Source organism: Acidovorax sp. Q11, assembly GCF_054950075.1.
In genome coordinates, this window is the sequence record NZ_JBUDZG010000026.1 from 1 (window position 1) to 57,671 (window position 57,671).

At 66.8% G+C, this 57,671-nt stretch carries 43 protein-coding genes and 3 pseudogenes (1 of these 46 running past the window's edge); 20 read left to right on the forward strand and 26 right to left on the reverse strand.

Annotation, left to right across the window (positions count from 1 at the left end; genetic code table 11):
- Positions 1-146, reverse strand: a pseudogene (locus ACYZGB_RS17630) (IS5/IS1182 family transposase); the annotation flags it as partial.
- A gap of 48 nt (positions 147-194) precedes the next feature.
- Between ACYZGB_RS17630 and ACYZGB_RS17635 the strand changes: the two are divergent.
- Positions 195-731 (forward strand): annotated as a pseudogene (locus ACYZGB_RS17635) (Rossmann-fold NAD(P)-binding domain-containing protein); the annotation flags it as partial.
- On the opposite strand, the gene ACYZGB_RS17640 reads toward ACYZGB_RS17635, so the two are convergent.
- The gene (locus ACYZGB_RS17640; RefSeq protein ID WP_462390156.1) at positions 685-1,518 is read right to left on the reverse strand and encodes an NUDIX hydrolase; all 834 of its coding nucleotides are present in this window, start codon (positions 1,516-1,518) and stop codon (positions 685-687) included. The pseudogene ACYZGB_RS17635 and the gene ACYZGB_RS17640 overlap by 47 nt on opposite strands.
- Positions 1,515-2,498 (reverse strand): quinone oxidoreductase family protein, encoded by a 984-nt coding sequence (locus tag ACYZGB_RS17645; RefSeq protein ID WP_094285362.1) that lies wholly within the window; start codon positions 2,496-2,498, stop codon positions 1,515-1,517. Before ACYZGB_RS17645 ends, ACYZGB_RS17640 begins: the two co-directional genes overlap by 4 nt.
- A gap of 164 nt (positions 2,499-2,662) precedes the next feature.
- Here ACYZGB_RS17645 and ACYZGB_RS17650 point away from each other — a divergent pair, with 164 nt between their 5' ends.
- Positions 2,663-3,562, forward strand: a complete 900-nt coding sequence (locus tag ACYZGB_RS17650) for a DMT family transporter (RefSeq protein ID WP_462390158.1) — start codon at positions 2,663-2,665, stop codon at positions 3,560-3,562.
- A 108-nt stretch (positions 3,563-3,670) separates the two neighbouring features.
- Here ACYZGB_RS17650 and ACYZGB_RS17655 read toward each other — a convergent pair whose 3' ends face one another.
- The 3 genes from ACYZGB_RS17655 to ACYZGB_RS17665 form a co-directional block, all read right to left on the reverse strand.
- Positions 3,671-6,355 carry a bifunctional diguanylate cyclase/phosphodiesterase gene (locus ACYZGB_RS17655; RefSeq protein ID WP_462390160.1) on the reverse strand — a complete coding sequence of 895 codons (2,685 nt, stop codon included), beginning with the start codon at positions 6,353-6,355 and terminating at the stop codon, positions 3,671-3,673.
- Positions 6,356-6,359: 4 nt separating this feature from the next.
- Complete coding sequence (locus ACYZGB_RS17660) at positions 6,360-7,460, reverse strand: TRAP transporter substrate-binding protein (protein WP_462390162.1); 1,101 nt, start codon at positions 7,458-7,460, stop codon at positions 6,360-6,362.
- Positions 7,461-7,643: 183 nt separating this feature from the next.
- On the reverse strand, positions 7,644-8,483 hold the full coding sequence (locus ACYZGB_RS17665) for an SDR family oxidoreductase (protein ID WP_462390163.1): 840 nt from the start codon (positions 8,481-8,483) through the stop codon (positions 7,644-7,646).
- Positions 8,484-8,547: 64 nt separating this feature from the next.
- Between ACYZGB_RS17665 and ACYZGB_RS17670 the strand changes: the two genes are divergently transcribed.
- Together ACYZGB_RS17670 and ACYZGB_RS17675 are read left to right on the forward strand one after the other, a co-directional pair.
- Positions 8,548-9,168, forward strand: a complete 621-nt coding sequence (locus ACYZGB_RS17670) for an SH3 domain-containing protein (protein WP_462390165.1) — start codon at positions 8,548-8,550, stop codon at positions 9,166-9,168.
- Between the two features lie 10 nt (positions 9,169-9,178).
- Positions 9,179-10,171 (forward strand): M48 family metalloprotease, encoded by a 993-nt coding sequence (locus ACYZGB_RS17675; protein ID WP_462390167.1) that lies wholly within the window; start codon positions 9,179-9,181, stop codon positions 10,169-10,171.
- Positions 10,172-10,211: 40 nt separating this feature from the next.
- On the opposite strand, the pseudogene ACYZGB_RS17680 reads toward ACYZGB_RS17675, so the two are convergent.
- The 8 genes and pseudogenes from ACYZGB_RS17680 to ACYZGB_RS17715 all read right to left on the reverse strand — a co-directional run bounded on the left by ACYZGB_RS17680 (position 10,212) and on the right by ACYZGB_RS17715 (position 19,043).
- Positions 10,212-11,095: pseudogene (locus tag ACYZGB_RS17680) on the reverse strand (DMT family transporter).
- A gap of 249 nt (positions 11,096-11,344) precedes the next feature.
- Positions 11,345-12,643 carry a DUF3422 family protein gene (locus tag ACYZGB_RS17685; protein ID WP_462390168.1) on the reverse strand — a complete coding sequence of 433 codons (1,299 nt, stop codon included), beginning with the start codon at positions 12,641-12,643 and terminating at the stop codon, positions 11,345-11,347.
- Positions 12,644-12,766: 123 nt separating this feature from the next.
- Positions 12,767-14,278, reverse strand: a complete 1,512-nt coding sequence (locus ACYZGB_RS17690) for a tripartite tricarboxylate transporter permease (protein WP_462390170.1) — start codon at positions 14,276-14,278, stop codon at positions 12,767-12,769.
- 15 nt (positions 14,279-14,293) lie between these two features.
- On the reverse strand, positions 14,294-14,782 hold the full coding sequence (locus tag ACYZGB_RS17695) for a tripartite tricarboxylate transporter TctB family protein (RefSeq protein WP_108619128.1): 489 nt from the start codon (positions 14,780-14,782) through the stop codon (positions 14,294-14,296).
- Between the two features lie 173 nt (positions 14,783-14,955).
- A complete protein-coding gene (gene tfpB / locus ACYZGB_RS17700) occupies positions 14,956-16,749 on the reverse strand; it encodes a type IV pilus assembly ATPase TfpB (RefSeq protein WP_462390172.1) in 1,794 nt (597 codons plus the stop codon).
- Between the two features lie 11 nt (positions 16,750-16,760).
- Positions 16,761-17,525, reverse strand: coding sequence for a class I SAM-dependent methyltransferase (locus ACYZGB_RS17705; protein WP_291471613.1), 765 nt, complete (start codon positions 17,523-17,525; stop codon positions 16,761-16,763).
- Positions 17,526-17,534: 9 nt separating this feature from the next.
- The gene (locus ACYZGB_RS17710; protein ID WP_462390223.1) at positions 17,535-18,077 is read right to left on the reverse strand and encodes a DNA-deoxyinosine glycosylase; all 543 of its coding nucleotides are present in this window, start codon (positions 18,075-18,077) and stop codon (positions 17,535-17,537) included.
- Between the two features lie 129 nt (positions 18,078-18,206).
- Positions 18,207-19,043, reverse strand: coding sequence for a TatD family hydrolase (locus ACYZGB_RS17715; protein ID WP_462390174.1), 837 nt, complete (start codon positions 19,041-19,043; stop codon positions 18,207-18,209).
- 180 nt (positions 19,044-19,223) lie between these two features.
- Here ACYZGB_RS17715 and ACYZGB_RS17720 point away from each other — a divergent pair, with 180 nt between their 5' ends.
- The 5 genes from ACYZGB_RS17720 to ACYZGB_RS17740 all read left to right on the forward strand — a co-directional run bounded on the left by ACYZGB_RS17720 (position 19,224) and on the right by ACYZGB_RS17740 (position 23,659).
- Complete coding sequence (locus ACYZGB_RS17720) at positions 19,224-20,177, forward strand: S1C family serine protease (protein ID WP_462390176.1); 954 nt, start codon at positions 19,224-19,226, stop codon at positions 20,175-20,177.
- Positions 20,178-20,201: 24 nt separating this feature from the next.
- The gene (locus ACYZGB_RS17725) at positions 20,202-21,221 is read left to right on the forward strand and encodes an AAA family ATPase (protein ID WP_462390177.1); all 1,020 of its coding nucleotides are present in this window, start codon (positions 20,202-20,204) and stop codon (positions 21,219-21,221) included.
- A gap of 9 nt (positions 21,222-21,230) precedes the next feature.
- Complete coding sequence (locus tag ACYZGB_RS17730; RefSeq protein WP_462390178.1) at positions 21,231-22,259, forward strand: DUF58 domain-containing protein; 1,029 nt, start codon at positions 21,231-21,233, stop codon at positions 22,257-22,259.
- Positions 22,260-22,270: 11 nt separating this feature from the next.
- Positions 22,271-23,314, forward strand: a complete 1,044-nt coding sequence (locus tag ACYZGB_RS17735; protein ID WP_462390180.1) for a VWA domain-containing protein — start codon at positions 22,271-22,273, stop codon at positions 23,312-23,314.
- 93 nt (positions 23,315-23,407) lie between these two features.
- Complete coding sequence (locus tag ACYZGB_RS17740) at positions 23,408-23,659, forward strand: hypothetical protein (RefSeq protein WP_462390181.1); 252 nt, start codon at positions 23,408-23,410, stop codon at positions 23,657-23,659.
- A gap of 32 nt (positions 23,660-23,691) precedes the next feature.
- Here the strand turns inward: ACYZGB_RS17740 and lolD are convergent, their stop codons facing one another.
- Both lolD and ACYZGB_RS17750 read right to left on the reverse strand, forming a co-directional pair.
- A complete protein-coding gene (lolD, locus tag ACYZGB_RS17745) occupies positions 23,692-24,438 on the reverse strand; it encodes a lipoprotein-releasing ABC transporter ATP-binding protein LolD (protein WP_462390183.1) in 747 nt (248 codons plus the stop codon).
- Positions 24,431-25,684, reverse strand: a complete 1,254-nt coding sequence (locus ACYZGB_RS17750; protein ID WP_462390185.1) for a lipoprotein-releasing ABC transporter permease subunit — start codon at positions 25,682-25,684, stop codon at positions 24,431-24,433. The genes lolD and ACYZGB_RS17750 overlap by 8 nt, the downstream gene beginning before the upstream one ends.
- Positions 25,685-25,767: 83 nt before the next feature.
- On the opposite strand from ACYZGB_RS17750, the gene ACYZGB_RS17755 reads away from it, so the two are divergent.
- Entirely contained in the window at positions 25,768-26,724 is a 957-nt protein-coding gene (locus ACYZGB_RS17755; protein WP_462390187.1) for a phosphoglycerate mutase, read from the forward strand.
- Positions 26,721-28,553 carry a single-stranded-DNA-specific exonuclease RecJ gene (recJ, locus tag ACYZGB_RS17760; protein WP_462390189.1) on the forward strand — a complete coding sequence of 611 codons (1,833 nt, stop codon included), beginning with the start codon at positions 26,721-26,723 and terminating at the stop codon, positions 28,551-28,553. Before ACYZGB_RS17755 ends, recJ begins: the two co-directional genes overlap by 4 nt.
- A gap of 248 nt (positions 28,554-28,801) precedes the next feature.
- Here recJ and ACYZGB_RS17765 read toward each other — a convergent pair whose 3' ends face one another.
- The 7 genes from ACYZGB_RS17765 to ACYZGB_RS17795 all read right to left on the reverse strand — a co-directional run bounded on the left by ACYZGB_RS17765 (position 28,802) and on the right by ACYZGB_RS17795 (position 40,594).
- The gene (locus tag ACYZGB_RS17765) at positions 28,802-29,716 is read right to left on the reverse strand and encodes a restriction endonuclease (protein WP_462390191.1); all 915 of its coding nucleotides are present in this window, start codon (positions 29,714-29,716) and stop codon (positions 28,802-28,804) included.
- Between the two features lie 29 nt (positions 29,717-29,745).
- On the reverse strand, positions 29,746-31,755 hold the full coding sequence (locus ACYZGB_RS17770) for a site-specific DNA-methyltransferase (RefSeq protein WP_462390193.1): 2,010 nt from the start codon (positions 31,753-31,755) through the stop codon (positions 29,746-29,748).
- Between the two features lie 89 nt (positions 31,756-31,844).
- Positions 31,845-34,574 (reverse strand): DEAD/DEAH box helicase, encoded by a 2,730-nt coding sequence (locus ACYZGB_RS17775; RefSeq protein WP_462390194.1) that lies wholly within the window; start codon positions 34,572-34,574, stop codon positions 31,845-31,847.
- A gap of 31 nt (positions 34,575-34,605) precedes the next feature.
- Positions 34,606-35,979 (reverse strand): type II toxin-antitoxin system HipA family toxin, encoded by a 1,374-nt coding sequence (locus ACYZGB_RS17780; protein ID WP_462390195.1) that lies wholly within the window; start codon positions 35,977-35,979, stop codon positions 34,606-34,608.
- Positions 35,979-36,296: a helix-turn-helix domain-containing protein gene (locus tag ACYZGB_RS17785; RefSeq protein ID WP_462390197.1), complete on the reverse strand. Its 318-nt coding sequence runs from the start codon at positions 36,294-36,296 to the stop codon at positions 35,979-35,981. Before ACYZGB_RS17785 ends, ACYZGB_RS17780 begins: the two co-directional genes overlap by 1 nt.
- 394 nt (positions 36,297-36,690) lie before the next feature.
- Complete coding sequence (locus tag ACYZGB_RS17790) at positions 36,691-38,451, reverse strand: methyl-accepting chemotaxis protein (RefSeq protein WP_462390199.1); 1,761 nt, start codon at positions 38,449-38,451, stop codon at positions 36,691-36,693.
- A 337-nt stretch (positions 38,452-38,788) separates the two neighbouring features.
- Positions 38,789-40,594 carry a methyl-accepting chemotaxis protein gene (locus tag ACYZGB_RS17795; protein ID WP_462390200.1) on the reverse strand — a complete coding sequence of 602 codons (1,806 nt, stop codon included), beginning with the start codon at positions 40,592-40,594 and terminating at the stop codon, positions 38,789-38,791.
- A gap of 170 nt (positions 40,595-40,764) precedes the next feature.
- Here ACYZGB_RS17795 and ACYZGB_RS17800 point away from each other — a divergent pair, with 170 nt between their 5' ends.
- Both ACYZGB_RS17800 and ACYZGB_RS17805 read left to right on the forward strand, forming a co-directional pair.
- Positions 40,765-41,631: a 3',5'-nucleoside bisphosphate phosphatase gene (locus tag ACYZGB_RS17800; protein WP_462390202.1), complete on the forward strand. Its 867-nt coding sequence runs from the start codon at positions 40,765-40,767 to the stop codon at positions 41,629-41,631.
- Between the two features lie 19 nt (positions 41,632-41,650).
- A complete protein-coding gene (locus ACYZGB_RS17805) occupies positions 41,651-42,286 on the forward strand; it encodes an L-threonylcarbamoyladenylate synthase (RefSeq protein ID WP_462390203.1) in 636 nt (211 codons plus the stop codon).
- 203 nt (positions 42,287-42,489) lie between these two features.
- On the opposite strand, the gene ACYZGB_RS17810 is transcribed toward ACYZGB_RS17805, so the two are convergent.
- Positions 42,490-43,647 carry a methyl-accepting chemotaxis protein gene (locus tag ACYZGB_RS17810; protein ID WP_462390205.1) on the reverse strand — a complete coding sequence of 386 codons (1,158 nt, stop codon included), beginning with the start codon at positions 43,645-43,647 and terminating at the stop codon, positions 42,490-42,492.
- Between the two features lie 176 nt (positions 43,648-43,823).
- Between ACYZGB_RS17810 and ACYZGB_RS17815 the strand changes: the two genes are divergently transcribed.
- Complete coding sequence (locus ACYZGB_RS17815; RefSeq protein WP_462390206.1) at positions 43,824-44,492, forward strand: site-2 protease family protein; 669 nt, start codon at positions 43,824-43,826, stop codon at positions 44,490-44,492.
- A gap of 40 nt (positions 44,493-44,532) precedes the next feature.
- The gene (locus ACYZGB_RS17820; protein WP_462390208.1) at positions 44,533-45,834 is read left to right on the forward strand and encodes a tryptophan--tRNA ligase; all 1,302 of its coding nucleotides are present in this window, start codon (positions 44,533-44,535) and stop codon (positions 45,832-45,834) included.
- A 90-nt stretch (positions 45,835-45,924) separates the two neighbouring features.
- Here the strand turns inward: ACYZGB_RS17820 and ACYZGB_RS17825 are convergent, their stop codons facing one another.
- Together ACYZGB_RS17825 and ACYZGB_RS17830 are read right to left on the reverse strand one after the other, a co-directional pair.
- Positions 45,925-49,332: a tetratricopeptide repeat protein gene (locus tag ACYZGB_RS17825; protein ID WP_462390209.1), complete on the reverse strand. Its 3,408-nt coding sequence runs from the start codon at positions 49,330-49,332 to the stop codon at positions 45,925-45,927.
- A gap of 33 nt (positions 49,333-49,365) precedes the next feature.
- The gene (locus ACYZGB_RS17830) at positions 49,366-51,348 is read right to left on the reverse strand and encodes a CHASE2 domain-containing protein (protein WP_462390210.1); all 1,983 of its coding nucleotides are present in this window, start codon (positions 51,346-51,348) and stop codon (positions 49,366-49,368) included.
- A 166-nt stretch (positions 51,349-51,514) separates the two neighbouring features.
- On the opposite strand from ACYZGB_RS17830, the gene ACYZGB_RS17835 reads away from it, so the two are divergent.
- The 5 genes from ACYZGB_RS17835 to ACYZGB_RS17855 form a co-directional block, all read left to right on the forward strand.
- Positions 51,515-51,775, forward strand: coding sequence for a hypothetical protein (locus tag ACYZGB_RS17835; RefSeq protein WP_094291478.1), 261 nt, complete (start codon positions 51,515-51,517; stop codon positions 51,773-51,775).
- Positions 51,775-52,842: a formylglycine-generating enzyme family protein gene (locus tag ACYZGB_RS17840; RefSeq protein WP_462390212.1), complete on the forward strand. Its 1,068-nt coding sequence runs from the start codon at positions 51,775-51,777 to the stop codon at positions 52,840-52,842. The genes ACYZGB_RS17835 and ACYZGB_RS17840 overlap by 1 nt, the downstream gene beginning before the upstream one ends.
- Before the next feature lie 133 nt (positions 52,843-52,975).
- Complete coding sequence (locus ACYZGB_RS17845; protein WP_462390214.1) at positions 52,976-53,674, forward strand: response regulator transcription factor; 699 nt, start codon at positions 52,976-52,978, stop codon at positions 53,672-53,674.
- Between the two features lie 76 nt (positions 53,675-53,750).
- Complete coding sequence (locus ACYZGB_RS17850) at positions 53,751-55,505, forward strand: FecR family protein (protein WP_462390215.1); 1,755 nt, start codon at positions 53,751-53,753, stop codon at positions 55,503-55,505.
- An 85-nt stretch (positions 55,506-55,590) separates the two neighbouring features.
- Positions 55,591-57,671 carry the 5' portion of a CHASE2 domain-containing protein gene (locus ACYZGB_RS17855; protein WP_462390216.1) on the forward strand. 259 nt of this gene lie beyond the right edge of the window, so the window shows 2,081 of its 2,340 coding nt (coding positions 1-2,081); its start codon is at positions 55,591-55,593; the stop codon falls past the right edge of the window.

Genomic DNA, 57,671 nt, shown 5'->3' on the forward strand with positions numbered 1-57,671 from the left:
CGACCCCGCTTGCCACTGGCAGGTGCGTACCACTGCATGTCTTGGTCCAGCCAGATCGTCAGCGACCCTCGGGCCTTGAGCGCCGCGTTGTACTCCGTCCAGTTGGTGGTCTTGTAGCGGGCCTTTGGCCCTTGGGGTTCACTCATACACTGAGACTACCAGTGCAATGGGGTCGGTTTGTGCAACAAAGCCCCCCCCAGGTGGACAACAGCTGGTTTGCGCAGGGTCTGGTGCAGCCTGGTCGGCCGGTGGCCAGCGTCAAGCAGCCCGGCCGCCCCGGCGTGGGCCACCAGTGGTCATACCTGCCCGATGTGGCGCGCACCATGGTGCTGCTGCTGGAGCGGCGCGCTGAGCTGCCCGCGTTTGCCCCCTTCCACATGGCGGGGCACTGGGACGCAGACGGCACGCAGATGGCCGACTCCATCAGTCGCGCAGTGGTGCGCAGTGGCGGCGCGGCGCCCCGGGTGCAGGCGTTTCCGTGGTGGCTGGTCACGCTGGCATCGCCGTTTGTGGCGACCTTGCGCGAGCTGCGCGAGCTGCGCGAAATGCGCTACCTGTGGCAGCAGCCGGTGTGCATGGCCAACGACCGCCTGCTGGCCGTGCTGGGCAGCGAGCCCCACACCCCGCTGGATGTGGCGGTGCAGGCCACGCTGCAGGGGCTGGGCTGCCTGCCCACAGAGCGGCTCACTGCCCCAGGTAGCCCGCAATCACCAGGCCAGCTTCCAGCGTGAACAGGCCCTGGGCCACCTGCGTGCGCAGCCCTTCCAGCGGCAGCAAGTCAAAACGCTCGACCTCGCCATCCTGGTTGTTGGGCTCCATGCCCTCGGGAACCTGGGCGCAGAACCAGTCGATGCGCTCGTGCATGTAGCCCGCGCCGCCGCCCTCGCGGCTCGGGCGGCTGAAGTCCACATGGCCGCCGTGGCGCAGGCCGTGCAAGGCCTCCACCCGCAGCCCTGCTTCTTCCCAGGTCTCGCGCGCCAGGGCCCGGGGCAGCGAATCGGCAGCCGAGACCATGCCGCCCATCAGCGTGTCCCAGAGGCCGGGGTTGTTGGGTTTGGTCATGGAACGCTTTTGCACCCACATGCGGCCGTCGGGTGCCAGGCCCACCAGGTGCACGGCGCGGGTGGTGATGCCCAGCACCCGCACGGCGCCACGCTCCACCGTGGCCACCACCTCACCGGCGGGGTTGCACACGGCCAGTTGCTCGTTGCGCCAGGGGCCACACAGGTCTGCGTCGCGCAGGGCCGCAGCCAGGGTGTTGAGCGCCTCCGTGGCCGCGCCCGTCGGCACATCCAGGTGCCAGGCGGGCGCACCAGAATGCTCACTATTTGATAGCTTAAAACGCTTATCCAGAAAGCGGTGGAGGCCGATTTTGTTCAGAAAACCCTCCGCCACCGATCCCACCACCTGCCCGGCCACCAGCAACGGCTGGCGCGGCAGCTTCGGGGGCTGCTGCGCCGACGCGCGTGCGCCCGCCAGCCAGTGCTCGAACGAGGGGTTCTGCACGTCGGCGTTCACAGCGTGAGGATGGTGCAGCCCGTGGTCTTGCGCGCCTCCAGATCCCGGTGCGCCTGCTGCACCTCGGCCAGCGGGTAGCGCTGGTCGATGTGAATCTTGACCTGCCCGCTGGCCACGACGGCAAATAGGTCGTCGGCCATGGCCTGGGTGGCTTCGCGCGTGGCGATGTGGGTGAACAGCGTCTGCCGCGTGACGTAAAGCGAGCCCTTGGCGCCCAGGCTGCCCGGCGCAAATGGCGGCACCGGGCCCGAGGCATTGCCGAAGCTGGCCATCAGGCCAAACGGCCGCAGGCACTCCAGCGACTTGTCCCAGGTGTCCTTGCCCACCGAGTCATAAACCACCTTCACGCCCTTGCCGCCGGTGATCTCTTTCACACGCGCCGCGAAGTCCTCGGTGCTGTAGTTGATAGCGTGCGCCGCCCCGTTGGCCAGGGCCAGCTGGCACTTGGCATCCGACCCCGCCGTGCCGATGAGCTGCAGGCCCAGCGCCTTGGCCCACTGGCTGGCGATCAGGCCCACGCCACCGGCGGCGGCGTGGAACAGCACAAAATCGCCGGGCTCCAGCCCTTCCACCGGGCGCGTCTTTTTCAGCAGGTACTGCGCCGTCAGGCCCTTGAGCATCATGGCCGCGCCGGTCTCGAAGCTGATGGCGTCGGGCAGCTTGCACACGCACTTGGCGGGCATCACGCGCACCTCGCAATAGGCGCCCGGCGGGTTGCTGGCATAGGCGGCGCGGTCGCCCACCTGCAGGTGTGTGACGCCCTCGCCCACGGCTTCGATCACGCCCGCGCCTTCCATGCCGATGGTGGCGGGCATGGTGAGCGGGTACAGGCCGGTGCGGTGGTACACGTCGATGAAGTTCAGGCCGATGGCGTGGTGGCGGATGCGGACTTCGCCGGGGCCGGGGTTGCCCACGGTCACATCAACCACCTGGAGTTCTTCGGGGCCACCGTGCTGGCGGATCTGGACGGCAAGGCTCATGGCAAACGGTCTCCTCAAACAAACGGGAAATGGGGGTGGGAACGGCGGCCATCCTGCCACGATTCATGCGGGCGTGCCGCGTGTGGCAGCAGCGCCGATGGCGGCCTGGGGCCTTGTGGCCTTCCGGCAGCGGGGCAAGGCATGCACCGTTACAGTGCAGCCTCATGACTCACAAACTCACACCCGGCACGGCCGTGCTGCTGGTGATTCCGCCCCTGCTGTGGGCGGGCAACGCCGTCACGGGGCGGCTGGTGCATGACCTGATTTCCCCCGCCGCCCTCAACTTCATCCGCTGGGTGCTGGCCTTTTTCATCCTGCTGCCGCTGGCGCATGGCGTGCTGCGCACCAACAGCCCGGTGTGGCCGCACTGGCGCCGCTATGCGCTGCTGGGGCTGCTGGGCATTGGCCTGTACAACGCGCTGCAGTACATGGCGCTGCAGACGTCCACGCCCATCAACGCGACGCTGGTGGGTTCGAGCATGCCGGTGTGGATGCTGGCCGTGGGAGCGCTGTTTTTTGGCGCGGCCGTGACCCGGCGCCAGGTGGTGGGTGCGCTGTTGTCGGTGTGTGGTGTGCTGCTGGTGCTGAGCCGGGGCGAATGGGCACAGCTGCTCGCGTTCCGCCTGGTGCCGGGCGATTTGTTCATGCTGCTGGCCACCATCTCCTGGGCGTTCTACAGCTGGCTGCTGGCGCGCACCAGCGAGCCCGGCAGCATCCGGGGCGACTGGGCGGCCTTCCTGATGGCGCAGATGGTGTTTGGGCTGGCCTGGTCGGGCAGCTTTGCCGGGGCCGAGTGGGCCACCGGCCACACACACACCACCTGGGGCTGGCCGCTGGTGGCAGCGCTGGCCTTTATTGCCGTGGGCCCTGCGGTGCTGGCCTACCGCTGCTGGGGCGTGGGCGTGCAGCGGGCGGGGCCTGCGGTGGCGGGCTTTTTTGTCAATCTCACGCCCTTGTTTGCGGGGCTGCTGTCGGCCGCGTTTCTGGGCGAAACGCCCCAGGCGTTCCATGGCGTGGCGTTCGCGCTGATCGTGGGCGGGATCGTGGTGTCGTCGCGACGCTAAGAGTTTTTTATAAAAACCGGCCTTACCGCGCGACCATCATGCCCATAAAGCTATCAAAAATATAGCACTCATTCCATCTGTCCGCAGCACGGGCCCGCACCGCGGCTCTCAGCGGGGCAGGTCGAAGTCTTCAGCCGTGGCGGCGGCCGGTTCCAGCAGCGCCTCCAGTTCCGCCACGGGGACGGGCCGCCCCAGCAGGTAGCCCTGGAAGTAGGTGCAGCCGTACTGGGCCAGCAGCTTCTTTTGCGCCTCGGTTTCCACGCCTTCGGCGATCACGTCCAGCTCCAGGTTGCGCGCCATGCCCAGGATGGTCTGCACGATCACGTCGTCGGTGTGCCGCAAACCCAGGTTTCGCACAAACGACTGGTCGATCTTGAGCTGGTCCAGCGGTAGCCGCGTGAGGTAAGCCAGCGACGAGTAGCCGGTGCCAAAATCGTCCATAGAAAAGCGCACGCCCTTTGTCTTGAGCAAACCAATCTTAGCGATGGTGTCATCCACGTTTTCCAGCACCAGCGATTCGGTGAGTTCGAGCTTGAGCAGATGGGGGCGCGCGCCGGTTTCGCGCAGCACCTCGACCACCCGGGCCACAAAGTCACGCTGGCGGAACTGCCGCGCGCTCACGTTGACCGAGAGCTGCAAGTGCTGCAGGCGCGGGTTGCCCTGCCAGGCGGCGAGCTGCTCGCAGGCGGTGCGCAGCACCCAATGGCCCATGGGCACGATGAGTTCGCTTTCTTCCGCCACGCCGATGAAGGCCCCCGGCGCCACCAGGCCCCGCTCGGGGTGCTGCCAGCGGATCAGCCCCTCGGCGCCCACCATGCGGCCATCCAGGTGGAACTGCGGCTGGTAGTGCAACACAAACTGCCGCGCTGTGAGCGCCGCCTGCAGGTCGGCTTCGAGCTGCGCGCGCAGGCTGATGCTGATCTGCATTTGCGGATCAAAAAAGCACAGCGCGTTGCGCCCCTGCGACTTGACCTGGTACATGGCGATGTCGGCCTGCTTGAGCAGGTCGACCGACGACTGGATCGCGCCGCCCATCAGCGTGGCGCCGATGCTGGGCGTGCTGTGGTGGGCATGCCCCCCGAGCGTGTAGGGCACATTGAGCTTGCGCAGGATCTTTTCGCCCACGCGGCGGACATAGGCGCCCGCCTCTTCGCTGCTGGCCGACAGGTCGCCCAGCATCACCACAAACTCGTCACCACCCAGCCGGGCCACGGTGTCCTCGCGCCGCACGCAGGTCTTCAGGCGCTGGGCCACCTGGCGCAGCAGCATGTCGCCCACCTCGTGGCCCCGGGTGTCGTTCAGGGTCTTGAAGTGGTCCAGATCAAGAAACATCAGGGCCCCATACTGCCCGCTCCGCGCGCTGGAGGCGATGGCCTGCTGCATGCGGTCCATGAGCAGGCGGCGGTTGGGCAGGTTGGTCAGCGGGTCGTAGAACGCCAGGTTCTCGATCTCGGCACTGGCGCGCCGCAGGGCCGTCACGTCGTGGTAGCTGATGACCAGGCCACCGTCGGGGGTGGTGCGCTCCGTGATCTGGATGGTGCGGCCGTTGGAGTAGGCCTGTTCGTGCGTTTCGTGCTGGGGCTGCTTTTGCCGCAACAAACGCTGTTCCACCCAGCGCGCATGTTCATCATCGGCAAGGCGCGGGTGGTGGTGCTTGACGGTTTCCTCGATCACCGTGCGAAAGGGCAGCCGGGGGGCGATGACGCCGCGCAGCCAGGGGAAGATCACCTCGAACTGGCTGTTCCATTGCACGACGCAGCTGTTCTTGTCGAGCAGCAGAAAGCCGCTGACCATGGACTCCAGCGCCTGGTCCAGCGTGGCCTTGGACTGCGCAATGGCCACGCGGGCCTGCGAGAGGCGGTCCAGATAACGAAAAGCCAGCCCCCCCGCCGCCAGGATCATGGCCACAAACACCAGCGCGGTCAGCCCGATCGCGTCGCGCTGGTCGCGCCAGCTGCTCAACGCCTCGTGCAGCGGAATGCTCGCGGAGATCCGCAGGTCCTGGTACAGGATGGGCCGGAAGACCACCAGGGCAGGAGCCCCCGTGAGGCGCGCCGGGGCCTTCCACTCCTGGCCCAGGTCGGCCAGCTCGGCCAGCGGCGGCGCCAGCGTGGGGGCGATGACCTCCTCGCGGCCGGGCACGCCCAGCAGCAGCTGCCCGCCAGCCCGCTCCAGCGTGACCTGCAGGCCGCTGATGTCTACGCCCTGGAGCAGCACCGCGCTCAGCGCGCCCACCGGCAACTCGGCCACGGCGGCCACGCGCGTGTTGTCAGCCAGACGCAGGTGGCGCGCGAAATACAGAACCCGTTCGGAGCTGGCAAAACTCACCACCGGGGCGCTGACCATCAGGGTGGACACCGACTGCTCCAGCACGGACTCCAGAAAGCCTGCCGGCAGCTGTACGGCCAGCGCGCCACCGGCCGGATCGGAGGACGCCATGGTCTTGCCCGTGGTGTCCAGCAGGGCCACATAGCGCACCATCAGGTTCTGCCGGGTGGAGCCGCGCAAACGCTGGCTGGCCGATTCCGCATCGATCCAGGGCGCCGTCGTGTTCGACAGGTTGAGCAGCTCGTCCATGCTGGCCAGCAGCACATCCACCGTCAGCAGCGAACGGTTGAGCGCAACCTCGGCCCCCGCCACAAAACGGGTGGCCTGGGCCTCGCTGTCGTTGAGCGCCACCTTGCGGGAATTCCAGGCCAGGGCGGCCGCCACAATGGCCACGGCCGCCACAAACACCACAACCCCAGCCCCGACAAAGGCCTTGATGCGCAGTGGCGTTATAGGTTCTCTCATTGATCTATTTGACGGGCGCGGCCAACAGGCCACGCGCCGGGCCAATCGTCTGGTTCCAGGTTTGCGCGCAGCGCGCGCCGCAGCGCTGCACCCAGCGCGGCAGCACGGTGGAGGCCAGTATCTCCTGGCGGCTGCGCTCATCCTGAGGCGAAGCGGGCACCACCACCATGGCGCCCTTGGTGCCTCCGGTGCAGGTGGAAGCGCCCCGGTTACAGGCCAGGCCTTCAGCCGTTTCGCGCTCGGACTCGGCCCATATGGCGGACTCCAGCCGGGGCAGCTCGCGCTTGAGCAGTTCGCGCAAGTCGGAGGGTAGGCCCGCCCAGGCCGCCTGGTTGGCGCCAAAGATGGCCAGGCCCCATGTCACAGGCAGGGTGTGCACATGGGAGGTGAGTGAGGGCAGGCCCAGCATATTGCCCGACATGGTGCCCGTGATCGCGCATTCGGTATTGCCCGCCGTCAGACTAGGCACGATTTGCGAGAAACTGGTCAGCACCGGCACACCGCCCAGCGCACCCACAAAGTCCGCCTGCGTGGAGGACGAGACCCGAACGCGGCGCCCCGACAGGTCGGACAGCGCACGCAGCTGCTTCTTGCAGAACACGACCTGGGCCGGGTACACATAGATCGCGAGCGCCTCCACGCCATGCTGCTCGCGCAAGGCCTTTTCCAGATAAGGGCGGAAGGCGCCCAGGGTGACCTTGAGTGTGGCGATGTCGGGGTTCAATCCCGCTAAATCGGGGGCGGTGTACTCAGGGTACTGCGAGGTGAACGAGCTCATCAGTGTGGTGCCAAACGGCACCACGCCCAATTGAAGCAATCGCAACATCTCATTGCCGGGCACGCCTGCACGGTCAAAGGGCACGATCTCTGCCTGGAAGCGCCCACCGCTCAAACGGGACAACTCTTTGCTCCAGAAGGGCTCTTCCTGGCGTGTGTATTGATTGATCGTGGCCAACCCACCCACCACACGCAGCTTGAACGGCGCAGCAGCGCTGCTGCCAGAAGGGTTCGCCGCGTGCACCCCACCCCATGCGACAAGCGCTACACATAGAAGCAGTGCCTGGCGGCGAAGGCGGGAGGTCAAGGGGCAGGGGATGGTGAACATGGCAAACAATGGAGAGCAGTATTCCACCAATTTTTCAGCCCAAAAGGCAAATTGTCGGCAAAACGCCACGCGTGAGCCTTCGAGAGAACTGGTGCGTGGCATGGCCCCTCCCCCAGCCCCCCACTCGGTCTCCCGAAGGGGCCTGGTAGCTGCTGCAACCCAGTCACTCGCCGCCATGCGCCGTCAGAAGGTGCCTGGGTAGGCGCCACCATCGGTAAGCACGTTCTGGCCGGTCATGTAACCCGCCTGCTGGCTGCACAAAAAGGCACAGATCGCCCCGAACTCATCGGCCGTGCCATAACGGCCCGCCGGGATATGCGCCTGCTGGACGGCACGTACATCCTCCACGCTTTTGCCCGCCTTGCCTGCAGCCGCAGTCACGGTAGCCGCCAGACGGTCGGTGTCGAACTTGCCAGGCAGCAGGTTGTTGATGGTCACGCCCCGCGCCGCGATCTTGCTGCGCGACACGCCCGCCACGAAGCCTGTGAGGCCACTGCGCGCGCCATTGGACAGGCCCAGGATGTCGATGGGGGCCTTCACGGCACTCGACGTAATGTTGACGATCCGGCCAAAGCCCCGGGCCGCCATGCCGTCCACCGTGGCCTGGATGAGTTCGATGGGCGTGAGCATGTTGGCATCCACTGCCTTGATCCAGGCGTCGCGGTTCCAGTCGCGGAAATCACCAGTGGGCGGTCCCCCGGCATTGGTCACCACGATGTCGAAATCCCGCCCTGGGCCACCCGCCACGGAGAACACCGCCTCACGCCCGGCAGGGGTGGTGATGTCGGCCGCCACGGCCAGCACCTGGGGCACCTGAATTTCAGACTCTTTGAGCCCCTTTGCGCGTGCCTGATTTGCACCTTCAGCTATCAAACGGGTAGCAGCCTGATCGAGTGCCTCGGCATTGCGGGCGTTGATGACCACGTTGACGCCCTCGCGCACCAGCGCCTGCGCACAACCAAAGCCCAGCCCCTTGCTGGCGCCGCACACCAGCGCCCATTTGCCTGCGATACCCAAATCCATAACAATCTCCAAGTTGCACACTGATACATATAGCGTGGGCAAATCATAAATGGAGAGTTGAACCATGAAATGGCTGCACCCTAACGCTCTGGCCACCTCGCTGGCAGGGGTCGCGCTGGCCCTGGTCACAGGCGCCACCCACGCCCAGGAAAGTGCCGTAATCAAGCGCGCCACGCAGTTGCGCGACAGCCCCGCAGACAACGGTGCCAGCGTCGCCCCGCTGGAAGCCAACACGGTCGTGACACGCAGCAGCGAGCGCAAAGGCCCCTGGACCAAGGTGAGCGCCCCCCAGGGCACCACAGGCTGGGTGCACATGTTCGACCTGGGGCCCCAATCGGGCGCGGCAGCGGCCAGCAACAACACCGCCACTGGCGGGCTGCGAGGCCTCGGCGGGCTGTTCGGCGGCAACAGCGGCGCGAACACCACCACTGCAACCTCCACAGTGGGCATTCGCGGCCTGGACGCCGAAGACATTGCCAAGGCACAACCCAACCCGGCCGCTGTGGGCAGGGTTGAAGGCATGCGGGTGAACGCCGACCAGGCGCGCCAGTTCGCCAGCTCCGCGTCGCTACAAGCGCGGGACGTGCCCGCGATGGCACAACCCGCCTTGCCGTCCGGTGGGTCCGGCAGCCGCTCCGGTGGCAGTTCCGGCAATCCGTCCGACCCCAACTACAGCCCGAACTGAGGAGATGAACATGCACCGGAACTTCGGCTGGAAGCGCTGTGCAGGGGTGGCCACCCTGTTGACTGCCCTGGCGGCGGCCCCCCTGGCGGCCCACGGCCAGAACGTCATGAACAACCTGCTGAACTCCTTGGGCGGCGGCCTGGGCTCGGCGATCACGGGCGGCAAGGCCGCACCGGCCGCGCAAGGGGACGACCTGATCAGCCTGCTGACCCAGTCGCTGAACAACATCGACGAGCCCAAGGAAATCGAGATCGGCCGCCAGCTGGCCGCCCTGCTGCTGGGCGCCAAGCCCGCCCACCCGGACATGGCGCTGCAACGCTACGTGAACCGCCTGGGCCGCTGGATCAGCCTGCAGTCACCCCGCCCCGGGCTGCCCTGGACCTTTGTGGTGCTGGATGACGCCGGGTACAACGCCTTCGCCGCACCCGGCGGTTATGTGTTCGTGACCAAGGGTCTGATCGACCGCTGCGCCGACGAGTCCGAACTCGCGGGCATCCTGGCGCACGAGATCACGCACGTGACCGCCAAGCACCACCTGCAGGCCATCCGGCAGAGCGCCATGGCGGGTGTGGGCACCCAGCTGCTGGCCTCGCAGATCCGCACCGGCAACGTAGCGGGCCAGCTTGTCAAAGACCAGCTGCTGTCGCTTTTCCGCACGGTCTACACCAAAGGGCTGAGCCAGTCCGATGAATTTGAAGCCGATCGCAGCGGTGTGGCGATGGCGGCCAAGGCAGGGTTTGACCCATACGGGCTGGTGTCGGTGCTTCAGCAGCTGCGCAGCGTGACGCCAGACAACCCGATGTTCACGCTGACCATGTCCACCCACCCAGCCGCCCAGGCCCGCCTGGACTATCTGGAGCAGTCCATGGGCCGACAGCTTGATGGGCTGGGGGGTTCCCGGGCAACGATTGCGCAGCGCCTGGGCGGTGGTGGTGGAGGCGGTGCACCAGCCGCCCCCGCACCTGCCAACCGGCCTGCGCCCGCCGTAAAAAAGGCGGGTTGAGGAGGCGCCAGCACCTGCTGCAGGGTGCGGCGGCCCCGCTTCACGCCTCCTGGCGGCGCGCCAGACGGGTGAACACAAAAATCCCCGCAACCACCAGCGCCGTGCCCGCCGCCACCCAGACGGTGAAGGGCTCGCCCAGAATCCACACTCCCATGAGGATGGTGGACAGCGGCCCCACCATGCCTGCCTGGGCGGCCATGCCCGCGCCAATGCGCTCGATGGCCATCATCACCATCAGCACCGGCGCAGCTGTGCACAACGTGGCGTTGAGAACAGACAGCCAGATCACCTCCGGTGCCACCACTGCGGCGCTCAACGGCCGCAGCACCACGAACTGCGCCAGGCAACACAGGCAGGCCACGGTGGTTGCCAACCCCACCAGGCGCAAGGAGCCCAGGCGTTGCACCATCTCGCCGCTGTAGACCAGATAGATGGCGTAGCTCACGGCGCTCAGAAACACCAGCAGCGCCCCCCAGGCCACGTTGGGGTCCTGCAGGTTGGCCTCGTGGCCAAACACCAGCACCACCCCGCAGTAGCTGACCAGCATGCCCGCTGCCTGAGCCCAGCGGATGCCCCGGCCATACAGCAGCCAGCCCAGCAGCACGACCAGGGTGGGGTTGAGGTACAGGATGAGCCGCTCCAGGCTGGCGCTGATGAAGGCCAGCCCCGCAAAGTCCAGAAAACTCGCCAGGTAGTAGCCTGTGACCCCGAGGCCCAGCACGCCCAGCCAGTCCTTGCGGCTCAGGGGCGGTTTGCCCCGGCTGGCCCACCAGGCCATCACGGCAAAGATGGGCAGTGCGAACAGCATGCGGTACATGATGAGCGTGACCGCGTCCACGCCGTGGCGTACGCCAGCTTGACGATGATGGCCTTGCCACTGAATGCGATGGAGCCCGCCAGCGCCAGCAGCAGGCCCGACGCCATGTGCGCCCTGGCAGTGGGTGCTGGTGTGGAGACCTGTGCAGATGGAGATGGGGCTGAAGACACGGGGCCTCGATTTTTTTGTCAGGACACACGCGGGCTGAACGCGCCATGCACGCTCTGCCCGCAGGCCAACGAGTGTGACAGGCATCCAGCCCTGGGGCCATCGAAGCTAAGCGTGGGCACCCCCTTCATCAACGATGGCAAGGAGTGGCGCAAGCCCCGCACAACCCCATTGCGCTGGGGGCCAGCTCAACCGTGCTTGTGAAACACCTTGTGGTGCAGGCGCCGCAGCGACCACCACACGCCCACGGCCACCACGGGGATGGCAATGGCTGCCGTGGTTTCAGGTGACAGGAGCCAGCCCAACTTTTGTGCCCCCTTGGCCAGGTAGCTCACCAGGCCCACGATGTAGTAGGTAATCGCCGCCACGGACAGGCCCTCCACAGTGGACTGCATCTTGAGCTGCAGGTCCTGGCGGTGGTTCATGGTGGTCAGCAGCGCCTGGCTGCTTTGCTGCTGCTCGATCTCCACGCGCGTGCGCAGCAGGTTGCTCATGCGCGAGACGCGCTGCGACAGGGCGTCCTGGCGGCGCGCAGCCCACTCGCAGGTGCTGCGTGCGGGGGTCAGGCGACGGTCCATGAACTCGCGGATGGTCTGCATACTTGCCAGGCGCGATTCGGCAATGTCCTCGATGCGCTTGTCCAGCAGCTCGAAGTAGGCGCTGCTGGCCGAAAACCGCGAATGCGAGGCGGCATATTGGCTCTCCACCTGGCCGGCCAGCCGGGTCAGGCGGTCCAGCAAGGCCGGCTCATCGTCACGGTTGGCGGTGCGGATGGCATTGGCCAGCTCGGCCAGTTCGCGCTCGGCAAAGGCCAGGACGCTGGCCGCTTCGCGGGCGGCGGGCAGGCCCAGCAAGGCGGCCATGCGGTAGGTTTCGATTTCCAGCAGGCGCTGCACAAGGCGCCCCAGGCGGCGCGGCGTCATGCCCCCCGCCAGCAGCACCATGCGCGAAAAACCGTCGGCATGGATGGCAAAGTCGGTGTAGACCTCGCCATGGCCGTCGGCCACGGTGGAGGCCACCAGCGTGTCCTCGTGCAGCACATGCTTGACCAGCGAACCCGAGCCGAAAGTGTGCGTTGGCAGCACCCACAGGTTCAGGCTGCACAGACACTGCCCGGGCAAGGCGGCCAGCCAGTCGCGGGGCACTGCGTCCATGGCGCTGGCGGGCTCGCGCTCACCAAAAGCCTCCACGGGGGCAGGCACCATGAAGGTCCAGGTGACGAACTCGGTGTGCAGCTCCCAGCGCATGCGAAAGGCGCCCAGGTCCATCCGCAGGTGGGTGGTGTGGGCATCGGGCAGGGCCATGTGGTGGTCGCGCAAAAGCGCGGCCACATGGGCCCGGCTCGCCTCGCGCCCGGCGGCATCGGCCAGCATCACGATGTGTGCGATGGCCAGGGGAGCATTCATCGCCTCGGGCGGGCGGGCGTGGATTTCGTTGTGCAGCATGGCCCGATGGGGGTGCTGCGCGGGATGGAATGGTGTGGGCATGCGGACCTCTGCCTGCGATTGTGTACCGGCAACGGCAGCAAGAAACGAATGCGCCTGCCCAAAAAACAACGGCACCCAAGGGTGCCGTTGTTCAGTCAGGGAAAGCAGGAAGCCCGAGGGCGATCAATCTTCCACAAATGCTTCTTCGCGCTTGTTCTTCACTGCGGGCAGCAGCACGATGATGAGCAGCAGAGCGGCGGCTGCCAGCAGGCCAGCCGACAGCGGACGCGTCACAAACACGCTCCAGTCACCGCGCGAGAGCAGCAGCGCACGGCGCAGGTTTTCTTCCATCATCGGGCCCAGGATGAAGCCCAGCAGCAAGGGTGCAGGTTCTGTACCCAACTTGTGGAAGATATAGCCAATCAGGCCGAAGATACCCACCATCCAGATGTCGAAGGTGTTGTTGTTGGTCGAGTACACACCCACTGCGCAGAACAGCACAATCGAGGGGAACAGCCAGCGGTACGGCACCGTGAGCAGCTTGATCCAGATGCCGATCAGCGGCAGGTTCAAAACGATCAGCATGGCATTGCCGATCCACATCGAAGCGATCAGGCCCCAGAACAGCTCGGGGTTGCTGGTCATCACCTGGGGACCAGGCTGGATGTTGTGGATGGTCATGGCGCCCACCATCAGCGCCATCACGGCGTTGGGTGGAATGCCCAGAGTCAGCAGCGGGATGAACGAGGTCTGCGAGCCTGCGTTGTTGGCCGACTCGGGAGCCGCCACGCCACGGATGTTGCCTTGGCCAAAAGGCACTTCGCCAGGTTGCAGCTTGGTCTTCTTTTCCACCGTGTAGGCGGCAAAAGCGGCCAGCAGAGCACCACCACCGGGCAAGATGCCCAGGGCAGCACCCAGCGCGGTGCCACGCAGCACGGCAGGAATCATGCGCTTGAAGTCGTCCTTGGTGGGGAAGAGACCTTCCACCTTGGCAGTGAACACTTCACGGTCTTCGTCGGGGCGCGACAGGTTGGCAATGATTTCACCGTAGCCGAACACGCCCATGGCGATGGTCACGAAGCCAATGCCATCGGTCAGCTCAGGGATGTCGAAGCTGAAGCGCGCCACACCCGAGTTCACGTCGGTACCCACCAGGCCCATCAGCAGGCCCAGCACGATCATGCCCACCGCCTTGAGCAGGGAGCCCGAGGCCAGCACCACCGCGCCGATCAGGCCCAGCACCATCAGCGAGAAATACTCGGCCGGACCGAACTTGAAGGCGACTTCGGTCAGCGGAGGCGCGAAGGCCGCCAGGATCAGCGTACCCACACAGCCTGCAAAGAACGAACCCAGGCCGGCAGCTGCCAGCGCCGGGCCCGCGCGGCCCTTGCGCGCCATCTGGTAGCCGTCGATCACGGTCACCACCGACGACGACTCGCCAGGCAGATTCACCAGAATGGCGGTGGTGGAACCACCGTACTGTGCGCCGTAGTAGATACCGGCCAGCATGATCAGCGCAGCCACGGGCGGCAGCGCATAGGTGGCCGGCAACAGCATGGCGATGGTTGCCACGGGGCCAATGCCGGGCAACACGCCAATCAGCGTACCCAGCAGACAGCCGACAAAACAGTAAATCAGGTTCTGGAACGTGAACGCCACGCCAAAACCCATCGAGAGGTTATTGATCAAATCCATGGTCGGTGCTCCTGCTCAACCCGTGATGAAACTGGGCCACACGGGGAACTGCAGCTTGAGCGCCCAGACGAATGCCACGTAACTGCCAATGGCCAACACGGTGGCCAGGATGAACACGGCCTTGGCGTTGAACTCTTGCCCGGCCAGGCTGGCGATGAAGGTCAGTGCATAGATGCCCACGATGAGGCCCATGGCCGGAACCCCGAGGCTGGGCAAACCACCCAGCAAGATGCCGAACGCGAAGTTGGCAGCCAGGATGAAGAACAGCGGCTTCCAGGCCCACTTGCCGATCTTGTCGCCATCCTGGGTCTCCACCGTGACTGCCTTGAAGGTGATCACGCTGCCGATGATGGCGAGCAAGATACCCAACAGCAAGGGGAAATAGCCGGGGCCCATGCGGGCACCACTGCCGACGTTGTACGTGGTTGCACCCCACGCAAACGCTACTCCGACACCCATGAACATGAGGCCGGAAAAAAAGTCTTTTTGACTCTTGATTTTCACGAATTGTCTCCTAGGCGGAAATCTTGACTGCGCGATTGTGCGTGCAAGCACGGCCCGCGCGAATGTGGATTCCACCTACATCCGGTAACGCCCCATGGCCGAACAGCGCGAGCAAAGCATCGCGCGCGGACCGCGAACCGCCCCGGGGGGACGCCTGCACGGCGCAGGGCGCGTTACTCCAGCGGTGGAGTGGCCGCGATCACCTCGTCCATGGTGGTCAGCCCCTCGGCCACCCGAAGCGCGCCTGCCAGGCGCAGCGGGCGCATGCCATCCTGCACCGCCTGGCGGCGCAGCGTGTCGATGGATGGGGCCTGGGTGATCCGGTCCTTGAGCGCCTCGCTCACAGTCAGCAATTCATAGAGCCCCATGCGGCCACGGTAACCACCCATGCGGCAGTCCACGCAGCCCACGGGTTTGTAGGGCTGGTAGGCGCCATTGATCTTCCAGGGCTTGACGACCTCGGCCAGCGCATCGCGCGACGCCGTTTCATCGCGCTGCTTGCACTGCTTGCACAGCGTGCGCACCAGCCGCTGGGCCAGCACACCCAGCAAGGTGGCGTTGAGCAGGTAGGGCGGCACCCCCAGTTCCATCATGCGGGTGATGGCACTGGGTGCGTCGTTGGTGTGCAGGGTGGAAAACACAAGGTGCCCCGTGAGCGCGGCCTGGATGGCCATCTCGGCAGTCTCCAAGTCGCGGATTTCGCCCACCATGATGATGTCCGGGTCCTGGCGCATCAGGGCGCGCAGGCCTTCGGCGAAGTTGAAATCGAGCTGCGGCTGCACCTGGGTCTGGTTGAAGCTCGGCTCGATCATTTCGATCGGGTCTTCCACTGTGCTCACGTTGACCTCTTCGGTCGCCACGCGCTTGAGCGTGGAGTACAGCGTCGTGGTCTTGCCCGAGCCCGTAGGCCCGGTCACGAGGATGATGCCGTGTGGGCGCTTGACCAGCGCCTCCCAGCGCTGTGCGTCGTGCTGCGCAAAACCCAGGGCATCCAGGTCCTTGACCGCGTTGTCCGGGTCAAATATCCGCATGACCATCTTTTCACCGAATGCGGTGGGCAGCGTGGACAGGCGCATTTCCACCTCGTCACCGCGCTGGTTGCGCGTCTTGATGCGGCCGTCCTGCGGGCGGCGTTTTTCCACCACGTCGATGCGGCCCAGCAGCTTGATGCGCGACACCATGGCGTTGTGCACCCCCATGGGCATCTGGTAGACCGGGTGCAGCACGCCGTCGATGCGGAAGCGGATCACGCCCTGCTCGCGGCGCGGCTCCAGGTGGATGTCACTTGCACGCTGGTCAAATGCGTACTGCCACAGCCAGTCCACCACCTTGACCACGCCCTGGTCGTTGGCATCAAGCTGCTTGTTGCTTTTGCCCAGCTCCACCAGCTGTTCAAAGCTGCTGCCACCCGAACTGCCTCCTGCCTTCTGCGCCGCACGCACGGACTTGGCGAGCGCAAAAAATTCGGCGGTGAACCGGTGGATGTCCTGCGGATTGGCCACCACACGGCGCACCGTGCGGTGCGACTGGCGCTCCACCTCAGCCACCCAGTCGTCGATGAAGGGCTCGGCCGTGGCCACCACCACCTCTTTGACCGTGACCTGCACCGGCAGCACCTTGTGGCGCTCGGCATAGGTGGCACTCATGGTGTCGGCCACGCGGCCTACATCCACCTTGAGCGGATCAATGCGCATATAACTCAGACCCGCACGCGCTGCCAGGTACTCGGACAGCGCTTCGATATCGAGGGGCTTTCCGTCGCTGGCGCGTTCCATGGCCACGCTGGCCAGTCGCACCAGCGCATGCTGCGAGCTTTCTGCCTGCGAGCAGCGGGCAATGGTGCGCTGCGCTTCCTCGCGCGAAATCACATGGTCATCGCTGAGCCACTGCACCATGCGGCGCCAGTCCACCGGGCCGATGTGGGTTGCGGCCTTCAGGCGGCCGGGAATGTCCACGGAGGCATTCATGTCAAAACCTTTCAGGGGGCCACCGGCTTGAACGCCCGCAGCCATTTGGTAGTGGGCAGATCCCAGCGTGCCTGGATCGCTTCGGCCTGTTCAGCCAGCTCCGCACGTTTGGGCCGGGAGGGCGTGCGCTGCGCCAGCACCACAGTGTTGCCCTCGCGGGTGGGTTTGAACGCCCACAGCGCATCGTTGCCAAATGCCTGGGCCATGCTTTGAAGGCTGCGGTCAAAGCTCGACGCGCGGCCGAACAGGTTGACCGTCATGCAGCCCGTGTCCGACAGCAACGCCCGGCAATCGGCATAAAAATCCGGGCTGTCCAGCACCGGCGCTGCGGCCTCGTGGTCGTAAAGATCCACTGCCAGCGCATCGACTGTACCCAGCCACATGGGGTTCTGAATCTCCTTGGCCGCATCGGCCAGCACCACGCGCAGTTTGGGGCCATCGGGGGGCAGCTTGAACCACTGGCGACACACCGCCAACACCTGCGGGTTCAGCTCGATCGCCGTGCTGCAGATGCGCAGCTTCTTGTGGCAGAACTTGGTGATGGCGCCTGCCCCCAGGCCCAGTTGCATGGCATGGCCCTTGGAGACCTGCGCCAGGTCGGCAAACAGCAGCCAGGCCATCATGCGCTGCACATACTCCAGCTCCAGCGCAAAGGGCTCATCAATGCGCATGGAGCCCTGGATCCACGGTGTGCCCAGGTGCAGGTGGCGCACCTCACCATCGTCCGACACACTGACTTCGGGCAACTCTTGCAGTTTTTCTTTTTTGCGGGTCATTCAAAGCGTTCAAAGCAGGCGGTGGGCCGACAACACTGCCGCCCAGGCCGCCAATTTACGGTCAAAACTCCAGGACGCGTTGGCCGGGCTGGTCGATGGCAGCCGCACGGCCTGCAGTTGCGTCTTTTGCTTGGCCCCCAGGCTATCCAGCACCGCAGGGGCGTGCCGGAAGCTTTCGGCCCCGTTGTGGGCCACGGCTGCAAGCCGGGGGCAGCGCCCGAGCAAACGGGCAAAGTCGTTGACCTGGGGGTTGCGGATGCTGGTGTCCAGGCTGCCTTCGCGCTCGCAGCTGGCATACACATCCCACAGCCCCAGCCCCCGTGCCAGCAGCCAGTCGCAGCGCTGCGCGTAGTGCTCCTGCCCGGCGACGGGCAGCGGATGCTGCGGCCAGAGCGCCTGCAATATCTTCCAGAAGTGATTCTGCGGATGGGCATAGTACTGCTGTGCCCGCAGGGAGGCCGCGCCCGGAAAGCTGCCCAGCACCAGCACCACCGTGCCCTCGGACGCCACGGGCGGCAGCCCCTGCCACCGGACGGCAGCAGGAGCGGACATGAGGCCAGTGGCACCGGGGTCAAACATGGGCCGATTCTGGACCGAAACCACGCCAACGCTTTTGCGCAGCTGCAAAAAAAGAGAGCTGTAAACCGTTTACCACACGGCCCAAAGCTCCCAAATTGCTCCTCATTTTCCACCCTGGGCAAGCAAAGGCACCAGTCGCGGTAGCGCCACACAGGCGTTGACCGTGGTGGCCTGGGCCAGCGCCGCCAAGGGCTGGCCCCGCAGTTGCGCCAGCACCTCGGCAATGCGCGGCAACTCGGCCGGGGCATTGCGCCCCTGGGGCAAGCCCTCAGCCCGCTGTGCGGCCGGGGTGTAGAGCCAGTGGGGCGGGATATCGGGGGCGTCGGTCTCCAGGACCAACGCCTCCTCGGGCAGCTCAACCGCCAGGCGGCGCAGCTGCAGGGCGCGGCCATAAGTCATGGCGCCGCCAAAACCAAGCTTGAAGCCCAGGCCGACGAAGGCCTGCGCCTGCTGCAGGCTGCCATTGAAGGCATGCGCAATCCCGCCACGCACCGGCAGGTCCCGCAGGCCCTTGAGCAGTTTGTCGGCCGATCGGCGCACATGCAGGATCACTGGCAGGTCAAACCGGCGGGCCAGCTGCAACTGGGCCCGGTAAAACCGCTCCTGCCGTACAGGGTCCAGCCCCGGCACAAAGTAGTCCAGTCCAATCTCGCCGATCGCCACCAAGCGCGGGTCGGCGTGGTACTGGGCCAGCATCTGTTCAAGTAGCGCCACATCCCCATCGCCTGCACGCCCGGTGTACAGCGGGTGGATGCCCAGCGCATAACTATCCCCATGCTGGTGCGCCAGCAGGCGCACGGTGTCCCAGTTGCTGCGCTCCACGGCCGGAATCACACAATGGCCCACCCCTTGCGCGATTGCTTCGCGGCGCACTGCGCTGCGGTCGGCATCGAACTCGGGCGCATCCAGGTGGCAGTGGGTGTCAATCCAGGCAGTCATGCGCCGATGATGCCCGATGCGGTGTACCCCACACAGGGGCGGTAGCCCTGCGTGTGCATTTGCGGGCAAACCGTGCTACCGTCATTTGCGTGCGCCGGTACTTGGCGCCAATGAACCTGCGAATGATCTTCCGGGGCCGTCCCAAGACCCTCCGCAGGCTCCCAGAGCAAAGGTGACAGGATGCCCCGGCCCGCCCTCTACAGCAGCTCACGCCCCGCCCGCAGCCGTGCCCCCAATCCGGCGGTCGCACCCGCAGCGCCTGCGACCGCTGCCCTGCCCTCAGCCGATGCACCGCCCTCGCCGCAGGAGGCGGCCCAGGCCACGGCGGCCGCCCCACACTCTGCGGCCGTCCGGCGACAGCTTTGGGCCCTGTGGACCATCGTGGTGCTGTTGGCAGCCCTGCTGGTAGCCAGCGCCTGGCACAACAGCCGCAGCACCACCCGCAAGATCACCCAGGACGACATCGACGCTGCCGTGCTGCGCACGCTGGAGACCACGACGCCGCCTTCGGCCGCCGCACGCGCCGTGGAGAGCATCGCCCCCTCCATCGTGCGCGTGGTGGGCTATGGCCGCAGCAAGAACGGCAAGGAAGAAGTCGAGCGCGGCATCGGTACGGGCGTGGTCATCGTGGACAAGGGTGTCATCCTGACCAACCTGCATGTGGTGGCGGGCGCCGACCGCATCGGCATCACCTTCCACGATGGGCTGGAAACCACCGCCAGCATCACCGGTGCCCAGCCCGAGAACGACCTGGCCGTGCTGCAGGCGCACAAGGTGCCCGACGACCTGGAGGCCGCCACCCTGCGCTCCACCCAGAACCTGCGCCCTGGCGACCACGTGGTGGCCGTGGGCTTCCCGTTTGGCATCGGCCCCTCTGCATCGGCAGGTGTCGTGTCGGGGCTGCAGCGCGAATTCACTTCGCCCGAGGGCAAACGCCAGCTCAGCAACCTGATCCAGTTCGACGCCGCTGCCAACCCCGGCAATTCAGGCGGCCCGCTGGTCACGCTGGATGGCGAAGTGGTGGGCATCGTCACCGCCATCCTCAACCCCACGCCTGCGCGCACCTTCATCGGCATCGGGTTTGCGGTGCCTATCGAGAACGCGGCCTCGGCCGTTGGCATGCCCCCCTTCTGACCCTGACCCTCCACAAGGAGCACCATGGAAACCACCCCCTCCCCCGCCGCCATGAACAACGCCGCCACCGCCACCCTGATGGAGCAGGTGCTCTACGAAGTCAAACGCGTGGTGGTGGGCCAGGACCGCTTTCTGGAACGCGTCATGGTAGCCATCCTCGCCCAGGGCCACCTGCTGGTCGAAGGCGTGCCGGGCCTGGCCAAGACGCTCACCGTGAAGACGCTGGCCAGCACCATCCAGGGCAGCTTCAAGCGGATCCAGTTCACGCCCGACCTGGTGCCCGCCGACCTGGTGGGCACGCGTCTGTACAACCAGAGAACGGGCGAGTTCAGCACCACGCTGGGCCCCGTGTTCACCCACCTGCTGCTGGCCGACGAAATCAACCGCGCACCCGCCAAGGTGCAGAGCGCGCTGCTGGAAGTGATGCAGGAACGCCAGGTCACGATTGCGGGCGAAACCCACAAAGTGCCCGAGCCCTTTTTGGTGATGGCCACGCAGAACCCCATCGAGACCGAGGGCACCTACGCCCTGCCCGAGGCGCAGGTGGACCGCTTCATGATGAAGGTACTCATCGACTACCCGACAGAGGAAGAAGAATTTGTGATCGCCCAGCGCGCGCTGGACAAGCCCGTGCAGGTGCTGCCCGTGGCCACCACCGCGCAGCTGGCCGCGCTGCAGGCCGAATGCCGCACGGTGTATGTGGACCCCTCCCTGCTGCAGCATGCGGTGAAGCTGGTGGCCGCCACGCGTGCGCCCGCCAGGCACGGCCTCAAGGACCTGGCAGGCTTCATTGCCTGCGGCGCCAGCCCCCGCGCCACCATTGCCCTGGCCGAGGGCGCCCAGGCCCTGGCCATGCTGCGCGGGCGCAACTATGTGCTACCCGAAGACATGACCGACCTGACCGCCGATGTGCTGCGCCACCGCATTGCGCTGTCGTACGAGGCACTGTCCGAAGGGCTGGATGCCGACGCGCTCATCCAGCGCATCATGGCCAAGATTCCAGCGCCTGCACGGCCTTTGCACCACGAGCAAAAAGTGGCCTGAGCCTGAACCATGAGCAAAAAGCCGCCCGACACCCCTTCCGCCACGGTCCATACGCTCCCGACCCTGCCCGGGCAGGCCGACCGGCTGCTGCGCGAGCTGGAGTGGAAGGTCATCCGCCGCCTGGATGGGCTGCTGCAGGGCGACTACCGCACCCTGATGCGGGGCAGCGGGCTGGACCTGGCCGACCTGCGCGAATACCAGCCGCATGACGACGTGCGCCACATCGACTGGAACGTGACCGCCCGCCTTAACCAGCCCCATGTGCGCGTGTTCACCGAAGACCGCGAGATGACCGCCTGGTTCCTGCTGGACCTGAGCCCCTCCATCAGCTTTGGCCCCGAGGGGCGCGCCAAACGCGACATCCTCACCGGCTTTGTGGCCGTACTCTCGCGCCTGCTCACCCGCCACGGCAACCGCGTGGGCGCCATGCTGTACGGCGGCGCCAGCCACCAGGCCGAACGCGCGGTGGACGCCGTGCTGCCACCCCGCAGCAGCCGCGCCCATGTGCTGCACCTGGTGCACCGCCTGCTGGCCCCCACCCCGCCCGCCACATCCCAGCCCAAGGGCGGCGGTGCAGCCACCGAGCTGCACCGGCTGCTGCAAACTGGACTGTCCAACCTGCGCCGCCGCGCCACGGTGTTTGTGGTGTCCGACTTCATCAGCGCTCCGGGCTGGGAAAAGCCCCTGGCGCAACTGGCCCAGCGCCATGACGTGGTGGCTGTGCGCCTGCTCGACCCGCTGGAGCTGGAGCTGCCCGACCTGGGCCAGATCACCCTGCGCGACGCAGAAAGCGGCGAGCAGCTGCAGGTGGACACCCACGATGCCGCCTTCCGCCGCCGCTTTGCACAGCTGGCGGCCGAGCGCGAGGCGACACTGCGCGACGGCCTGGCGCGCGCCGGGGCCGACACGCTGGAGCTGTGCACCGACGACGACCTGGTGGACGCCCTGCTGCGCTTCATGGACCTGCGCCAGCGCCGCGTGCGGGCGCCCCGCGCAACGGCAGCCTCCACCGCGCCCCACCCCCACTACGCCACCTGAGGACCCGCACCATGGTTTTTCTCTGGCCCACCCTGCTCTGGCTGCTGCTGGTTGCGCCCCTGCTGGTGCTGCTGTACTGGTGGCTGCTGCACCGGCGCAAGAAGACCGCGCTGAGCTATTCCAGCCTATCGCTGGTGCGCGAGGCCCTGGGCCCCGGCCAGCGCCTGCGGCGCCACATCCCGCCCGCACTCTTTCTGCTGGCCCTCATTGCGCTGCTGCTGGCCGCCGCGCGGCCCCTGGCGGTGATCACCCTGCCCTCACAAGACCAGACCATCATGCTGGCCATGGACGTGTCGGGCAGCATGCGCGCGGCCGACGTGGAGCCCGACCGCATCACCGCTGCGCAAAACGCCGCCAAGGCCTTCATCGCCGAGCTGCCGCGCCATGTGCGCGTGGGCATCGTGGCCTTTGCGGGTAGCGCCCAACTGGCGCAGCTGCCCACCCAAAGCCGTGAAGACCTGGTCAAGGCCATCGACAGCTTCCAGCTGCAGCGTGGCACGGCCACGGGCAACGGCATCATGCTGTCGCTGGCCACCATCTTCCCCGACGCGGGTATCGACATCGCCGCGCTGGGCGGCCGCCAGGCCATGCGCCCCAAGCCCATCGACGAAATCGGAAAGCAGGACCCGGCCAAACCCTTCACCCCCGTGGCACCGGGCTCGTACAACTCGGCCGCCATCATCATGCTGACCGACGGCCAGCGCACCACGGGCGTGGACCCGCTCGAAGCCGCCAAATGGGCGGCCGACCGGGGCGTGCGCGTGTACACCGTGGGCGTGGGCACGGTGCAAGGTGAGACCATTGGATTTGAAGGCTGGTCCATGCGCGTACGGCTGGACGAAGAGACGCTGAAAGCCGTGGCCGCGCGCACCAACGCCGAATATTTCCATGCCGCCACGGCAGCCGACCTCAAGAAGGTCTACCAGACCCTCAGCTCACGCCTGACGGTGGAGAAGCGCGAAACCGAAATTTCTGCCCTGTTCGCCCTCGCGGGCGCCGTGCTGGCACTGCTGGCCGCTGCACTGTCGGTGTGGTGGTACGGGCGGGTGATGTAGCCCCCCCCAAAGACCCGCCGGGCGCAGGCACAGGGCCCCTGCCTCGGCACTTCCATCCGTCGGCCCTGGTTTTCGCACGAAGGAGATCAATCCATGCGTTCCCTGATCCGCACCACGGCCCTCGCGGCCCTGCTGGCCACCGCCGCAGGCATGGCGCTGGCCCACAACTGCCCCAACGAGATGAAGGCCATCGACGCCAAGCTGGCCACCAACCCCAGCCTGTCGGCCGACAGCGCGGCCAAGGTCAAACAGCTGCGCGCCGATGGCGAAACCCACCACAAGGCGGGCAAACACGACGATTCAATGAAGGCGCTGGCCGAGGCCAAGAAGATCCTCGGGATCTGAACCCGCCCCCTCCTCTATCCAGCGGGGGGCGATCAGGCGCGTGGCGCCTGCAGCTTTCCTTCGGCAATCCGCACCACGCGACCGCAGCGCGCGGCCAGGGATTCGTCGTGCGTCACCATCACAAAAGCCGTGCCGTGGTCGCGCGCGAGCTGGAGCATCAGCTCGAACACGCCATCGGCCGTGCCCCGGTCCAGGTTGCCGGTGGGCTCATCGGCCAGCACGCAGGCAGGCCGCGTGACCAGTGCGCGCGCAATGGCCACACGCTGGCGCTCGCCGCCCGACAGCTCGGCCGGGCGGTGGTGCACCCGCGCCTTCAGGCCCACGGCCGCCAGCACCTGCTCGGCCGCCTGGTGGGCCTGCTCAGAGGGCATGCGACGGATGCGCAGCGGCATGGCCACGTTGTCCAGCGCGCTGAACTCGGGCAGCAGGTGGTGAAACTGGTAGATAAAGCCCAGGTGCTGGTTGCGCAGCTGGCCCTGCTCCTGGGGCGACAGCGCCGACAGCTCGGCCCCCTTGAGCCGCACCGACCCGGCCGTGGGCGCGTCCAGCCCGCCCAGCAGGTGCAGCAAGGTGCTCTTGCCCGAACCTGAGGCGCCAACAATGGCCAGGGTTTCGCCCGCATGCACCTGCAGATCCACGCCTTGCAGCACGGTCACATCCAGGCGGCCTTCGGTAAAGCGCTTGGTCAGGCCCTTCGCCTCCAGTACCACCGCGCCATTTGTTAAACCATTTTGACCTCTACCGCCTGATGGTATTGGGTTGATAGCTACATTATTCATAGCGAAGTGCTTCGGCAGGGTTCACGCGGCTGGCGCGCCAGCTCGGGTACAAGGTGGCTACAAAGGCCAGCACGAGCGAGATCAAGCCGATGGGCACGATGTCGCTGCTTTGTGGTTCGCTGGGCATCTTGCTGATGAGGTAGATGTCCTTGGGCAAGAAGCTCGCGTTCAAGGCCTTTTCGATGGCCGGCACGATCACGTCGATGTTGAACGCGATGCCCAGGCCCAGCAGCAGGCCCACGGCCGTTCCGATCACGCCCACCATGGCGCCTTGCACCACGAAAATGCCCATGATGCTTTTCGGGCTGGCGCCCAGCGTACGCAGGATGGCGATGTCGGCGCGCTTGTCGGTCACCGTCATCACCAGCGTGGACACCAGGTTGAACGCCGCCACAGCCACGATGAGTGTGAGGATGATGAACATCATGCGTTTTTCGAGCTGCACGGCGGCAAACCAGGTGCGGTTCTGCTGCGTCCAGTCGCGGATCAGCAGCATGCCGCTCAGGCTGCCCGCCAGTTGCTGCGCCACCTCGCGCGCCTGGTGCAGGTCCTTGAGCTTGAGACGCACGCCCGTGGGGCCTTCCAGGCGGAAGATGCGCTGCGCGTCCTCATGGTGCAACAGCACCAGGGCCGAGTCGTATTCGTAGTGGCCCGAGTCAAACGTGCCCGCCACCGTCATCTGCTTGAGGCGCGGCACCACGCCAGCCGGGGTGACCTGGCCTGCGGGCGCGATCACCGTGACCACGTCGCCTGCACGCACGCCCAGGGCGCGGGCCAGCTCGCCGCCCAGCACCACGCGGAACTCGCCGGGTACCAGCAGGTTCAGCGTTTTCTCGTTGGTGGCGGCAAGGTCGGTCACGGCACCTTCCAGCGCCGGGTCAATGCCGCGCACCAGCGCACCCTTCATGTCCTCGCCACGCGCCAGCAGGGCCTGCGCAGCCACAAAGGGCGCGGCACCCACCACGTTGGGGTTCTGTTTGGCCTCGGCCAGCGTGCGCGCCGGGTCGGGCAGCGCAGCGCCCTGGGGGGCAAAGATCTCGATGTGCGAGACCACGCTGAGCATGCGGTCGCGCACTTCCTTCTGAAAGCCGTTCATCACGCTGAGCACGATGATCAGCGCCGCCACCCCGAGCGCAATGCCCAGCATGGACACGCCCGAGATGAACGAGATAAAGCCATTGCGCCGCGTGGCGCGGCCAGCGCGCGTGTAGCGCCAGCCCAGGGCCAGTTCGTAGGGGATTTTCATGGATTGGGAAAAAAGGGCCTGCACCATGCACGGATGGCAAGCGCCAGGCGAAGGCGGATTGTGGCATCCCGGACAATAGCGGGATGTCGGACACCACCCATTTGCTCATTCCCTGCGCCGCGAGCGCCTCCGAGGGATGCCAGCAAGCCCAACAGGGCCTCGCCCTGCCCCACCTGGACCGGCTCCTCGCCCGGCTCAGCCCCCACCCCACCCTGAGCGACGACGGCGAAGAAACCAGCTTCACCCCCCCGCACGAACGCGCCCTGGCCAGCGCCCTGGGCCTGCCTGCCGAAGACGGCCACATCCCCTGGGCCGCCTGGCACCGCCACCAGCAGGGGCTTTCAACGGGCGAAGAAGCCTGGGCCTTTGTCACCCCCTGCCAGTGGCAGGTCAGCACCGACCACGTCACGCTGCGCGACCCGGAGCAACTGGGCCTGGATGAAGCCGCATCGCGCGCGCTACTGTCCATCGTGGCGCCCTGGTTTGCCGAAGACGGCATCACCCTGCACTACGACCAGCCCACGCGCTGGCTCGCCAGCGGCCCGTTGTTTGCCAACCTGGCCACCGCCTCGCTGGAAAGGGTGCTGCTGCGCGACGTGCGCGCCTGGATGCCCGACGCCAAACAGGCCCGCACCCTGCACCGACTGCACAGCGAGATGCAGATGCTGCTCTACACCCACACCTTCAACGACGAGCGCGGGGCGCGCGGGCTACCGGTGGTCAACTCTTTCTGGGTGCATGGCGCGGGCGCGCTGCCCCAGCCGGTGCCCGCCCTTTCTGTCCCCCCCGCCATGCCCACCCCGCTGCGCGACGCCGCGCTGCGCGAAGATTGGCGCGCCTGGGCCCAGGCCTGGGCCGCGTTGGACGCGGGCCCTGTGGCCGACCTGCTGCGCCGGGCCGAGACAGGCGCCCCTGTGATGCTCACGCTGTGCGGCGAGCGCAATGCGCGGGCTTTTCACAGCGCGCCCCGCTCGCTGGCCCAGCGTTTTCAAAGCTTTTTTCGGCCTCTGCGCGCGACAGATCTACTCCACAAGCTATGAAAATAGTAGCAAGAGACATCCCCCCCCGCGCTGCCTGGGCGCTGGAGCAGGCCGGTGTGCACCCGCTGCTGGCCCGTCTGTACGCCGCGCGCGGCGTGCGCGCCCATGAGGAGCTGGACGACGGCCTGGGCCGCCTGCTGCCCCCTTCGGGGTTGAAAGGCATCGACGACGCTGCCCGCCTGCTGGCCGATGCCATGGCCCAGCACAAGCGCCTGGTCATCGTGGCCGACTATGACTGCGACGGCGCCACCGCCTGCGCCGTGGGCGTGCGCGGCCTGCGCCTGCTGGGCGCCCAGAACGTGGACTACCTGGTGCCCGACCGCGTGACGGACGGCTACGGCCTCACCCCGCCCATCGCCCGGCGCGTGGCCGAGCGCGGTGCTGACGTGCTGATCACTGTGGACAACGGCATCGCCAGCGTGGAGGGCGTGGCCGAGGCCAAGGCCCTGGGCCTGCAAGTGCTCGTCACCGACCACCACCTGCCCGGCCCGGCGCTGCCTGCGGCCGATGCCATCGTCAACCCCAACCAGCCCGGCTGCACGTTCGAGAGCAAGTCCATGGCCGGGGTGGGCGTGATGTTTTACGTGCTGCTGGCGCTGCGCGCCGAGCTGCGGGCGCGCGGAGTCTTTGACGCATCGAGCGCCGCCGGGCCGCCCCAAGGCGCGAGCGCCCCAGGCACCGGCCCGACCGGGGCCCCTCCCCCGGCTGAGGGCAGCGAACCACACGCAGTGGGGAGCGTGGGGGCACACAAGCCCTTGCAGCCGAAGCTCGACCCGCTGCTCACCCTGGTCGCCCTGGGCACCGTGGCCGACGTGGTCAAGCTCGACGCCAACAACCGCCGTCTGGTGGCCCAGGGCCTCAAACGCATCCGCATGGGCCAGATGCCCGCAGGCATCGCCGCACTCTTCCACGCCGCAGGCCGCAAGGCGCCTGCCGCCACCACCTTCGACTTTGGTTTCGCTTTAGGCCCGCGCATCAACGCTGCCGGGCGCCTGGCCGACATGACGCTGGGCATCGAATGCCTGCTGACCGACGACGCAGGCCGCGCCGCAGAACTCGCCAGCACGCTCGACGGCATCAACCGCGAGCGCCGCGAAATCGAAGGCGGCATGCGCGAGCAGGCCATGCTGATGGCCGAGAGCCTGTTTGACGAGAGCGAGGAGCCCCCGCCCGCCATCAGCGTGTTCGACCCCGACTTCCACGAAGGCGTGGTCGGCATCGTGGCCAGCCGCATCAAGGACAAGCTGCACCGCCCCACCTTTGTGTTTGCCGCCAGCAGCGCGCCGGGCAAGGAGCACGAACTCAAAGGCTCGGGCCGCTCCATCCCCGGCTTTCACCTGCGCGACGCACTCGACCTGGTGGCCAAGCGCCATCCGGGCGTGTTGCTGAAGTTCGGCGGTCACGCCATGGCGGCGGGCTGCACGGTGGCCGAAGAAGCGTTCGACGTGTTCGAGCAGGCCTTTGCCCAGGTCGCGCAGGAATGGCTGGACGCCGCCACCCTCACCCGCAAGATCGAGACCGACGGCCCCCTAGCGCCCGAGTACTGCCGTGCCGACATGGTGGACACCCTGCACCGCGAGGTCTGGGGCCAGGGTTTTGCGCCCCCCACCTTCAGCGAAGAAGTGCAGGTGCTGAGCCAGCGCCTGGTGGGCGAGGCCAAGAACCACCTGTCGCTCAAGCTCATGCACCAGGGCAATCCCGTGGACGCCATCTGGTTCGGCCACACCGAGCAACTGCCCGCGCGCGTGTTGCTGGCCTTCCGGCTCGATGTGAACGAGTGGAAGGGCGAGCGCAAAGTGCAGTTTTTGGTGGAAGGGGCGCAGCTGTAGGTCGGAGTCGCCGCCGAAATCAGGGGCCAAGCCGCCTGATTGCGACCTGTCGCAGATGCCTCCCCCGTCCGTTCGGGCTGAGCCAGTCGAAGCCAGGCACTTTGCACGAACAGCCCCTTCGACAGACTCAAGGCAAACGACCTGCCTCCGGCCGTCACTCATCAAGCCAAATTGGCCTCTAGCGCTTGATAGTCAATCGCAAGCAGCTACGCTTTCAGTAGCAAAAGCAGATGCTTACTCAAACACCCTCACCCCTGCGGCGACAAAAACTGAATAGGCCGCAACGGCAACCGCCGCCGTGCCTGATCCGTCAGCTTGCCGTAGTGCTCCACCCACAGGTCAAACAAGGTATCGAGCCCAATCAGCGTGATGCGCCGCTTCTCCTGCGTGCGCGCCTCAGTGGCAGCATCCTTGGTAAAGCCGCCCGTGCACACGAACAGCCCCACATCACTATCGCCCAGCAGCGCCATGAACGAGCGCAAGCCATCCACACTGACAGCCTCCTTTTGCCGCTTCACCTGCACCTTGATGCGCGGCGGGCGGGTGCCCAGCACATCCGGCTGGGCCAGGATGTCAATGCCCCCATCTTTACCGGGTGGAGACACCCAGCTCACGTAATAGCCCATGGCCCGCAACAGGTCGGCCACCAGCTCCTGAAACTCGTAGGGCGGCATATTGCGCAGGTACTGCGCAATCTCGGCCCATGCGTGCTCCTCGGCCTCTTCAAACGTAATGCTCACGGCCTTGGCGGTGTTGTCTTGGGCCAATGGGTCAGGGTCAGGCGCGGTGCTGGGCGATGGGGCCGCATCTGCATCGGGCTGCGCAGCCTTCCACTCGGCATACAACTTACAGGCGCGGCGGTAAAAAGCCTCCGGGTCCACCAGCTCGGCATAGGCCTTGCGGCCCTCATCGGTAATCGTCCAGATCCCTTTTTCCTTGACCAACCAACCGGCCTTCACGCAGTCCACAGTGGCAAACCGCACGATTTTGTCAAAGCGCCGCCCGCCAGAGTCGTAAGAGTCTGCCTCGTAGGGTGTCAACGTCACGCGCTCTGCCAGTGCAGCCAAGGCCGCACTGGCCTGCAAGCCTTCGGGTGCGGCCATCAAAAGCTTGAACAGCTCGCGCAACAGTTCGCCGGTGCGGCGGCGGGTGATTTCAGCCATTCATTGCCTCCGTTTAACTCGTGTTCGTCTCACACCAACAGCGTCACCACCAGCTCCTCACCCAGCATGTCGATGACTTTCACCGCCACGGTGCTGCCTGCGAGCGGTGCGGGCAGCTCGTAGCGGCCTGCCACCAAGTCTTGCTTGCGCTCGGGCACATCGGCCAGGGCCACGTTGAACACCTGGCCGTTGTACACGGGGTCAATCAGGATGCAGTCCACCACCGCCCGCCAGTCGGTAATCTGCGCACGGAACACGCCTTGCTCCAGGTTCAGGCGCTGCATGATGGTGGGCGACACCACGTCCTGCACCTCCACCACCAGTTGATCGCCCTCGCGCCGGGCGCTGGCCTGCACCGCCAAGGGTTCGTGTTTGATGATGCCGCCCAGCTTGCGGTCGGTGCGCAGCTCCACCACGTGCAGCTTATTCACTGGGCGGTTGCGGTTGTAGGCGTCCACCCAGGCGCGGGCGTCCAGCTGCCAGCCCAGGCACACCACCATCACATCGCGCTCTTCGCTGGGGCGGGTTTTCAGCTCGTCGCGCACGGCATCCAGGTCCAGCGGGGTCAAGGGGTGGTTAAAGGGCACGATCTTGACCAGCCGCCCACCCTGCGTACCGTCAAAAAACGCATCGGTGCGCGTGCGCGCCACGCCCAGGTGCTGGCAGGCCAGCTCCACCGCCTCGTTGTGCTGGATCTGCAGGTCGTAGTCGTTGACGCGATAGGTCGCAAAGCCAAGCTGGCTGGGGCGCTGCGGGGTGTTGCCGCCCTCTACCAAGTCACCTTGTTGGGGCGCGGTGGCGGTAGCGGCCTGGGCGCGCATCAGCTCCTGAATGCGTTTGGCGGTGGTCTGGATTGCGCCTTTGTTGATGTCGCAGCCGATCCAGCGGCGGCCTAGGCGCTGGGCTGCCACAACGGTGGTGCCAGAGCCTACAAAACAGTCGAGGATCAGATCGCCCGCCGTCGAAGAAACGGTGATCAAACGATCTAGGAGCGTGTCAGGCTTTTGCGTGGGGTATCCAGAACGATCCAGCGCTTGGGAATTCACGGGGGCAATGTCTTCCCAAATATTCTGAAGCGGGATTCCAGGCATTTCGTCCAAATAGCGCTTATAGCGGGGAACACCACCAGGCTTAGGCTGCACGATTCTGCCGGCAGCGATCAACTCTTCCGCCCGAGACTTACTGAATCTCCAATGCTTGGACACGCCAAGGATTTCGTAAAACGGGTTGCCCTTCTCCGCTCCGCCTGGGCCAGTGATATCGAAAAGTTGATAGCGACGACCATCCTCCTCAACTTGGCTGTACTTCTTCAGGTACTCCTCTTCGTACGGGACGTATTGAGTATTGAAAGTGAATTGATCGCTTTTCGTGGCGACAAGGATGACGTCATTGATGCTTCCAAAAGACTTGTTGCCTTGTGCGGTGTTGCTATGCGCGCTTGTCCGCTTCCAAATTACTTCACTCACGAAGTTCTCGGAACCAAAGACCTCTTCGACAAGACAGCGCAAATGGTGGTGTTTTCGCCAATCGCAGTGCAGATATAGCGTGCCATCGTCCGCCAGTAACTCCCGCAACATCAACAACCGCTCATACATGAACTGCAGGTAGTTGTCGTTCGCCCAAATATCGCTGTACTGCACCTGCTCGCCCAGCGTGTAGTCCTCGCCATCAATCTTGACCGTGCCTTTGGCGCCGCGCAGTTGCACCTTGCGCACATAGTCGGCGCCGCTGTCAAACGGCGGGTCGATGTAGATGAGCTTGACCTTGCCGCGAAAGCCGTTGGCCAGCAGGTGGGCCAGCACGTCTTTGTTGTCGCCGTGGTAGAGCAGGCCGCCCTGGGGCAGGTCTTGGGGCCAGTCGCTCCAGTCGGCGCCGTGCAAGGCGGCGGGCTGGCCGCTGGTGGCGTCAAACCGCTCAATGGCCTGCGCCGGGTAGGCGCGCACGCGGGCCAAGGGCTTTTTGCCCACCCAGGTGAGCATGGGGCGGCCCTTGGCCTTGGTGATGGTGACGTCTTTGGGCTTTTGGGTGTTCTCGGTCATGGCGGTGTGTATTCGGGGGGTGCGGGGGCAGGCGCGCAGCGATCAGGTGTGGGGCGTAGCGGTGGCTGTTTCGGTATCGGCGGCAGTGTTCAAGCGCCGCGAATGAAGTCGCGCACCTGTGCGTAGCCCTCGGGCTTCAGGTCGCTGCCGTCGGCAAACATGACGTGGTAGGCCAGCTTGTCGGGGTTCAGGCCCTCCCACTGCTTCAGGGCCACGGCTTTTTTGCCTTCCAGCGTTTGCGCGGCTTCGCCCCGGCCCAGGCGGGCCATGTCGGCGGTGATGTCGGGGCTGAAGCCGTCGCGCTTGATTTCGACCACCAGGTGTTTGCCATCGGCGCGGCGCAGTACAAAGTCGGGGGTGTAGCGGTGCCAGCGGCCATCGTCGCCCAGGTATTCGGCGTACAGGTCGGTCTTGGCAGGGTCGGTGATGCCGCCGGTAAACCACACCCCTTCGATTTGGTGCTCCCCAGGCTGCAGCTGGGCCAGCGCCCATTTCAAAAAGTCGGCCTCGGGCTGGGAGTCAAAGTTGTAGCCCTCGTAGTGAAAGCTGCGCGCCAGTGCGTGGGTGGCGTCTGCCGTGTCTGTGGCGCTGAGGTAGAGCTTGTCTTTGTCTTTGGCAAAGCTGATGCGGGCGGTGTACACGCTGTGGCCGCCGCGCTCTGTGCGGTCAAAGCCGTCGGCCTTCACCAAGGCAATGGCCACGTCGATTTCTTCAAAATGGGCTTCGTACTGCGCACGCTGCGCCTCTATCTGCAGGCCCAGCGCGTCGAGGTGGTAGTTGGGCACGTCGCCACCCGCGCCGTAGGCTTGGCGCAGGGCGGCCAGCACTTCGGCGGTGGGCAGGTGGTAGTTGGCGGCCAGCTCGGCGGCGGCGGTGTAGGCGTCCAGCTCGGGCGGCGGGGCGGGCAGCTGGTCGCCACCGCCATCGACCTTTTGCAGCGCGGTGTTGCCCGATGCGGTTTGCACGGGCGTCAAGGTTTCTACCGTGATGCCTGCGGGGGCGGCCACATGGGTGGGCACGGTGAAGTGCAGCGGCGCGGTGCTGGCGGGGTCGCCCACCTTGCGGCGGTAGCGCAGCACACGCTTTTTGATGAGCAGCGGCGGCAGGTGCGGCCGGTGCAGCACGATTTCGCGCTCCACCCGCTCGGCCTGCTGGGCGCCCAGGTCTTTGAGCGATGTGCCGTAGGTTTCGGCCAGTTGGGATTCGAGCGTTTTTTTGTTGCTGTCGGTCAGGTACACGCGGGCGGGCATGGTGTTGCCCGGCACCTGGCGCAGGCAGCGGGTGGCGGCTTGCAGCACAAAGTTGTTGCTGTTGGCCAGCTTGCGCACCAAGGCGGTGGCAAATAGGCTGGGGCAGTTCCAGCCCTCGGTGCCCATGTTGACCAACAGCAGCACGCGCTCGGGGGCCTCGGGGTTGCGGGCCACGGCCTCAAACTGGCGGCGCGTGGCTTCGCTGCTTTTGCCGTCCACCGCCAAGATGGTGTCGGTACCAATGCCGCGCAGGGCCAGGGCCGACTCCACCGCACCGCGCAGTTCGTCGCGGGTTTCGATGTTGGGAAAGTACAGGGCCAGGCGGGCGGGTGCGCCGGGGTTGCCACCCACAGGCGGCAGGCGCACAGCCCAGTAATCGCGCACAAAGTCCTCAATCACGTTGGCTACCAGGGTGTCTGCCTCGCCGTCGCCCAGGTCAAACACCTTGATGTTGTTGGCCAGCTCTTTCAACACACCGTCGCGAATGCCTTCGCCCAACCCGTACCACACCACCACGTCGCGCAGGGGCTGGCGTTCAAAATACGGCGTGCCGGTGGCGTTGATGACGACGACGAGGTTGGTCTCGGCGGCCAAGTAGTCGATGGTGCGGCGCACTTTTTTGATGCCGTCGTCCTTAAACACCAGCTCGCCGGTTTCCTTGTCCTTCTCCCACTTGCCCAGCAGTTTTTGGCCATAGGTGTGGTGAGCTTCGTCCGAGAACACGGCCAGGTGCGGCAAGGAGGCCACGGCCTGCAGGCGCAGGTTGGCCAGCTCGGTTTGCTCTTCCACCTTGGTGCCTGCAAACAAAAGCGCTTGCTGTGCATTGGCGCGTACGTTGGGCTTTTGGATGCGGATTTTTTCGGTGTTGGTGACGATGACGTTGAACGTGCTGCCCCAGACGATGGGGATTTGCTTGTCGCCGTCGCGCGTGAAGGTGAGCTTGAGGCTGGCCGCAAAGGGCTTGTGCATGCGAGGCGGCAGCAACTTGTCGTAAGGCACGTCGGCCAGTTCGCGCAGCGCGCTCAAGATGGTTTTGCCGGGCGCGAAGATGAGCGCGTTTTGCACAAACGGGCCTTCGGGGTATTCCATGGCCATGGCAAATTCGGTGGCCACGATGGAGCCCATCAGAATGGTTTTGCCCGCACCCATGGCCAGCGCGAGGATGTAGCTGGCGTAGTCCAGCGTCAGAGATTCGCGCAGGCTCTCCAGGTGGTTGTCGCGCACAAACTGGTTGTCTTCACGCACCCGCTGGATCAAGGCGTTGTAGTTGTACTTGGCTTCCTTGAACAGCTTTTCGTTGACGCCCATGGCGTCGAGCCGGTCGGGCAGGTCTTCAAACAGTTGCTCATACAGCTCGGGCACCTTGGGGGTGCCCAGCACCAGGCGCAGGTACCAGTAGGTTTCCAGGGCGCGCAGTTGGGCGCGGCGCAGGTAGCGCAGTTGGCCGGATTCACCCTCTTCCAGCGCGAACTCCAGAATCTCGCGGATGGCGGGGAATTCGTCGCACGGGTAGTTGGCGGTGCGCCATGCGTCTACGCGCTGTGAGAGCGCTTGGTACAGATACGTCATTGGCTTGGTGTTTCTACGGAACTCATGATTTTCACCGCTGGCCCAGCAAGGGCGAACGGCCGATTTTTTCTTGTGAACTCGCCAGCTTCGGCGGCGCTGAAAACCCCTCAAACGCCGCCCCCGCCTGCCAGTCCCCCACCGCATACACCCCCGCATCGCGCAGGCCCTGCACGCCTTCGGCCCAGGCCATGAGCATGCGTTTGCCGATGTCTTCAAACCCAGGGTGCTGGGCCATGGCCTGGCGCACCTGGGGCGCCACATCGGCCACGGCGTCGCTGATGGCTTGCACCATGTATTGCTGCTCTTTGGGCTGGATGCCAAAGGTGGCAGCGATGAACTTTTGCAGGTTTTTGCCGGGCGCCCAGGTGCGTTTGCCCATGAAGTCGATGGCGGGCGGGTTGTGCTGAAAGCCTGCGTACACGCTGGTGGTGAGCATGTCGTAGGCGGGTGACAGGTGGGCGTTGGCCCGGCTGGTGTAGAGCAGGGCCAGGTTTTTGGCGTGGCAGTCGGCGTTGCGCAGGGCATACGTCAGCAGCAAGGTGGTGGCCAGCTGGCGGAAGGTGGCCAGCCGCTGTGCGCCGGGCACGTGGTCGCGCACGGCTTTGGCGATGCGCTCCCAGGTGGTGTCGTATTTGGCGGCGGGGCGCAGGCCCAGCAGGCTGCAAAAGTCTTCCATGCCCCACAGGGGCTGGCCGTGTTCGTCCACATCAAAGCGGTGCACCACCAGGGCCTGGCCGTCGTCCGACACTTCGGTTTGGGCGGCGGGCATGACCCGGCGGGCGACCTGCATGCACAGGTGTTCGTTGAGCGCGACAAAGGGCAGTTGGGCACTGGAGCCTTTGATGATGTGGCGGCGGGTGGTGAGGCTGGCTTTTGGGTGGGGCCCGAGGGCGGGTTCGGGCTGGCGCAGGGCTTCGACAAGCTCAGCCTGAACGGTTGGGGAAGTTGTCTGGGCGTCCAGAAACTTGGGCACCACACCCGATACACCGCTGGTGGCGTGCTGGTGCACCAGCGCGGCAAAGGCAGCTTCGGAGTTGTCGCCCTTGAGCAGCTCGGCCACTTCGATGGGCTGGGCAGGTTCATTGAGCTGCGCGCCGGGCGCAGCTACCTGCAGGCGACCCACCATGTTGCGGCCGATGACGGACAGCAGTGCGATGGGGCTGGCACCAATGTGCGGGCCAAACTGTTCTTGCAGCACCTGTAGCAGGTAGCCCTCGGGCAGGTTCATTTGCAACACGGGCGGGAGCTGGTCGTCCCACACGTAGCTTTCCAGCCGCACAGGCATGGTGAGGGAGACAAAGTCGTCTGCCGCCACGTGCGGGTGGTAGGTGAGCACGCTTTTGAAGTCACCGGATTGTTCGAGCGTGGCCACTTCGCGGCCCAGCACGTAGACGGACAACTGCATTACCGGCTCCCCGTTTTGTTGAATGTGCCGGGGGCATCGGCTGCGCTGGCCGCGCGGGGGGCTGGGGTCTGCGCGCGTTCGCGGCGCAGTTCGTCCAGGTTGCCCGCCTGACCTTGCACGACGATGTCTAGCTCGGCCCCCAGCACGGCGAGCACGGCCAGCAGCTTGCGAGAGCCAAATTCGGCCGACCTGCCGCGCTCAAAGCGGGACAGGGATTCAGCCGTGACGCCAGCCTGCGCCGCTACCTCGCCCTGCTTAAGGCCTAGCAACTTGCGACGTGTGGCGACGGCTTCACCGAGTTCTTGGAGGGTTTGCAATTGATATTTGCGTCAAAATTTTTTTAATACTACACATTTTTGATGCAAAAATCAAAAATTGAACCAAGCAGGCTATAGCCACTAGCCAGAGCGCTTGGTTGGGAGTCAAAACAGACTTCATCTTTGTTGAACCGACCCTTAGCCAGAGCCGTTCGCACCGTTTACAGATCCGCGTGACTGGCTCACCGCCCTTCCCCAATTACAGAAACCTGATGGGGCATTTTTCGGGATCGCGCCGCGCGAGGCGGATGTTGACCAAGGGAATTGGAGAGATCCTTGCGTAGTACACCGAAACAAAAAGGCAGCCAAAGCTGCCTTGCTGTCCAACCGGTCGGCTGGCCGATCATCCAAATAGCCGCCTGCGCTTGATAGTCATACGCTGGCAGCTATCGATTTAGAAACTCTCCCAATCGTCATCGCCTCCCTGCGCCGCAGCCTTGCTGGCAGGTGCAGGGACGGGGGCTTTGGCGGCGGGCAGGCGTGCAGGCGCTGGCGTTGGTGCTTTGGCTGCTGCCGACGCCACACGAGGAGCACCGGCCGCAGCTTTGGCCGCGACGGGCCGGGGCGCAGGTGCTGCCCGGGGCGCCGCCACCGGGGCCCGCGCCGCCACCGCACCCACGTTGAACACCGACACCACCTCTGCCAGCCGCTGTGCCTGGTCGCGCATCGACGCGGCGGCCGCCGTCGATTCCTCCACCAGCGCTGCGTTCTGCTGCGTCATCTGGTCCAGGTGCGTCACCGCCTGGTTGACCTGGGCGATGCCGTCGCGCTGCTCGGTCGATGATGCCGTGATCTCTCCGATCAGGTCGCTCACGCGCTGCACGCTGGCAACGATCTCTTTCATGCTTTGACCGGCCTGCGCTACCTGGGCCGAGCCCGATTCCACGTTTTGCACGCTGGCGCTGATCAGGTTTTTGATCTCTTTGGCCGCCTCGGCGCTGCGCTGGGCCAGGCTGCGCACTTCGCTGGCCACCACCGCAAAGCCACGGCCTTGTTCGCCCGCACGGGCGGCTTCCACCGCTGCGTTCAGCGCCAGGATGTTGGTTTGGAACGCAATGCCGTCGATGGTGCCGATGATGTCGCTGATCTTTTTGCTGCTGTCGGTGATCTGCTGCATGCTGCTGACCACCTGCCCCACCACTTCGCCGCCCCGGGTTGCAGCCTGGGCGGCGGTGCCTGCGAGCTGGTTGGCCTGGCGCGCCGTGTCGGCCGACTGGCTCACCGTGGCCGTGAGCTGTTCCATGCTGGCTGCAGTTTCTTCCAGGTTCGAGGCCGTCTGCTCGGTGCGCGCCGACAGGTCGTGATTGCCGTTGGCTATCTCAATGGACGCCGTGGACACCGAGTCCACCCCGTGGCGCACCTCGCTCACCACCGTGCGCAGCCGCGCCGACATGACCGACAGCGAGCGCAGCATGTGGCCGAATTCGTCCTTGCGGGTGGATTGCAGATCCCGCGTCAGGTCACCGGCTGCAATGGCGTCGATGGTCTCGACCGCCTGGCCGAGCGGTACGGTGATGGAGTGCACCAGCTTCCAGGCCAGGAACAGGCCCACCGCCATAAGGATCAACGAAGTAACCGCGCCCCAGACCGCGTACTCCACTCGCCGTGCCGTGGCGTCAGCCCGGATCACGTCGCGACGCTTTTCCAACGTGGAAACAAAGTCGTCCTGCGCCTTGAGGTACTTGGTGACCAGGGGGGCAAACTCGTCGTCCGCATATCGCTGGGTAGCCACGGCGTCTCCTGCGCCCTTCAGCTCCCAGGTCTTGGCGGTGGCGGCCAGCACGGCCTTGCGCGCATCCAGCACCTTGTCGAGCGCGGCTTTTTCTTCGGGCGCGGTGGCAGACGCAACGATCTTCTCCTGCACCTTGTTGATGTTGCCGATGATTTCCTTGACCTTGGCGCCGTATTGCTCGGCCAGCACCGAGTCGGTGGTCACCGCGCCGCCCATGACCATGGTGACGGCGGTTTCGGTGGCGCCACGCCAGCGCACGGCCGACGAGATGCGGGCTTCGATCTCGACCACGGCATCGATGGCCGAAGACATGGATGTGTTTGCACGGTTCTGCGCAAAGCCCGAGAGCAGCATCATGCCGATCATCAGACCCAGGAAGGCGCCCCAGAGCTTGCGGGAGACGCGGATATTGTCGAATTGCATGGTTGGTAGTTCCTCGTGGACCGGTGATGTCTCTCTCATGTTCTGCGCATGCCGCAAAGGAAACATTCGATTACATCAATGACAGGCCATAGCCTACGCCAGCCCGGCACGCTGCTGGGCCCGCACCCCACCGGGAAATACCCGCATCCAGAAATCGCCAGAAATGCGCGAACGAAAAAGCCGCGAACACCAGGCCCTGCGCCCCCGCCGGGCAGCGCCACGCAAAGAGGCCACCCAAGGGAGCAGAAATTTGAAGAAAAATGGCCTCGTCCGCGCTACCCCATTGCCTTGATAGCTATCAATTCAGGAGTAACTGCGCGACAAGGGCTGGGCCGTGTCAGAAGCTCTCCCATTCGTCGTCATTGCCACCTGCTGCTGCACGGGGGGTCGGTGCGGGGGAGGACGCAGCAGAGGGCGCGGGTGCAACCTTGGGGGCGGCAGGCGCCTTGCCCGCCAGCCGGGCGGTCACCGGAGCCTTGGCGGTGGCTGCGGATGCAGGTTTGCTACCGATGCCGCCCACCCGCGCTGCCGCAGGAGCGGGCCGGTGCGCAGGCGCTGGTGCCGCCCGGGGCGCCGCTGCCGGGGCCCGCGCCGCCACCGCGCCCACGTTGAACACCGACACCACCTCTGCCAGCCGCTGTGCCTGGTCGCGCATCGACGCGGCGGCCGCCGTCGATTCCTCCACCAGCGCTGCGTTCTGCTGGGTCATCTGATCGAGGTGCGTCACCGCCTGGTTGACCTGGGCGATGCCGTCGCGCTGCTCGGTCGACGATGCCGTGATCTCTCCGATCAGGTCGCTCACGCGCTGCACGCTGGCAACGATCTCTTCCATGCTTTGACCGGCCTGCGCTACCTGGGCCGAGCCCGATTCCACGTTTTGCACGCTGGCGCTGATCAGGTTTTTGATCTCTTTGGCCGCCTCGGCGCTGCGCTGGGCCAGGCTGCGCACTTCGCTGGCCACCACCGCAAAGCCTCGGCCTTGTTCGCCCGCACGGGCGGCTTCCACCGCTGCGTTCAGCGCCAGGATGTTGGTTTGGAACGCAATGCCGTCGATGGTGCCGATGATGTCGCTGATCTTTTTGCTGCTGTCGGTGATCTGCTGCATGCTGCTGACCACCTGGCCCACCACTTCGCCGCCCCGGGCTGCAGCCTGGGCGGCCGTGCCTGCGAGCTGGTTGGCCTGGCGCGCCGTGTCGGCCGACTGGCTCACCGTGGCCGTGAGCTGTTCCATGCTGGCTGCAGTTTCTTCCAGGTTCGAGGCCGTCTGCTCGGTGCGCGCCGACAGGTCGTGGTTGCCGTTGGCGATCTCCACCGACGCCGACGACACCGAGTTCACCCCTGTTCGAACTTCACCCACCACCGCACGCAACCGCGCCGACATGGCCGATAGGGCCCGCGTAAGCACACCCAACTCGTCCTTGCGGTCGTCATGGATGTCCTGCGTGAGGTCGCCCGCTGAGATGGATTGGGCCAACGCAACAGCCCGCTCCAGCGGGCGCATGATGGAGCGCACAAGCCCGGTCGCCAACAGCATGCCTATCACGACCAAAAAAGCGGCAGGAATCAGTTCCACTATCACCAATTTGTCGCGCGTTGCGTGCGACACTTGTAACGCAGCTGCGCGCAGGCGCTCTTGCACAACCACAAATTTGTCGATCGACTCCAGGTAGGCCACGATCTTGGGGCGGTATACGTTGGCCAAGTAAGCCTGTTTGGCGGCAACATCTCCGGCATCGATGAGCTCCTTGAGCTTGTCGGTCTGGCCCCGCACATCGGCCCGCGCGGCCGCCACAGCGGCCAGAGCGGTCTTTTCATCGGCCGAAGTGGCGGACTTGTTGATCTTTTCTTGAATCGGGGTGATGCGCGCCGTGAGCGCAGCCACCCGGGTGTCAAAGTCGGCCTTGAGCGCCTGGTCGCTGGTCACAAAACTGGCCATCGACATCGTGACCGCCACCTCGGCCAGTCCGCGCCAGTTGACAGCCGTGACGATAGCGGAGTCATACTGATCTATGGCCGCTTCGGTGTCATTCATCACCCGCTCTATATAAATCTGAGTCCCAACGAATTCCACCAGCAACAGTACCGGCAAACAGAGGATCACGCCCCACAACTTGTGCGCCACTCGCAGATCGTTCAATTTCATAGGTGTCCCTTCATATATGCCAAGAATTGGCGGGCTGCCGTCAGCGTATCCTAACGAGGCCTGCGCAACACTGATGGAGCTTGAATAGTTTTTTCGATCCTGTTGACCGTGCTGGCAGTGTTGCGGAGTTGAGCAAGCGGCGTATCGGTACAAGCCCTAAAATGTGCCCGGTGACCCCCATACTCAATGCCGACCTGCACTGCCACTCTGTCGTCTCCGACGGAACCCTGACCCCCGAAGACCTGGCCGCGCGGGCCAAAGCCAACGGTGTCGAGCTGTGGGCGTTGACGGACCACGACGAAGTTGGCGGCCAGCACCGCGCCGCCGTTGCCGCCCATGCGCAGGGCATGGCCTACCTCACCGGCACCGAAATTTCGGTCACCTTTGCCGACACCACCGTGCACATCGTCGGCCTGGGTTTCGACCCCGACGACGCCCAGCTGGCCCAGGGCCTGGCCGCCACCCGTGGCGGGCGCAGTGAACGCGCCCAGGACATGGCGGCACAGCTGGCGCAGGTGGGCATCCACGGTGCCTACGAAGGCGCGTTGCAGTTTGTGGGCAACCCTGACCTGATCTCGCGCACGCACTTCGCGCGTTTCCTGGTGGAAAGTGGCGTGTGCAAAGACACCTCCGAGGTATTCCGCAAGTACCTCATCGAAGGCAAACCCGGCTATGTGCCCCACCGCTGGGCCAGCCTGGGCGATGCGGTGCGCTGGATCACCGAGGCGGGTGGCATGGCAGTGATTGCCCACCCGGCACGCTACAAGTTCACGGCCAACGAGGAGTACGCGCTGTTCTCCGAGTTCAAGCAGCACGGCGGGCGCGGCGTGGAGGTGGTGACCGGCAGCCACAGCGCCGCCGAATACGTGACCTACGCCGCCATGGCGCAGGAATTCGACCTGGCCGCCTCGCGCGGCAGCGACTTCCACAGCCCCGACGAATCCCACACCGACCTGGGCACGCTGCCCCTGCTGCCGGGCCAGCTCACCCCCGTGTGGGAGCTGCTGGCCCACCGTATCCAGCTGCCTCCAGTCTGAACAGCCTCACCCCACGCCCATGGCCCAGTATTTCGAAGTCCACCCCGACAACCCGCAGCCACGCCTGCTCAAGCAAGGCGCGGTGCTGCTGCAAAAGGGCGGCATCCTGGCCGTGCCCACCGACTCCAGCTACGCGCTGGTCTGCCACCTGGACGACAAGGACGCCGTGGACCGCCTGCGCCGCATCCGCCAGGTGGACGAGAAGCACCACCTCACCCTGTTGTGCCGTGATCTGTCAGAGCTGGCCAACTACGCGCGGGTGGACAACCGCCAGTACCGCCTGCTCAAGCTGGGCACGCCCGGGCCCTACACCTTCATCCTCGAAGCCACCAAGGAAGTGCCGCGCCGCGTGAGCCACCCCTCGCGCAAGACCATCGGCCTGCGTGTGCCCGACCGCAAGGGCCTGCAACTGCTGCTGGAGCTGCACGGCGCGCCCCTGCTGGCCACCACGCTGATCCCGGCAGGCGAAACAGAGCCACTGAACGACCCGCAGGAAATCCGCGCGCGGTATGAAAAGCTGCTGGACGCCATCGTGGATGCAGGCGCCTGCCCGCTGGAGCCCACCACGGTGGTGGACCTGACCCCCATGGGCGCCGGTGGCGACCCCGAGGTGGTGCGCGAAGGGCGCGGCAGCCTGCAGGCGCTGGGGTTGTAAAACGGACCTCCGGTGGCCCGCCCGTGCCCAGTCGGAGCGATCTTGAGGATCAGCCAAAGCGCTTGTCAAAAAGCGTATCTCCATCGTTCATGTTGCAGCGCCCACATCTGGCGCTGCGCAAGGCCAGCGCCACCGTGGAGCTGACTTTGCCAGGCCACTGGTGGCGTCCCCCTGAGGGGGAAGCGGCGCAGCCGCTCAGGGGGCTACAACTTGAACGCGCCCACGGCCTGCTCCAGATCGCGCGCCTGAGCGGTCAATGAGGATGCGGTGGCCACGGCGCTCTGCACCAGCGCCGCCGTGTCCTGGGTCGTGCCGTCCATGTGGGCCACGGCCTGGTTCACGTGGGTGATGGCCTCGCTCTGCTCGCGCAGGGCCACGGAGATTTCGCCCAGCAAGGCGCTCACCTGACCCACGGCGCCAACGATTTCTTCCATGGTCTTGCCGGCCTGGCCCACCTGGCCCGCGCCGCTTTCGACCTGCTCGACGGATGCGCTGATCAGCGCCTTGATCTCGCGCGCGGCCACCGCGCTGCGCTGGGCCAGGTTGCGCACCTCGCTGGCCACCACGGCAAAACCCCGGCCCTGCTCACCCGCGCGCGCGGCCTCCACAGCGGCGTTCAGCGCCAGGATGTTGGTCTGGAAGGCGATGCCCTCGATGACCTGGATGATGTCCACGATCTTGCGCGAGCTGCCGCTAATGGCCTGCATGGTCTGCACCACCTCGCCCACCACGGTGCCGCCCTGCTCGGCAATGGCCGAGGCCTTGACGGCCAGGCCGCTGGCCGAATGGGCGCGCTCGGCGTTCTGGCGCACGGTGGCCGTGAGCTGCTCCATGCTGGCGGCCGTCTGGGTGAGGGATGACACCTGGTCTTCGGCGCGGCGCGAGAGATCGGTGTTGCCGTGGTCGATGTCGGCGGCCGAGGCGCTGATCGCGTCGGCGTCCTGCTTGATGCGCGAGACCAGATCGGTCAGCGTGTCTTCCATGGTGCCCAGCGCGCCCAGCAGGCGGCCAAAGTCGCCCTGCAGCTCGGAGCTGAACTCCTGGCTCAGGTCGCCCGAGGCCACGGTTTCGGCGATCAGGATGGCCTGGTTCAGCGGCGCCACAATGCCCGCGCGCAGGCTGACCACAGCCAGCAGCGCCAGCACGAACACCACCACGCTGCAGCCAATGGCCCAGGCCCGCACGCTGCCCAGGTGGGCCTGCGCGGCCTGCACCTGCTGTGCGCCCACCGCACCGCCCTGCAGGGCCTGCTGCGCCCCGCCAATGCCCGACAGCACCATGGCCATCAACAGCAGCACCACCAGGCCAATGCCACCAAACGCCAGCGTCAGGCGTGTTCCGATCTTCAGATGGTTCAACATGCGCGTCGTCTCTCTAGAACTGTTGTAGTGATTTTTGAGGGGCACACCCGGCGTGGGCCCGCAACCTGCAATGATCGCCCAGCCGGGCATGCCTCCCGCGTACGTACAACCCACAATCGCCCAACCCGCCGCCTGCGGGACCGCGGGGCAGCAGGCGGTCTGAGACAATCCCCCGGGTGGACACATCCAATCTCATCCAAACCGTTCTGATCTACGCCCTGCCGGTGCTGTTTGCCATCACCGTGCACGAGGCAGCCCATGGCTACGCGGCGCGCCACTTTGGCGACAACACCGCGTTCATGATGGGGCGCATCACACTCAACCCCCTCAAGCACATCGACCCGGTGGGCACCATCCTGATGCCGCTGCTGCTGTACTTTGCGACTTCGGGGGCGTTCCTGTTCGGCTACGCCAAGCCGGTGCCGGTCAACTTCGGCAACCTGCGCAAGCCCAAGCAGCACATGGTCTGGGTGGCGCTGGCGGGGCCGGCATCCAACTTCGTCCAGGCCATCGGCTGGGCCGTGCTGCTGGTGGCGCTGGTGGGCTCTGGCGTGGAAGAGCGCTTCTTCATCGAGATGGCCCGCGCGGGTGTGATGGTCAACCTGGTGATGTGGGCCTTCAACCTGTTTCCGCTGCCCCCACTCGACGGCGGGCGCATCCTGGTGGGGCTGTTGCCCTGGAAGCAGGCGCACATGGTGTCGCGCATCGAGCCCTGGGGCTTTTTCATCGTGATGGGCCTGGTGATTGCAGGCGTGGTGGGCGCCCTCTGGCTGCGCCCGCTGATGGCGCTGGGCTACAGCGCCATCAACCTGCTGCTCACGCCACTCACTGCCCTGCTGCGCTGAACGTCCTTTTTCCTTCTCTTTTCCAGCTGATTTTGTTCCCATGAACACCACGCGTTTTCTCACCGGCATCACCACCACGGGCACGCCCCACCTGGGCAACTTTGTGGGTTCGATCCGCCCCTCCGTGGCGGCCAGCCTGCAGCCTGGCGTGCAAAGCTTCTACTTCCTGGCCGACTACCACGCCCTCATCAAGTGCGAGGACCCGGTGCGCATCCAGCGCTCCACGCTGGAGATCGCGGCCAGCTGGCTGGCGGCGGGCCTGGACCCCGAGAAGGTCACTTTCTACCGCCAGTCCGACATCCCCGAGATCCCCGAGCTGACCTGGCTGCTGACCTGCGTGACGGGCAAGGGCGTGCTCAACCGCGCCCACGCCTACAAGGCCAGCGTGGACAAGAACACGGCCGCCGGGCGCGAGCAGGACGACGGCGTGACGGCGGGCCTGTTCATGTACCCCGTGCTCATGGGCGCCGACATCCTGATGTTCAAGGCGCACAAGGTGCCCGTGGGCCGCGACCAGATCCAGCACATCGAGATGGCGCGCGACATGGCGGCCAGCTTCAACCACCTGTATGGCGAGCACTTTGTGCTGCCCGAGGCGGCGATTGACGACCATGTGGCCACGCTGCCCGGCCTGGACGGGCGCAAGATGAGCAAGAGCTACGACAACACCATCCCGCTGTTCAGCTCGCGCGAGCAGCTCAAGAAACTGATCGGCTCCATCCTGACCGACTCGCGCGCGCCCGGCCAGGCCAAGGAGGTCGAGGGTTCGGCACTGTTCCAGATCTACCAGGCCTTTGCCACTGCCGACGAAACCAATGCGCTGCGCAAGGCCTACGCCGACGGCATCGCCTGGGGCGATGCCAAGCAGGTGCTGTTTGAGCGCGTGGACCAGGTGATTGCGCCCATGCGTGCCAAGTACGAAGACCTGATGAACAACCCCGCCCGCATCGAAACCACGCTGCTGGCCGGTGCCGAGCGCGCCCGCGCGTTGGCCACGCCGTTCATCCGCGAACTGCGCTCGGCCGTGGGCCTGCGCAGCCTGGCGCAGGCCAGCACCACCGCCAAGCCAGCGAAGGCCGCCAAGGCCGCTTTGCCCACGTTCAAGCAGTACCGCGAGGCCGACGGCAAGTTCTACTTCAAGCTGGTGGACGCCGATGGCCGCCTGCTGCTGCAAAGCACGGGTTTTGACGCGCCCAAGGACGCAGGCCAGGCCATCGCCCGCCTGCAGCGCGAAGGGCTGGGCGCGCTGGCGGGGCAGCGGTCGCCTGTGGATGGCGTGGCAGATGCCGATGTGGCAGCAGCACTGGCTGCGCTGGCCGCGCATGCAGAGGCTGCAGCCTGAGCATCTGGCACACATGAATGCTATCTATTTGATAGCTTAAAACGCTTGATGGTCGCACGCAGAGGGCCTAAAAAGCCCATAAAACTGGTCTCAATCCATGCGGTAACGCAGGCTGGTCCACAGCGTGGGGCGCACGGTGCCATGCAGCGGTGTCTGCAGCGTGCCCGCCCACGCCCAGCGGCGGTCCGCCGATTCGCGAAACAGTACGAGGTTGAAGCTCCAGCCCGCGCCCTGGGGTTGGGTGTTGGCCTCGTCGGCGAACCGCGAGCCCCGGTAGACCAGCGACGCCAGCGTCAGGTCGCGCGCGCCATGCCGCCAGACATTGGCCAGCACCCCTGTGTGCTGCGGCACGCCCGGCAGCAGCTTGCCCGCGTGTTGTGCGCCGGTGTTGCGCGACTGGGCCCAGGTGTAGCTGCCCAGCACGCTCCAATGCGGGGTCAGCACCCTGTTCAGCGCGGCGCCCGCCTGGTGCAGGCGGCCCTGGCTGAAGTAGGGGTTGCCGTTGTAGGCATCGATCACCACCTGCCCGGACGCACCCACGGGGGCCAGCACACCCGCCCGGTCTGACACCGAACTGCCCAGGTTGGGCACCAGCAGGCTGCCATCGGCAAACGTGGGGTTGGTGATGGACTGGCTGCTGAGCACGCCCCAGGCAAAGGTGCGCGCGTCGATCTCCCAATCCAGCTGCACGGCCCGTTTGCGCGCCAGGCTGCCCAGGCGCTGGTACTGGTGGTCGATGGCGATGGCCCCCACCGCCACAGGCGCCAGGGTGTGGGATGCGGGTGCGTGCATGCTTTCGATGTAGGCCGCGTGCAGCGCCCGGCCCGGCCCGATGCGGTAGGACAGCCCCGCCCGGGGCCGCAGCCGCCGGTTGTGGCCGCCCTCGGTGATGCTGGGCGCAAAAAAGTCTTCGTTGGTGATCTGGCTGAAGTAACGGCTCACGTACCGGGCATGCAAGCGCGGCCAGGCGGCCCCCGCCTCCCACGCCCAGGCGCCGTGCTGCCATTCGGAGGTGATCCAGGGCATGTCAAAACGTGCGGTGGTGGTGCCGTCCGACGCCTCCCAGGGCGCGCCAGGGTCGTACAGCCCGGAGCGTGCCTGGGCGCGGACGTTTTCCCACCCGGCGCTGAGCCGCTGCCCGGGCAGTTGCACCACATGCCGCAGCATCACGCCGTCCATGCCGTCCTGCACCCGCGAGTTCTGCGGGCCCCAGGCGTCGAAGTCGAGCACGCGGGTGTTGGTGCTGCGCACATGGTGGACCTTGAGCCAGGTCTGCGCGTCGGCCGACCAGCGCCAGGCCCCACCGGCATCGGTGCGCGTGGCGTGGGTGCGCGCCACGCCATCAAAGCGCGCAGGCCCCAGGTCCAGCCCGCCCGGGTAGCCCACACGGTCCCAGCCCTGGTCGTGCACCACAAACACACCCAGCTGGTCGGTGGGCCGCACGCCCCAGCCCAGCGTGGCCATGGGTGCTGTCATCCAGTACGAGCCCGACCCGCCCCGGGGCCACATGCGCAGCCCGGTGGCGCGGGCCAGCCAGGCCATGGGCACCACGCTGGCGTCCAACCCGCGCAAGGTCACCGCGCCCACCAGGGCCGAATGCACCGGGTTGTGTTCGGCGCTGGCGGTCCACACGGTTTCGTGGCCCTCGGTGGGCAACACGGGCACCTGCCGTTCGCCCAGGCCCAGCGCCAGCGGGTCGGCCAGGTAGCCCTGGTACAGCTCGGAATTGCGGCTGTAGTCGCTCTCGTGCCGATTGGCCATGAAGAAATGGCTGCCCGCCCAGAGCGGGTAGTACGACTGCTGCGCATAGGCGCGCGCCCAGTGCTCCAGCCCGAAGTCGCCCAGCGCCTTGCCCAGGTTGGCAGAGCCCTGGCTGTCGGACACCAGCGGGTTCAGCGACTTGAGGGCGGGCAGCCGCACCAGCGCCTGGCGCGCAGCGGCCATGGCGGCCTCGGGCTGGCCGCTGTCGTTGCGCAGGATGGCTTCGATCTGCCAAGGCAGCGGGTCGTTGGGATCGGCCAGGCGGGCGCGGTCCAGCGAATCCAGGGCCGCCGCCAGCTCGCCCAGCCGGTACTCGGCCACGGCCAGCCACACCTGGGCGCGGGCGTAGCGGGGCTCGATCACCAGCGCCTTGAGCAACTGGGTGCGCGCGCCCTCGGCATCGCCCCGCTGCAGCGCCAGCAGGCCCGCGCCGGCCAGGCTGGTGTAGTCGTCGCCCGCCAGTGCCAGGGCGGCGTCAAAGCCGGTGCGTGCGTCGGCCAGCCGCAGTGCCTCGGTGTCGGCCGTGGCCAGCTCGGCACGGTAGGCGGCGTGGTCGGGCGCCAGCGCCACGGCGCGCGCCAGGGTGGTGCGGGCGGCATGCAGGTCACCCCGCTCCTGCAGGGCCCGGCCCAGGCCCCACAGCGCGGCGGCCTGCTGCGCCGTACCTGCGGGTGCAGCGTCGGCCGCCTGGCGGTACAGGGCCAGGGCGGCGTCGCCCCGGCCCTCCAGGCGGTGCCAGTCGGCATCGGCCAGCAACAGCTCGGGCGCGGCGGGGGCGGCAGCGCGGGTGGTGTCCAGCCAGGCGCGGGCCTCGACGGGGCGGTCCAGAGCCATCAGCAGCTCAGCGCGGCGGGCGGCGATGCGCGGATCTTGTGTGCGCGGCCAGGCGGCGGCCAGGCGGGCCTGGGCGGCGTCCATCTGGCCATTTCGCAGGTCCAGGTCGGCCAGTACCAGGTGCACCACGGCGCCTGCGTCGCCCCGCGCTGCCATCTGTTGCAGTTGGGCCAGCGCAGCGCTCCATTGGCCTGCCTGCAGCGCTGCACGCAGATCGGCCAGCGCGGGCGGGATGTCGGGGCGCTGGAACTCGGCCCAGCGTGAGGTGTCCGTGGGGTAGGCCGCCACCCACTGCACGCGCTCGCGGGGGTTGACCAAGACGCGTTTGACCGGCGCCCGCCCCGGCTCCACAAAGCCCTGCTCGGCCGGGCCCAGCTGCACGCTGCCCTGGGCGTTGGACAGCTCCACCCGCCCCGAGAGCACGGTGAGCGTGGTGCGCCCGGCCGCATCCACCTCCACGTCCCAGTCGGTGCCGCGCACCACGGCCAGGGCGGCGGGGGTTTGCAGCTGCAGGGTGGCCGGGGTTTTCTTGGTGCGGGCCCACAGGCGCCCGGCGGCGAGCTCCAGAAGGGTGCGCTGGGGCTGCGACTCGCACAGCCGCACCTGGGCGCTGGCCGACATGCGGATCTGGGTGCGGTCGGCCAGCAGCAGGGCGGCGGACGACAGCGCCAGCGTGCGCATGTCGGCTCCGGCCCCGAGCTGCTGCGCCAGCGCGGCGGGCGACCAGGGCTCCACACCAGGCGCGCGGGTCTGGCCCTGGCCCGCCAGCGCCACGATCTGCGCTGCAGACGCGCCGGGCGCGGGCGCACCGCCTGCGCATTGGGCCCAGGCGGTGGCACTGCCCATCGCACCGAGCGCGAGGCCCAGACGGGTCCAACGGAAGAAGCGGCGATGGGATGGCATGGTGTGGCCTTTCATCGTGAGGTTCGGAGTCTTCTATTTATCGAGCGCACGGGCATCAAAAGACGGTGGCGTGGCCGGTGTCTGCGCGGCGGCATTGGCCAGGGCCAGCACCCGGGCGTGGAGCTGCTCGGCGTGCAGCGCCCACTGCGGCGCCTGGCGGTGCGCGCAGGCCTGCCATTGGGCGCAGCAGGCCAGAGCCGCAACCCACTCGGCGGCCTGCAGGTGGTGGTGCAGCGCCTGGCTGGTGGCCACCAGCGTGGCGTCGTCGCACGGGGTGTACACATCCAGCCCGGTGCTGCGCCCGGCCAGCACCACGGTGTCGAGCCAGAGCAGGTGCGCGTGCTCCGGGGCCCCGGCAGGCAGGGCCGCGCGCGTGGCGCCGGAGAGCAGGATGCCGGAGCCAAAGGCCTTGTTGGCCCCTTCGAGCCGCGCGGCGGTGTTCACCGCGTCACCCACGGCGGTGTAGGTGAAGCGTTCGTGCGAGCCCAGATGCCCCACCGCCGCCTCGCCCGTGTGCAGGCCGATGCGCAGCTGCACCTGCGCAAACGGTGTGCCCGCCCACTGCGCGCGCAAGGCCACCATCTCGGCCTGCATGGCCTGGGCGCAGGCCAGCGCCCGCACTGTGTGGGCAGGCTCGGGCAGGGGCGCATTCCAGAAGGCCATGACGGCATCGCCAATGAACTTGTCGAGCGTGCCGCCATGCTGGTGCACGGTGTGGGTCATGCGAGAGAAATAAGCGTTGAGGGCCTGGGCCACGGCCTCGGGCGGCAGGCGCTCGCTGGCGGCCGTGAAACCGGCCAGGTCGGAGAACAGCAGGGTCAGCACGCGGCGCTCGCCCTGCAGGGCTGGGGCCGCGCCTTCGGCCACCAACGCATCGACCACGGCGGGTGGCACATAGCGGGCAAAGTCGGCGCGCAGTTGCTCGCGGCGGCGGTGCTCGCGCCAATAGCTGTCAGCCGCCCCCACATTGAAATGCAGCGCCAGGCCTGCCAGTGTTGGCAGCGCGCTCCACCACAGGCCTGCCACCAGGGCCCACCACCCGCCCGCCACGGCCAGCAGCGCCAGCACGACGCTGAGCCACGCGGCCCGCGCCCCGCGCCAGCGGCGTGTGAGCGCCGCCACCACGCCTACCGCCAGCACGGCCTGCAAGAACGGCCCCAGGGGGTGTGCGGGCCGGATCCAGTCGCCCGCCAGCCCGTTGATCAGCGCCGTGGCATGCACCAGCACACCCGACTGGGTGCCCGCCCCCAGCACATGCAAGGGGGTGGCGAACTGGTCCACGCCGTCCAACGGCGTGTTCTGCCCCAGCAGCAGCAATCGGCCCTGGAGGGCGCCTGGGGCCAGCATGCGCGCGGGCTCCAGCGCCTGGGTGTAGTGGGCGTAGGGCAAAGGCAGCTCGGGCGCGTAGTAGCGCAGCAGCGCGCCCTCGGGGGGCGGGGTGACCACACGCCCTGCGGCCTGGGCCAGCACACGCCACAGCGCTGCATCGTGCCCCGGGGCGCGGCGCAGCACGCCATCGCCATCCGGCTCGACGGCCACACTTCCAAACCGGGCATCGGGGAACACGGAGGGCACGGTCTGCCGGTACTGCGCCACCTGCGAGCTGGGCACCACCACCTCGGCGGCAGCCAGCACCACGGGCAAACGCCCTTGCAGCGCCTGGGCCAGGACCGCGTCGTCCTCGGGCGTCTGGGGTGCGGCAAACAGCAGGTCGATGCCCAGCGCGGCGGCGCCTGCGGCCGATGCGGCGTCTACCAGTTGCGCATGCAGGCGGCGCGGCAGGGGCGGGCTCATGTTCAGCGCGGCCAGACTGGGCTCATCGAGCCCCACCACCAGCACGCCCACATCGGGCCGCACCGGGGCTGTGAGGCTGGCCAGCAGGTCGTATTCCAGCCGCTGCAGCGGGGCCCACACCGGCAGCGCCTGCAGCAGGACCAGCAGGCCCAGCGCCCACAGCACCCGCAGCGCCCAAGCGCGCCAGGCGTCTTGTGTGACCGGTGATTGCGTGCCTGCCATCCCGCCCCCTCTTTTGCTGGCGCCACACGATGCCGCCCAGCATGGTGAGCACACTGTAGTGCGTCCCCCGCCCCGTGCACAGCGGGGATACACGCAAACGTGCCAAGCGGGCGCTTTCTTGCACCCGGCCCTTAAACTGGGCGCCTGGACTGATCTGGAGAACCCTATGAAACTGCTGTTTGCCTCGGTCTCTGTGCTGGCCCTGCTGGCCGGTTGCAATGCCACCCAGCCCCACCACCCCTCCGGGCCCATGGCCTCGGGACGGGACCGCACCTTCAGCGTGCCGGTGTACGGCCCGGACACCTCCCAGGCCTACGCCACCGCCAGTCGCGAATGCCAGCGCCTGGCGCTGCACGCCAAGCTGCTGCGCAACGACGGCTCGCGCCTGGTGTTTGAGTGCGTGAGCGAACTGCCCGACAAACCTTGATGCCCCCTGCCTGCCTTGCACCCATCCGCCCCAGGGGCATCGGCGGGGCCCTGCTGGCCCTGGCCGCGCTGCTGGCGGGGTGCCAGCACGCACCTCGCCTGGAGCCCCCGGCGCCCCCCACCTGGGTCAACAGCCTGGGCATGGTGTTTGTGCAGGTGCCTGCGGGCCGGTTCTGGATGGGGGGCGTGCCCCCGGTGGAGATGCTGGCCCAGACCTACCCGCAGCTGGAGAAAAAGCGCTTCACCGACCTGATCGATGAAGCGCCCGGCCATGAAGTGCATGTCCGCCGCGCGCTCTACCTGGGCCAGCACGAGGTCACGGTGGGACAGTTCCAGCGGTTTATCGAAGCCTCGGGCTACCAGCCTGAGTCCGAAGCCGACGGCACGGGGGGCTATGGCTACAACCCCCAGTACGACCCGGCCACCACCCAGCGCGGCGACGCGTTCGAGGGCCGCTTGCCCCGGTACTCATGGCGCAACCCCGGGTTTGCGCAGGGCCCGAACCACCCGGTCGTCAACATCACCTGGAACGACGCCCAGGCCCTGGCCCACTGGCTGGGCCGCACCGAAGGCCACCGCTACCGACTGCCCACCGAGGCCGAGTGGGAATACGCCTGCCGCGCGGGCACCCGCACCCTCTACCCCCATGGCGACGATCCACAGGGCCTGGTGCGGGTGGCCAACACTTTTGACCAGGACGCCGCCCCCCTGTGGCCACGCTGGCGCCAGCATGCGCTGGCGGGCAGCGACGGCCATGCCTTTACCGCCCCCGTGGGCAGCTATGCCCCCAACGCTTTTGGCCTGCATGACATGCTGGGCAATGCATGGGAATGGGTGGCGGACTGGCACGACGACCATTACTACGCCACATCGCCAGGCACCGATCCACAGGGCCCGGCCGAGGGCGGTGTGCGCGTGCGCCGGGGCGGCTCGTGGCACACCTGGTCGTTCTACGCACGCTGCGGCTTTCGCAACTGGAACACGCCACAGACGCGGTATCCGCTGGTCGGCATGCGGCTGGTGCGCGAGATTGCCCCGTTGGCAGCACCCCGGCCGCCATCGCCCTGATGGTGCCCCTGCGTCTGCCACACACAACAAAGGGTTAACAAATGTCAAACCACCCGCACACCCGCACCAGGCCGCTAGGCCAGGCGCGGGATATCACGAATAATTCCCGGCTTCGATTTCGATGGGGGACACCATGCGCATAGCCGCTCTGGACGACGATGCGCTTCAGCTGGATCTGATCAAGCAGGCCACGGAGGCGATGGGCCATGTCTGCCACACACACCTGACAGGCGCCGAGTTGCTGCGCACGCTGCGCCGCGAAACCTTCGACCTGCTGATCGTGGACTGGCACCTGCCCGACACCACCGGGCCGGAGGTGGTGCGCTGGGTGCGCAAGAACGTGGCGGCGCAGCTGCCCATCCTGTTTGTGACCAACCGGCAGGAAGAACGCGACATCGTCGAAGGCCTGGCGAGCGGGGCCGACGACTTCATGGTCAAGCCCGTGCGCATCGGCGAACTCAATGCCCGCGTGGCCGCGCTGCTGCGTCGTGCCTACCCCGACAACGCAGCCAGCGTGCTGGAGTTTGGCCGCTACCGGTTTCTGCCCGAAACCCGCGCCATCGAAATGGACGGTGTGCCCGTGGAACTCAAGAACCGCGAATACGACCTCGCGCTGTTCCTGTTCCAGAACATGGGCCGGTTGCTGTCGCGTGACCACCTCAAGGAAATCGTCTGGGGCCAGGTGGCAGATGTCATGTCGCGCTCGCTGGACACCCACATCTCGCGCCTGCGCACCCTGCTGGACCTGCGCCCTGCCAATGGCTTCATTGTCACGGCGGTGTATGGCGTAGGCTACCGTTTTGAAGCTGTCGAAGCCCAGCGCAAGGACTGAACCAGGCATGAAAGAACCCCGCAGGCCCCGCCACAAGCGGCCCCGCCTGTTCCGGGCCACATGAAGGAGATATGACTTGACCCCCGCCATCCCGCACATCCGCTGGACCCCCTGCACTGCCGCTGCGCTGGCCCTGGTGGCCCTGGTGGCCCTCACAGGCCTTGCAGCCCGGGGAGCACAGGCCAGCCCGCCCGCCCCCCTGGGCGACGAGGTGGCCCACATCGTCAAGGAGGGGGACACCCTGGAAGGCCTGGCCCGGGACTACCTGGCCGCGCCCCGGCAATGGCAGCAGCTGCAGGCCCGCAACAAGGTGGCCGATCCACGGCGCCTGCAGCCGGGCTCGGTGATCTGGATCCCGGTGCGGCTGCAGCCCAGCGAGTCGGCCACGGTGCAATTTGTGCAGGGTGCCGTCACGGCACAGGCGAGGGCCGGTGATGCGCCTGCCCCTGTCAGCCCCGGTAGCAAGCTGGAGGAAGGCACGGCGCTGCAGGTGGGCCCGGAATCCTTTGTGACCGTCAAGCTCGCCGATGGCACCGTGGTCCGGGTACAGGCGCAGTCCGAGTTGCAGCTGCGGCAGCTGCGCCGCCGTGGCCGCGCGGGCAGCGTGCAGTCGGTGCTGGAGATGCACAAGGGTGGCGTGGAATCGACCGTGCCCCCCAGTACAGAGCCCCTGCGCCGGTTCGAGATCCGCACCCCGCTGGCCGTGACCAGCGTGCGAGGCACCCACTTCAGCGTGGCGATGGCGGAATCGGGCCAGACCACGGCCTCGGTGCTCAACGGCTCGGTGGCGGTGCAGTCCCGGCGCGACACCGACAGCCACCCTGCCGCATCCCTGACCGCCCCCACCGCCTTGCTGGCGCCGGGCCAGGGCCTGGCCGTGGCCACCGATGGCACCGTGGGCGCTGCCCGCCCCCTGCTGCCCCCGCCCGACACCTCGGGCATGCCCGCCATGCTGGGCGATGCCAGCCTGCTGGCCATTGACCTGCCCACCACACCGGGCGCAACACGCTACCTGGCCCAGGTGGCGCAGGACGAAGCACTCACCCAGGTGCTGCGCCATGGCAGCTTTGCCGATGGGCGCCTGCGCTGGAAAGCGCTCGAAGATGGCCGCTACTACCTGGCCGTGCGGGCCGTGGACGATGCCGGGATTGCAGGCCAGCCCGCCGTGCAGCCCTTCACCATCAAGACCCGGCCCGTGGCACCGCTGCACCAGTCCCCCGCGCCCGGCGCCGTGGTGCCCAGCGGCGCGGCCGAACTGCGCTGCACCGAGGTGCCTGGCGTGCGCTGGTACCGCGTGCAGGTGGCCGCCGATGCGAAGTTCACCAAGCCCCTGCGCGACGAACAGCGCCTGGACGAATGCCGCCTGCCCATTGGCGCCCTGCCCGTGGGCAACTACTTCTGGCGCATGGCCAGCGTTCAGCAGTTGCCGGGCGGCCAGGCCGACCAGGGCCCGTTTGCCCCGCCACAACCCTTCACCGTGGCAGAGCGCCCGGCCACGCTGTCGCTGCAGGCCTTGCAGGCCGACGACGGCGAACCCACGGTGCGCCTGCACTGGCCGGCCCAGCCGGGCCAGCGCTTCCGGCTGCAGCTGTCCACCGCCTCCGATACGGCTTTTGCCCAGCCCGCCCGGGACACCGTGCTGGACGCCCCCAGCTGGACCGGCAGCAACCTGCCCGCAGGCGAGTACCTGGTGCGCATCCAGGTGCTGGATCCCAGTGGCCTGGAAAGCGAGTTCTCGCGGCCCCGCAAGATCCGCGTGGGCACAGGCATCCGCACTGGCGCCGGGCTGCCGGTGTCCACCTCCAGCGGAGCGCCGGTGGGGCGCCCTTGAGCGCGCATTGCAGCCGCTATGCCCTGGCGGACACGGGCGGTACATGCCCCTTTGCAGCGCCCCGCCCGGGCGCTGAAAACGCCCCATGCTGAGCATTGCCCACAGCCGCCGCCGCAGGCGCCGCCTGGAATGGTCGGTGCTGGCCATTGTGCTGCTGGGGCTGGTGGCCTGGCTCAGCACGCCCGACAGCCTGGGCCGGGTGAACCACCTCGTGCAGGACGCCGGGCTGCGCCTGGTTTCCCGCGCCCCGCACCCAGACATCGTGCTCGTGGCCATCGACGACCCCAGCATTGCCGCCATTGGCCGCTGGCCCTGGCGCCGGGCCCTGCATGCCGAACTCATCACGCGGATCTCGGCGCAGAACCCGCATGTGATCGGCATGGACGTGTTGTTCAACGAAGCCGACCTGGACTACCCCGAAGACGACCTGCTGCTCACCGACGCCATCCGGCGCAGCGGGCGGGTGGTGCTGCCCGTACTGCGGCGCGGCTACGGCCCCACCGGCAACGCCACCGACTTGCCCTGGCCCGCATTTGCCCAGGCTGCCGCCGACCTGGGCCATGTGCATGTAGCCCCCGATGGCGACGGGGTAGTGCGCAGCCTGTACCTGCGCGAAGGCCCGGCCGCCGCGCCCTGGCACCACTTCAGCATGGCCCTGCAATGTGTGGCGCAGGCCCGTCAACCTGGCGCCGCCCCCTGCCCCCGCCCTGCAGCCCCCGCCGCTGATGCGGGCCCCTGGGAACGCACCGACCATGCCTTGATCGCCTACGCAGGCGGCCCCTCGCAATTCACCACCTACTCCTACATCGACGTGCTGCGCGGTGCAGTGCCCGCCGATGCCTTCCGGGGCAAATACGTACTGGTGGGCGCCGCCGCATCGGGGCTGGGCGATATGTTTGCCACCCCCGTCAGCCAGCAGTCGCGCCTGATGCCGGGGGTGGAGGTGGTGGCCCACGTGCTGGATGCACGCCTGTCGGGCGACCAGATTGCCCCCGCATCGCGAACACTCAATACGCTGTTCAATCTGGCCCCAGTCGCAGCCGCACTGCTTGTTCTGCTGCTGATGGGCCCCCTGGCTGCGCTGCTGACCAGCGCAGCGCTGGCCCTGGCCACGCTGCTGTTGAGCGTTGGCCTGCCCTGGTGGGCGGGCCTGCAGTTCGCACCGGCGGCTGCCCTGCTGGGGCTGGTGCTGGCCTACCCGCTGTGGAGCTGGCGGCGCCTGAGCGCTGCGGCGCATTTTCTGCGGCTGGAAATGGAGAACCTGCAGCGCCAGGGCCTGTCGATGCGGCTGCGCAGGCGCCCCGGGGACTCCGCCGACTTTCTGGAGCGGCGCATCAATGCAGTCGAGCGCGCGTCGCGCCAGTTGCGCGACCTGCACCATTTCGTGAGCGAGAGCCTGCAGCAGCTGCCATCGCCCAGCCTCGTCTGCGACCCCGAGGGCCAGATCCTGCTGGCCAACCAGGCGGCCCGCGAGCACCTGGGCGGCGGTGCAGAGGCCCCGCTGCAAGGCCAGTCGGTGGTCGATCTGCTGGCCGACCTGGTACATGCGGGCAGCCGCCAGCCGCTCATCACGCGGGAGCACTTACACCGTAGAACCCTGCCCGAACACAGCGAAGGCACCGATGCACAGGGCCGCAGCCTGCTGGTGCAATGCAAGCCTTTCACCGACCTGGCCAACGCAGGCTGGCTGCTCACGCTGGTGGACCTGACGGACATGCGCCGCGCCCTGCAACAGCGCGACCAGGCCATGAACTTCATCTCGCACGACATCCGCGCGCCCAACGCCTCCATCCTGACCCTGCTGGAGATGCAGCGCGCCTACCCCGACCGCATGGCGGGCGATGAACTGCTGCGGCGCATCGAGCGCTATGCACAGGCGTCCCTGGGCATGGCCGAAAGCTTCGTGCAGCTGGCCAGCGCGCAGGCACAGGAGTACCACATGGCGCCCCTGGACCTGGTCGCCCTGCTGGCGGAAACCACCGACGACCTCTGGGCCCTCGCCCGCGACCGGCAGGTGGACCTGCGTGTTACCGCAGCGCCCGAAGTAGCCCCGTGCAAGGGCGACCGCGCCCTGCTGCGCCGCGCCCTGGCCAATGTGATCAACAACGCCATCAAGTTCAGCCCGGAGGGCGGCGTGGTGGCGTGCGCCATCGCAGAACGCGGCCC

What these genes read in the sequence shown, in the direction of transcription:
- ACYZGB_RS17825 (WP_462390209.1), bottom strand. Translation starts at nt 49,332, where the DNA reads ATGCCATCCCATCGCCGCTTCTTCCGTTGGACCCGTCTGGGCCTCGCG.
- ACYZGB_RS17740 (WP_462390181.1), top strand. Translation starts at nt 23,408, where the DNA reads ATGCGTTCCCTGATCCGCACCACGGCCCTCGCGGCCCTGCTGGCCACC.
- ACYZGB_RS17835 (WP_094291478.1), top strand. Translation starts at nt 51,515, where the DNA reads ATGAAACTGCTGTTTGCCTCGGTCTCTGTGCTGGCCCTGCTGGCCGGT.
- ACYZGB_RS17685 (WP_462390168.1), bottom strand. Translation starts at nt 12,643, where the DNA reads ATGCCCACACCATTCCATCCCGCGCAGCACCCCCATCGGGCCATGCTG.
- ACYZGB_RS17770 (WP_462390193.1), bottom strand. Translation starts at nt 31,755, where the DNA reads ATGACCGAGAACACCCAAAAGCCCAAAGACGTCACCATCACCAAGGCC.
- ACYZGB_RS17720 (WP_462390176.1), top strand. Translation starts at nt 19,224, where the DNA reads ATGCCCCGGCCCGCCCTCTACAGCAGCTCACGCCCCGCCCGCAGCCGT.
- ACYZGB_RS17775 (WP_462390194.1), bottom strand. Translation starts at nt 34,574, where the DNA reads ATGACGTATCTGTACCAAGCGCTCTCACAGCGCGTAGACGCATGGCGC.
- ACYZGB_RS17665 (WP_462390163.1), bottom strand. Translation starts at nt 8,483, where the DNA reads ATGGATTTGGGTATCGCAGGCAAATGGGCGCTGGTGTGCGGCGCCAGC.
- ACYZGB_RS17730 (WP_462390178.1), top strand. Translation starts at nt 21,231, where the DNA reads ATGAGCAAAAAGCCGCCCGACACCCCTTCCGCCACGGTCCATACGCTC.
- ACYZGB_RS17645 (WP_094285362.1), bottom strand. Translation starts at nt 2,498, where the DNA reads ATGAGCCTTGCCGTCCAGATCCGCCAGCACGGTGGCCCCGAAGAACTC.
- ACYZGB_RS17675 (WP_462390167.1), top strand. Translation starts at nt 9,179, where the DNA reads ATGCACCGGAACTTCGGCTGGAAGCGCTGTGCAGGGGTGGCCACCCTG.
- ACYZGB_RS17735 (WP_462390180.1), top strand. Translation starts at nt 22,271, where the DNA reads ATGGTTTTTCTCTGGCCCACCCTGCTCTGGCTGCTGCTGGTTGCGCCC.
- ACYZGB_RS17780 (WP_462390195.1), bottom strand. Translation starts at nt 35,979, where the DNA reads ATGCAGTTGTCCGTCTACGTGCTGGGCCGCGAAGTGGCCACGCTCGAA.
- ACYZGB_RS17820 (WP_462390208.1), top strand. Translation starts at nt 44,533, where the DNA reads ATGAACACCACGCGTTTTCTCACCGGCATCACCACCACGGGCACGCCC.
- ACYZGB_RS17840 (WP_462390212.1), top strand. Translation starts at nt 51,775, where the DNA reads ATGCCCCCTGCCTGCCTTGCACCCATCCGCCCCAGGGGCATCGGCGGG.
- ACYZGB_RS17710 (WP_462390223.1), bottom strand. Translation starts at nt 18,077, where the DNA reads ATGTCCGCTCCTGCTGCCGTCCGGTGGCAGGGGCTGCCGCCCGTGGCG.
- ACYZGB_RS17805 (WP_462390203.1), top strand. Translation starts at nt 41,651, where the DNA reads ATGGCCCAGTATTTCGAAGTCCACCCCGACAACCCGCAGCCACGCCTG.
- ACYZGB_RS17705 (WP_291471613.1), bottom strand. Translation starts at nt 17,525, where the DNA reads ATGACCCGCAAAAAAGAAAAACTGCAAGAGTTGCCCGAAGTCAGTGTG.
- ACYZGB_RS17650 (WP_462390158.1), top strand. Translation starts at nt 2,663, where the DNA reads ATGACTCACAAACTCACACCCGGCACGGCCGTGCTGCTGGTGATTCCG.
- ACYZGB_RS17750 (WP_462390185.1), bottom strand. Translation starts at nt 25,684, where the DNA reads ATGAAAATCCCCTACGAACTGGCCCTGGGCTGGCGCTACACGCGCGCT.
- lolD (WP_462390183.1), bottom strand. Translation starts at nt 24,438, where the DNA reads ATGAATAATGTAGCTATCAACCCAATACCATCAGGCGGTAGAGGTCAA.
- ACYZGB_RS17670 (WP_462390165.1), top strand. Translation starts at nt 8,548, where the DNA reads ATGAAATGGCTGCACCCTAACGCTCTGGCCACCTCGCTGGCAGGGGTC.
- tfpB (WP_462390172.1), bottom strand. Translation starts at nt 16,749, where the DNA reads ATGAATGCCTCCGTGGACATTCCCGGCCGCCTGAAGGCCGCAACCCAC.
- ACYZGB_RS17810 (WP_462390205.1), bottom strand. Translation starts at nt 43,647, where the DNA reads ATGTTGAACCATCTGAAGATCGGAACACGCCTGACGCTGGCGTTTGGT.
- recJ (WP_462390189.1), top strand. Translation starts at nt 26,721, where the DNA reads ATGAAAATAGTAGCAAGAGACATCCCCCCCCGCGCTGCCTGGGCGCTG.
- ACYZGB_RS17715 (WP_462390174.1), bottom strand. Translation starts at nt 19,043, where the DNA reads ATGACTGCCTGGATTGACACCCACTGCCACCTGGATGCGCCCGAGTTC.
- ACYZGB_RS17725 (WP_462390177.1), top strand. Translation starts at nt 20,202, where the DNA reads ATGGAAACCACCCCCTCCCCCGCCGCCATGAACAACGCCGCCACCGCC.
- ACYZGB_RS17830 (WP_462390210.1), bottom strand. Translation starts at nt 51,348, where the DNA reads ATGGCAGGCACGCAATCACCGGTCACACAAGACGCCTGGCGCGCTTGG.
- ACYZGB_RS17655 (WP_462390160.1), bottom strand. Translation starts at nt 6,355, where the DNA reads ATGAGAGAACCTATAACGCCACTGCGCATCAAGGCCTTTGTCGGGGCT.
- ACYZGB_RS17765 (WP_462390191.1), bottom strand. Translation starts at nt 29,716, where the DNA reads ATGGCTGAAATCACCCGCCGCCGCACCGGCGAACTGTTGCGCGAGCTG.
- ACYZGB_RS17790 (WP_462390199.1), bottom strand. Translation starts at nt 38,451, where the DNA reads ATGCAATTCGACAATATCCGCGTCTCCCGCAAGCTCTGGGGCGCCTTC.
- ACYZGB_RS17845 (WP_462390214.1), top strand. Translation starts at nt 52,976, where the DNA reads ATGCGCATAGCCGCTCTGGACGACGATGCGCTTCAGCTGGATCTGATC.
- ACYZGB_RS17755 (WP_462390187.1), top strand. Translation starts at nt 25,768, where the DNA reads ATGTCGGACACCACCCATTTGCTCATTCCCTGCGCCGCGAGCGCCTCC.
- ACYZGB_RS17660 (WP_462390162.1), bottom strand. Translation starts at nt 7,460, where the DNA reads ATGTTCACCATCCCCTGCCCCTTGACCTCCCGCCTTCGCCGCCAGGCA.
- ACYZGB_RS17795 (WP_462390200.1), bottom strand. Translation starts at nt 40,594, where the DNA reads ATGAAATTGAACGATCTGCGAGTGGCGCACAAGTTGTGGGGCGTGATC.
- ACYZGB_RS17690 (WP_462390170.1), bottom strand. Translation starts at nt 14,278, where the DNA reads ATGGATTTGATCAATAACCTCTCGATGGGTTTTGGCGTGGCGTTCACG.